At 51.4% G+C, this 57,671-nt stretch carries 41 protein-coding genes (1 of these 41 cut by a window edge); 37 read left to right on the plus strand and 4 right to left on the minus strand.

Annotation, left to right across the window (positions count from 1 at the left end; translation table 11 throughout):
• The 7 genes in view from HMPREF9473_RS06450 to HMPREF9473_RS06480 are tightly spaced (at most 52 nt apart) and all read left to right on the plus strand, a layout consistent with a single transcriptional unit that may run on beyond the window.
• On the plus strand, positions 1-8,684 hold the 3' portion of the coding sequence (locus tag HMPREF9473_RS06450) for a hypothetical protein (protein WP_006779266.1). The gene continues 2,677 nt to the left of window position 1, outside the view; the window shows 8,684 of its 11,361 coding nt (coding positions 2,678-11,361); the start codon falls outside the window, past its left edge; its stop codon occupies positions 8,682-8,684.
• A 26-nt stretch (positions 8,685-8,710) separates the two neighbouring features.
• Positions 8,711-9,487, plus strand: coding sequence for a hypothetical protein (locus tag HMPREF9473_RS06455; protein ID WP_006779267.1), 777 nt, complete (start codon positions 8,711-8,713; stop codon positions 9,485-9,487).
• Positions 9,484-10,059, plus strand: coding sequence for a hypothetical protein (locus tag HMPREF9473_RS26010; RefSeq protein ID WP_006779268.1), 576 nt, complete (start codon positions 9,484-9,486; stop codon positions 10,057-10,059). Before HMPREF9473_RS06455 ends, HMPREF9473_RS26010 begins: the two co-directional genes overlap by 4 nt.
• 10 nt (positions 10,060-10,069) lie before the next feature.
• Positions 10,070-10,651, plus strand: a complete 582-nt coding sequence (locus tag HMPREF9473_RS26015) for a hypothetical protein (RefSeq protein WP_006779269.1) — start codon at positions 10,070-10,072, stop codon at positions 10,649-10,651.
• A 52-nt stretch (positions 10,652-10,703) separates the two neighbouring features.
• Entirely contained in the window at positions 10,704-11,486 is a 783-nt protein-coding gene (locus HMPREF9473_RS06470; RefSeq protein WP_006779270.1) for a hypothetical protein, read from the plus strand.
• 28 nt (positions 11,487-11,514) lie between these two features.
• Positions 11,515-12,264, plus strand: a complete 750-nt coding sequence (locus tag HMPREF9473_RS06475) for a hypothetical protein (RefSeq protein ID WP_006779271.1) — start codon at positions 11,515-11,517, stop codon at positions 12,262-12,264.
• Between the two features lie 32 nt (positions 12,265-12,296).
• Positions 12,297-12,491, plus strand: coding sequence for a helix-turn-helix domain-containing protein (locus HMPREF9473_RS06480; RefSeq protein WP_006779272.1), 195 nt, complete (start codon positions 12,297-12,299; stop codon positions 12,489-12,491).
• An 82-nt stretch (positions 12,492-12,573) separates the two neighbouring features.
• On the opposite strand, the gene HMPREF9473_RS06485 is transcribed toward HMPREF9473_RS06480, so the two are convergent.
• Entirely contained in the window at positions 12,574-12,879 is a 306-nt protein-coding gene (locus HMPREF9473_RS06485; RefSeq protein WP_006779273.1) for a hypothetical protein, read from the minus strand.
• Complete coding sequence (locus HMPREF9473_RS06490; RefSeq protein WP_006779274.1) at positions 12,866-13,153, minus strand: type II toxin-antitoxin system prevent-host-death family antitoxin; 288 nt, start codon at positions 13,151-13,153, stop codon at positions 12,866-12,868. The genes HMPREF9473_RS06485 and HMPREF9473_RS06490 overlap by 14 nt, the downstream gene beginning before the upstream one ends.
• 173 nt (positions 13,154-13,326) lie before the next feature.
• Here HMPREF9473_RS06490 and HMPREF9473_RS06495 point away from each other — a divergent pair, with 173 nt between their 5' ends.
• The 29 genes from HMPREF9473_RS06495 (at position 13,327) to HMPREF9473_RS06635 (ending at position 54,603) form a co-directional block, all read left to right on the plus strand.
• A complete protein-coding gene (locus HMPREF9473_RS06495) occupies positions 13,327-14,184 on the plus strand; it encodes a tyrosine-type recombinase/integrase (protein ID WP_006779275.1) in 858 nt (285 codons plus the stop codon).
• Between the two features lie 418 nt (positions 14,185-14,602).
• Positions 14,603-15,358: a signal peptidase I gene (gene lepB, locus HMPREF9473_RS06500; protein WP_006779276.1), complete on the plus strand. Its 756-nt coding sequence runs from the start codon at positions 14,603-14,605 to the stop codon at positions 15,356-15,358.
• 134 nt (positions 15,359-15,492) lie between these two features.
• A complete protein-coding gene (locus tag HMPREF9473_RS06505) occupies positions 15,493-23,847 on the plus strand; it encodes a hypothetical protein (RefSeq protein WP_006779278.1) in 8,355 nt (2,784 codons plus the stop codon).
• A gap of 96 nt (positions 23,848-23,943) precedes the next feature.
• Positions 23,944-24,600 (plus strand): hypothetical protein, encoded by a 657-nt coding sequence (locus HMPREF9473_RS06510; RefSeq protein WP_006779279.1) that lies wholly within the window; start codon positions 23,944-23,946, stop codon positions 24,598-24,600.
• Between the two features lie 27 nt (positions 24,601-24,627).
• Complete coding sequence (locus tag HMPREF9473_RS26020; RefSeq protein ID WP_006779280.1) at positions 24,628-25,152, plus strand: hypothetical protein; 525 nt, start codon at positions 24,628-24,630, stop codon at positions 25,150-25,152.
• Between the two features lie 61 nt (positions 25,153-25,213).
• Entirely contained in the window at positions 25,214-25,822 is a 609-nt protein-coding gene (locus tag HMPREF9473_RS26025; protein ID WP_138669937.1) for a hypothetical protein, read from the plus strand.
• Positions 25,823-25,836: 14 nt separating this feature from the next.
• Positions 25,837-26,523, plus strand: a complete 687-nt coding sequence (locus HMPREF9473_RS06525; RefSeq protein ID WP_006779282.1) for a hypothetical protein — start codon at positions 25,837-25,839, stop codon at positions 26,521-26,523.
• Between the two features lie 56 nt (positions 26,524-26,579).
• Complete coding sequence (locus tag HMPREF9473_RS06530; protein WP_006779283.1) at positions 26,580-27,233, plus strand: hypothetical protein; 654 nt, start codon at positions 26,580-26,582, stop codon at positions 27,231-27,233.
• A 71-nt stretch (positions 27,234-27,304) separates the two neighbouring features.
• Entirely contained in the window at positions 27,305-27,499 is a 195-nt protein-coding gene (locus tag HMPREF9473_RS06535; protein WP_006779272.1) for a helix-turn-helix domain-containing protein, read from the plus strand.
• 193 nt (positions 27,500-27,692) lie between these two features.
• Positions 27,693-29,462: an arginine--tRNA ligase gene (argS, locus tag HMPREF9473_RS06540; protein WP_006779284.1), complete on the plus strand. Its 1,770-nt coding sequence runs from the start codon at positions 27,693-27,695 to the stop codon at positions 29,460-29,462.
• Between the two features lie 59 nt (positions 29,463-29,521).
• A complete protein-coding gene (locus tag HMPREF9473_RS06545; RefSeq protein ID WP_006779285.1) occupies positions 29,522-32,686 on the plus strand; it encodes a DEAD/DEAH box helicase in 3,165 nt (1,054 codons plus the stop codon).
• A gap of 32 nt (positions 32,687-32,718) precedes the next feature.
• Entirely contained in the window at positions 32,719-33,666 is a 948-nt protein-coding gene (locus HMPREF9473_RS06550; protein ID WP_006779286.1) for a glycoside hydrolase family 25 protein, read from the plus strand.
• A 284-nt stretch (positions 33,667-33,950) separates the two neighbouring features.
• Positions 33,951-34,475 carry a hypothetical protein gene (locus HMPREF9473_RS06555; protein WP_006779287.1) on the plus strand — a complete coding sequence of 175 codons (525 nt, stop codon included), beginning with the start codon at positions 33,951-33,953 and terminating at the stop codon, positions 34,473-34,475.
• Position 34,476: 1 nt separating this feature from the next.
• Positions 34,477-34,668, plus strand: a complete 192-nt coding sequence (locus HMPREF9473_RS06560; protein ID WP_006779288.1) for a hypothetical protein — start codon at positions 34,477-34,479, stop codon at positions 34,666-34,668.
• 343 nt (positions 34,669-35,011) lie between these two features.
• On the plus strand, positions 35,012-37,663 hold the full coding sequence (locus tag HMPREF9473_RS06565) for a cation-translocating P-type ATPase (RefSeq protein WP_006779289.1): 2,652 nt from the start codon (positions 35,012-35,014) through the stop codon (positions 37,661-37,663).
• A gap of 314 nt (positions 37,664-37,977) precedes the next feature.
• Positions 37,978-39,597, plus strand: a complete 1,620-nt coding sequence (locus HMPREF9473_RS06570; protein ID WP_006779290.1) for a D-alanyl-D-alanine carboxypeptidase family protein — start codon at positions 37,978-37,980, stop codon at positions 39,595-39,597.
• Between the two features lie 260 nt (positions 39,598-39,857).
• Positions 39,858-41,618: a sensor histidine kinase gene (locus HMPREF9473_RS06575; protein ID WP_006779291.1), complete on the plus strand. Its 1,761-nt coding sequence runs from the start codon at positions 39,858-39,860 to the stop codon at positions 41,616-41,618.
• Positions 41,593-43,179 (plus strand): response regulator, encoded by a 1,587-nt coding sequence (locus tag HMPREF9473_RS06580; protein ID WP_006779292.1) that lies wholly within the window; start codon positions 41,593-41,595, stop codon positions 43,177-43,179. Before HMPREF9473_RS06575 ends, HMPREF9473_RS06580 begins: the two co-directional genes overlap by 26 nt.
• A gap of 229 nt (positions 43,180-43,408) precedes the next feature.
• The gene (locus HMPREF9473_RS06585) at positions 43,409-44,806 is read left to right on the plus strand and encodes an ABC transporter substrate-binding protein (protein ID WP_006779293.1); all 1,398 of its coding nucleotides are present in this window, start codon (positions 43,409-43,411) and stop codon (positions 44,804-44,806) included.
• Positions 44,807-44,825: 19 nt separating this feature from the next.
• A complete protein-coding gene (locus tag HMPREF9473_RS06590; RefSeq protein WP_006779294.1) occupies positions 44,826-45,743 on the plus strand; it encodes a carbohydrate ABC transporter permease in 918 nt (305 codons plus the stop codon).
• Positions 45,740-46,576 carry a carbohydrate ABC transporter permease gene (locus tag HMPREF9473_RS06595; protein WP_006779295.1) on the plus strand — a complete coding sequence of 279 codons (837 nt, stop codon included), beginning with the start codon at positions 45,740-45,742 and terminating at the stop codon, positions 46,574-46,576. The genes HMPREF9473_RS06590 and HMPREF9473_RS06595 overlap by 4 nt, the downstream gene beginning before the upstream one ends.
• Positions 46,577-46,601: 25 nt before the next feature.
• The gene (locus tag HMPREF9473_RS06600; protein WP_006779296.1) at positions 46,602-47,450 is read left to right on the plus strand and encodes a hypothetical protein; all 849 of its coding nucleotides are present in this window, start codon (positions 46,602-46,604) and stop codon (positions 47,448-47,450) included.
• Between the two features lie 3 nt (positions 47,451-47,453).
• Positions 47,454-48,482 (plus strand): FAD:protein FMN transferase, encoded by a 1,029-nt coding sequence (locus tag HMPREF9473_RS06605; protein WP_006779297.1) that lies wholly within the window; start codon positions 47,454-47,456, stop codon positions 48,480-48,482.
• A gap of 44 nt (positions 48,483-48,526) precedes the next feature.
• On the plus strand, positions 48,527-49,477 hold the full coding sequence (locus HMPREF9473_RS06610; protein WP_006779298.1) for a hypothetical protein: 951 nt from the start codon (positions 48,527-48,529) through the stop codon (positions 49,475-49,477).
• Entirely contained in the window at positions 49,474-50,205 is a 732-nt protein-coding gene (locus tag HMPREF9473_RS06615) for a hypothetical protein (protein WP_006779299.1), read from the plus strand. Before HMPREF9473_RS06610 ends, HMPREF9473_RS06615 begins: the two co-directional genes overlap by 4 nt.
• A 35-nt stretch (positions 50,206-50,240) precedes the next feature.
• Positions 50,241-51,170 carry a HisA/HisF-related TIM barrel protein gene (locus tag HMPREF9473_RS06620; protein WP_006779300.1) on the plus strand — a complete coding sequence of 310 codons (930 nt, stop codon included), beginning with the start codon at positions 50,241-50,243 and terminating at the stop codon, positions 51,168-51,170.
• 239 nt (positions 51,171-51,409) lie between these two features.
• The gene (locus HMPREF9473_RS06625) at positions 51,410-52,321 is read left to right on the plus strand and encodes a helix-turn-helix transcriptional regulator (RefSeq protein ID WP_034858881.1); all 912 of its coding nucleotides are present in this window, start codon (positions 51,410-51,412) and stop codon (positions 52,319-52,321) included.
• A 125-nt stretch (positions 52,322-52,446) separates the two neighbouring features.
• Positions 52,447-53,094, plus strand: coding sequence for a GyrI-like domain-containing protein (locus HMPREF9473_RS06630; protein ID WP_006779302.1), 648 nt, complete (start codon positions 52,447-52,449; stop codon positions 53,092-53,094).
• 102 nt (positions 53,095-53,196) lie between these two features.
• Positions 53,197-54,603 carry an MATE family efflux transporter gene (locus HMPREF9473_RS06635; RefSeq protein WP_006779303.1) on the plus strand — a complete coding sequence of 469 codons (1,407 nt, stop codon included), beginning with the start codon at positions 53,197-53,199 and terminating at the stop codon, positions 54,601-54,603.
• Positions 54,604-54,606: 3 nt separating this feature from the next.
• Here the strand turns inward: HMPREF9473_RS06635 and HMPREF9473_RS06640 are convergent, their stop codons facing one another.
• Together HMPREF9473_RS06640 and HMPREF9473_RS06645 are read right to left on the minus strand one after the other, a co-directional pair.
• Entirely contained in the window at positions 54,607-55,173 is a 567-nt protein-coding gene (locus HMPREF9473_RS06640) for a GNAT family N-acetyltransferase (protein WP_006779304.1), read from the minus strand.
• Positions 55,174-55,191: 18 nt separating this feature from the next.
• Positions 55,192-56,670: a DUF1846 domain-containing protein gene (locus HMPREF9473_RS06645; protein ID WP_006779305.1), complete on the minus strand. Its 1,479-nt coding sequence runs from the start codon at positions 56,668-56,670 to the stop codon at positions 55,192-55,194.
• Positions 56,671-56,911: 241 nt separating this feature from the next.
• On the opposite strand from HMPREF9473_RS06645, the gene HMPREF9473_RS06650 reads away from it, so the two are divergent.
• Complete coding sequence (locus HMPREF9473_RS06650; RefSeq protein WP_006779306.1) at positions 56,912-57,619, plus strand: ABC transporter ATP-binding protein; 708 nt, start codon at positions 56,912-56,914, stop codon at positions 57,617-57,619.
• Positions 57,620-57,671 lie beyond the last annotated feature (52 nt).

Genomic DNA, 57,671 nt, shown 5'->3' on the forward strand with positions numbered 1-57,671 from the left:
GCGGGGACAGGAAAATCAACGCAAGGCTGATGGACGATATTGACTTGTTCGGCGGGAACCATACTGGTAATACCTATGTGGAGGCCAGGGATAATATTGATGACGCCCTTCCCTGGGTACCGATAGGATACAGTTATGTGGATTGGGGATATCAGGGTGTATTTGATGGAAATAACAAAACTATTTCCCATATGCTGGTGAATGATACGGCGCTGGATGATGGAACCGTGATAGACTGTAAAGGTTTTGTCGGGGCTCTTTGCAGCGTGGATGTGGATGGGGATGAGGCAGTGATAAAAGACCTGGGAATCCAGTCCGGAAAAATAAGCAATATGGATATGGGAAATTCAAGATCTATTTATATGGGGGGAATCACAGGCACTGTCGGAGGTTTAGGAAAGATAAATATTGTGAGGTGCTGGAATGGGGCCAGCATTCTATATGACAGTACTGTTTTGACGAGTTCTTACACTTATGTAGGTGGGATTTGTGGATTTATTCATCAGTTGAAACCAGGAGAAGGCGGAAGAATCACCATTGACGGATGTTATAATACAGGTTTTATAAAAGGTTATACTGTTGGAGGGATTGTTGGAAGTACCGGGGGCTCAAAGAGTTGTATCGTCATAAATTGTTATAATACGGGCAGGGTGAGAGGAGAAAGCTATGGAGGAGGAATCGTTGGTTCGAGTAATCCTGGCAACTGGTCAGACCAAAAGATTATAGGCTGTTATAATTTGGGAGAGTGTATCGGAGGCAGTAAAACAAATCTGGGAGGAATCTGTGGCATTCTATGGTTTAACACGACAATCAGCGGGTGTTTTTATGACAGCAGTATGAGTGAAGCTGGCTATACGAAATACGGTACGAATGTTAAGCCAGTCAGTATAACAGCAGTTACTCCCGCACAATTAAACAACTGGGCGGTAGCATTTGCCTTAAATAACTATGGACTGGAATCAGAATCCAGTCAGAGCAGCTGGGCCTGGACAGAGGGAGGAATCCCAACCCTTTATAACCCGGCGGTAAATCCGGAGAAGAAACTGATTCCTGCCAAGGACTGGTCTGTGGTCGGTCAGGCAGTTGCCGACGGATTTATGGGACTGCGTGCCACCGGACTTAAAGTTCCGGTACCGGAAGGCGATGGAAGCCAGGACAACCCTTATGTGCTCACCAATGCCGAGCAGCTGGCCTGGTTTGCCAAGCAGGTGAACAACGAAAATTTCAATATTAACGCGAAAATGACTGCCAATATGGATTTATCCGGTACCGCGTATACCGGTATGACCAGCGAGGAAGTCACAGGAGATATTGAAAAGGCTTTGGTATGGGTCCCAATTTGTAATTATAGGTATACATACAGTTATACGGGCATATTTGATGGAAATGGTCATCATGTGACAGCGATGCTGGTAAAAGAAGCAAAAAGTTATGGTCTGTTCGGCAGGATAGGGAGTACCGAAAATCCAACCATCATTAAAGATGTTGGAATAAAATCCGGAAAAATAACAATGCTGTCTGGAGATCCTGGTTGTTACGGAGGAGGAATCGCTGGAAAGGCGGAGGGCAGTAATATTGTCATCCAGAGATGCTGGAATGGTGCATTAGTAACGGATAACGGATGCGGAGGAGGAATTGTAGGGCTTCTCAATACAGATAACAGTTTGATTGAGGGGTGTTATAATCTTGAAACAATAGATGTAGGGAGTGATTCCGGAGGAATTGTGGGTTATGTGGGAAGGGCTTCTCACAATCTGATTAAAAATTGTTATAACTTGGGAGATGTAGCAATGAGAGCCCAGAACAACGGGCTTGCCGCCGGTGGAATTATTGGAAGGTGTCAAAATGGAGTCAGCGATGATACGAGTGTACCTTATTATCTGGAATTAAGAAACTGCTATTCTTCAGCAAAACTTAGTGGTCAGGGATATAAAGGTGGAATTATTGGCGGCAGCAACTGGAAACTTGATATGGTGTCAAACTGTTATTATGATGCCAGCAAAATAGGAACCGCTGGTGGTGGTCTTACAAAAGAGCAGGCCACTGGGGTCACCGCAGAGCATATGAAGAGCTGGGCGCTGGCCTACGCGCTGAACGGTTACCGCCGGGAAGCCAAAGATGCATCAGAGGCATCCTTTACATGGAAAGAGGGCGAATATCCGTCCTTATACTGGGATGGAAAAACTGATGATGCGGGCAATCCCATAGAAAAACTGGGGCCAGCCAGTGACTGGAGTGTCATCGGAGACGGAATGGAAGCCGGCCTGATTGGAAATCCATATACCGGAGAGCGGTATTCCCTTCCGGCGGGCGATGGAGTCACGACCCCTTATCAGATAGGGAGCGCCGAGCAGCTGGCCTGGTTCGCTAACCAGATTACCAATGCGACTGGCAGTACCAAGCTGGATGCAGAATTGACTGCTTACATTGACCTGGGTGGGGATGCATACGTTGACAGTGGAGACTTACCATGGATACCGATAGGATATAACCTTTCAGGAAGTGTTCTTAAGGAAACGATAAGAACTTATGGAGGAATCTTTGACGGCGGCGGATATATGATAGACCGTATGTATGCTAAGGCTCGTGGTAATATTGGTTTATTTTCTTATGCTGGCGAAGGCGCTGTCATCAAAAATGTGGGAATAGGTCCGAGAAGCTGGGTGGAGTCAACCGGACCTGATAATACATCGGATAATTCAGTAACCGCTGCAATTGTGGCAATGGGATATAGTAAACAGGCATGGGTAACTGCAAATGCTTCTGCGGTACCACTTACGATAGAAGGATGTTACAGCCGTGCAACTGTGAAAGGGAATACAGATGCTAAAACTGGTGGTATTTTTGGTTCGGATAGTCTCCTGTATTACTGGGACAGCACGTATTGTAAGGGAAAAATAGCCGGATGTTATGTGGCAGGTCCAGTGAGCAGTGCCACAGGCAGCGGATATGCCATAGCTGGGTGGATTACAGCGAGTAAAACAGATGGAGGCGGTATCTATAACTGCTATTGGGACAACAATATCCTGAGCAGCCAGGCCGTGTGCAATGGACCAACGACAGCGTATGCTGTTAATTGCAGTGGAAAGACAACGGCAGAAATGAAAGCCGAGGCCATAATAACTTTGTTGAATACGTCTATCACGGAGAAAAACTGGATATACAACAATACGGCCACCTCCAAAGTCAACGACGGCTATCCGATTCTGAAGACCCAAAACCTGATTACCACCTGGGCCGGTGTTGCGGCGTTAGGGCTTCCAGCCCCAACCGTCCAGTCACCGTCAAGCGAGACGTCGACCTACGGAACGGAGGACAATCCCTATCTGCTGTCTTCCGCGGAAGATCTGGCCTGGTTTGCCAACGAGGTCAATAACGGAAAGTTAAGTCTCTGCGGCAAACTGATGACCGACATTGACTTATTCGGAAGCAAGTACAGCGGTGTGGACTGCGCGGCAGATGGCAGCAATATTGAGTCTGCCATTGAGTGGGTTTCCATGGGAGTATGTGATGCGGATACCCTCACCTGGGTAAAGGGCTATACAGGTATCTTCGATGGAAATGGACATCATTTATCTAATGTATTTATGGGAAAAAATGAAAACTATCATGCATTTATCGGCATGCTGGGAAATGTGACGGATTCCGGAACCGTGAAAGATTTAGGGATAAAGTCCGGGAAAATTTCAGCGAAGCATCATGCTGCCGGAATTGCTACCATAGTGGCAGGAGAGAGCCAGGTCAGACGCTGCTGGAACGGAGCGGAGATAATCACAGAAAGTGACCTGGGAGGAGGTATTGCAGCAGAAGCGACATCAATTGGTGGAAGAACATCAAAATATAACCCGGTGATAGAAGGATGCTACAACATAGGAAAGGTCAGTAGTTCGGTGGGAACGCGTACTGCCGGAATTGTAGCTCACATAAGTGGAAATGGAGGAGTTGCCGGAGACGGAGCAAGAATCAGGAACTGCTATAATTTAGGAGCGGTCACAGGAGTGGAAGGCTGCGGAGGCATCTATGCAGTGCTGGCGTCAAATGCGACTAAAGACCTTATAGAGAATTGTTATAATGGGGGAACATGCACCGTATCTTCATCAGCCGGTAAAAGCTATGCAATCGGAAATATGGCGAACCCGGATTTTTATGTAAACTGCTATTATGACAAACAGAAAAGTGGTTACGGAATCGGTACGAGTACAGCAGATGTCCCAAAGGTAGTCCGGGGCCTTACCGAAGCGCAGATAAAAAGCTGGGGGATGGCATGGGCCTTAAATGGATATGGATTAGAATCCACAGGGGCCACAGGTGTGACTGACATCACAGATACCACAGATACCACAGACAGTTCCTTTACCGGAGCATTAGGGGAATATCCGACTCTGTGCTGGTCCGGAGATGACGATTTTGAAGACAGGAAACTGAAGGCCTCCACCTGGCTTGACATTGGATACGGAGTGGAGAACCAGCTGATAGGAGACAGGGATACCGGACAGCTGATTCCGGTGCCATCGGGAGATGGTACTACCACCAGTCCCTGTCAACTGGCCAATGCGGAGCAGCTGTCCTGGTTTGCCTACAAGGTTAGTGAGGGATTTCCTGCTTACTGCGGTACTATGACGGCAGATATGGATATGTTTGGTACAAAATATACCGGGATATCTTATGACAGCAGCAAAAACAATATGGAACAGGGGCTTCGCTGGGTTTCCATGGGAAAGAACGCGGACGTGTCAAAATACTATAATTATGGAGGTATATTTGACGGAGGCGGTCATCAGCTCTCCAATCTGCTTGTCCATGAGATTACGAATACCGCAGGGTTTGTTGCTACGTTGAGCAAGAGTGCAAACCAGGGAATTCTTAAAGATTTGGGAATCAAGTCCGGAAAAATAATTGGTGCGGGTAATAATGTTGGTGCCCTGGCGGGGGTAATCAATGGAAGTGGAAACATATTGAGATGCTGGAACGGCGCGGCGGTGAGTGGCAAGAGTGATGTCGGTGGAATTGTTGGGCCTATCCTGAATTGCAGGGAGGTGAATATCGAAGGCTGTTATAACACGGGAGATGTAACTGGAACCACGTTTTCTTCCGGAGGAATTGCTGCTTCAACGGCCAATGTTTATACCGGTCCTGTCATAAGAAACTGTGGAAATACAGGAAATGTGAAGGGGGCGAACTCCAGTGGCATTGTGAATTTATTGGGCCTGACATCATCTGGAACATGGGGAACGATTGCCAACTGTTATAATGCCGGAGTGGTGGCAGGAACAGAAAAGGCTGGTGCAATTATGGCAGCAAAGGAAGGAACAGTCATGAACTGTTACTATGATAGAACCAAAACTTCAAAACCAGGTGATGGCATTACTTCGACAGAAGCGAAAGGAGTAACCACAGAGCAGTTACAGTCCTGGTCGGCCGCCTATGCATTGAATGGATATGGTCTTGACCAGACGGAAGATTCCTTTGCGTGCACAGCCACAACGGAAAGTGCATGGACTTATCTGGCGGCAGATGACGGTACACCGGTGTATCCCACCATCTGCTGGCCGGGTTCTGCGGATGCAGACGCGCCAAAGAAACTAGGAGCCCCGGATAGCTGGGAGGATATTGGTTTAGGAATGAGCGGCGGACTAATCGGAAACCGGACCACAGGAGCGGTGACAGCGAGGCCAGGCGGAACAGGAGAAGCGTCCTCGCCTTATGTGCTGGCCAATGCGGAGCAGCTGGCCTGGTTTGCCTATGAGGTGAATCATGGAAGGCCCGGCATTTCCGGAAGGATGACCGGAGATATCGATTTGTTTGGAACTCCATATACCGGAATTGCATATGATGCCGGAACCGACAACATCGATGATGCGGTTTTGTGGATGCCGATGGGGACGCGTGGAGATGTGTGGAATACGGGATACCAGGGTACTTTTGACGGTGAAGAACACAGTCTGAGACATATGAGTGTTGTGACAACAAGCACCGACGCCCCGGCAGGATTTATAGGAATGCTGGGAGTGCCTAGTGTCAGCGGAACAGTTAAGAATCTGGGGATTGGCTCAGGTAAAATAACTGGCGCTTCCTATGCAGGAGGAATTGCAGGATTAATGGTTGGAGCAAACTCAAAAATTTCCGGCTGCTGGAACGCGGCTGATATTGTTGGAGGAACGAATACGCCTGGCGCTTCCGCAGGTGGTATAGTTGGAATGACTGGCATTTCAAGTTCCACAGCATTTTCCGGTGTGGTGATAGAAGGCTGCTGGAACCAGGGGGCTGTCTCCGTCCCGAGCGGGGGCACAATAAATTGTGGAGGAATTGCGGGACGATGGTTTAATGTAGAGGATTCCACGATTCGAAACTGTTATAATCTGGGAACGATTGGCCAGGGAGCTTCCGTGGATGGAAGTATGGGAGGTATTTTAGGAAATATCTCAGTCTATGCCAAGAATAATAAGCTGGAATACTGTTACAATGCAGGAAATATTGCCTCTTCACTGGCCAGTACAACGGGAGCGATTGTCGGAAGTGGAAAGAATGCAGACAACAGTATTATAGGCTGTTATTATGACACGGCCAACAGTACCGGAGTCAAAGGAGCGGGCAGTAATGTGACGGAGGAAGAGGCCAGAAGCCTGACCACAGCCCAGTTACAGTCCTGGGCGGCGGCCTATGCGCTGAACCGGAACGGGATGCAGAATTCCGTGTCAGACTATGGTAATTTCACCTGGAAGTCCGGGGAATATCCGTCTCTGTGTTATGCAGGAAGTGCGGATTATGATACCAAGAAATTGCAGCCGGCGGAGAGCTGGGAAGTGATTGGACAGGGAGTGAAGGACCAGCTGTTGAAAGACAGCACAGGAGCTTTCATCCCGGAGCCAGTCAAAGACGGAACAGCCTATGCCATAGAATGTGCGGAGCAGCTGGGATGGTTCGGCATGACGGTGAACAGTGATGTGGGAAATCAGACCCTGAATGCCAATCTGACCAAGGATATCGACCTTCTGGGAGCCCGTTACGGAGGAACCGAAGATGCCCGGATTCCATGGATTCCGATAGGTACTTATCAGGGACATTTCGGCGAAGGACAGGCAAAGGTATATCAGATTAAGAATTTGTTTGCGGGTGGAGTACCAGGGAAATGGATGCAGAGTGCTGGGTTGATTGGAATTTTGAAAAGCACCGGACAGGTTATGAAAATTGGTATGGAAGCTCCTGTTATAGGTCCTGCGGATCCTGACGCCAGAAGAGGAGTCTGGGGAGGAGGGATTGCTGCACAGATGGATGGCGCTGGAACAATGATATCCAGGTGTTATGCCAGAAATGCAGTGATTAGAGTGGGATCGGTAGGAGGCTCTGCCGGTGGAATCGCAGGCCAGGCGAAGAATGGAGGGAAAATCCAGGATTGCTATACCATAGATTCCACAATTTCCAGTAGAGGAACTTATGATGGTTCGGTGTCCGCTGCTAGTGGTATTTTAGGATATTACGACAACACGGCGCTACCCATAGAGAATTGTTATGTCGCCGGCAATACACTTGTAGCGATACAAGGGTCGAACCAGGGAGGGAAAAATCCTGTGGGATATAATGCGGTTGCAAAGAATTGTTACAGCGATGTGGAATCGGATGGCAAAGCAGGTGTGCTGGAAAAAACACAGAAACAGACCGACCAGTTAAACACTCTTGATACTACTGAGCGGATGGGAGACGATCGGGTATGGTATACGTCCTTAAGCAATGAGGCAACCCATGGATATCCGACCCTGGATGCACCGGTGAAACTGACAGCTGAGGTAAGCCCGGCAGCATCGGTAACAGGAGTCTCGGCGAGCCTGAAAGGGGAACCTCTGCCTGATAAAGTACTGCTGCGTGGACTGCGTGAAGAAGGCGGAAGCAGTTCTACATTCGAACTGGTCAGCGCCAGTGCGTTAAGTCCGAATTTCAGCATTTACGGCTATGAGAATGCCAACAAGAAGCTGGCTTTCCGGGCTGCCAACAGGATGCTGACAGAAATCATAGGCTATGCGTCACTGACAGACCCGGTTGAGGCGGGCCAGATTGCCAGCCTCACCTGGATACAATTTTACAATGGAGCCGCGTACACGGCGCCAAAGAGGACATTCATGCTGGATGTGTGCGACACTGGGAAGACAACCCGTTATGAGATCTGCATCACCGTGAAGGACCCGGCCAGCAAGACCATGAGCCTGACCTTCCCGGTGAATCAGGTGACCATTGAGCTGGAGCCCGGAGTAAAACGGAAGTCCGAGTCAAATGAAGTAACCGTGACAAACGAAAATGGCTATCCATTAACCGGGCGAATCTCCGGAGTCACCCCATTGACGGACAAAAATGTGGAGCTAATGCCGATTAAAGCGAAGCTGGAACCCATTGATGAGAGAACGGATTTGGTAAAGGCGGGAGTGAAGCTGGGAATCAGCGGAGCCGGCGGAGGAACCGATGAGTATTACTACAATCCGAAGGACGGCGGAAAATGGGTGTCATACGATATGGTAGGAAAGGAAAAGACAGGAGAAAACAGCCTGAAATTCCACTACTTCATGGAATACAGTCCGCTTTACGCCGGACCGGAGCAGACCTTTGGCTACAAGATTACTTACAGCAGCGGAATCCCGAAAGAGGATGTAACCACAACGACAATGACAGCCGATACCGCAGGAAGTGGAAGCTGACGGTCTGAGCGGATGGGAGACAGAAGATGAGGAAAGAAGACTGGAACACATCAGAGCAAGACCAGAAAGCAGAGTCAGAGCGGAAGGCAGAGCCGGAGAGAAAGGAAGGGCTAGGCCGGAAGACGGAGCCGGAGCGGAAGGAAGGGACGGGCCGGAAGACGGAACCGAAGCGAAAGGAAGGGACGGGCCGGAAGGCAGGGCCGGAGCCAGACCGAAGTGAGCAGAGCCGGAGAAGGCAGAGGGGACGCCGCAGGCGGCGGGTGAACCGCTTCAAGCGGCAGCTCCCCATCCGTCCGGCAGTTATGGCATGGGCGGCAGGCGGAGTGGCCGCCGCCGCAGTCCTGGTAATCGTCCTGACCACCTGGGTTCCCAACGCTGGAATCCTGCCGGACCCGGTGCAGGCCCAGGTGGACATTCTGCCAGACAGCCATGCCAGGAACGGAACTCTACACGCAGCGGAAGAGCGCACGGTGGAGGAAGGAGATTTCTGGGTGGTCATCAACCAGATACCAAAGGTGGAGCTGGGAAAGAAGACCTGCAACCTGGAGTATGAGAATCCGGAGGCCAACCATTACAGCGCCCGCGTCAACCTGTACCTGACGGAGACGGGGGAACATCTCGGAGGAACCCGCCGGGTGGACCCGGGAAGCTATGTGAAGGATATTACATTAAAGAAGAAACTGGAAACAGGGGATTACCCGGTGACAGCCCAGATTGAATTGTTTCAAGAAAAGACACCTGCGGGAAGCATGTCCCTGGATATCATCCTGCGGGTGCTGGAGGAGGGAGACAGGATCGGATGAGTATGGAAGAGGAACAGACACCAAAGCACAGCCCCCGCCGCCCCAGAAACGGGAAACGGAGCCATGCCAATCTGCTGGTGATTCTCCTGGCCCTGGTGTTCTGCGTGGCTGTGGCCTGCACGGCGGCCTACCTGGTAGCCAGGAACAGCCAGCCAGCGGCCGCAGGAACACCCGGCCTGGTGGCGGAGGGAAATGTAAAGACCGGAACCATCAACGACCCGGCAGGGGGCCAGGAGGCGCTCAACGAGGTAGTGAGGGAGGGAATGCTCTCCTTCTCCATCAACGCAACGCCCAGCATGAAAGACGGGAAGTCAGAAATCAATCTACTGATAGAGAATCCGCCCAACAACGGCACCCGATTCACCGTCACCATCTGCCGGGAGGACACCGGGGAGGAAATCTACCGTTCAGGCTACTTAGACCCGGAGCAGTATATCGACAACACCCATCTGGATGTGGAACTGCCGGAGGGGGAATACCCGTGCATCGCCTACTTTGACTCCTACCGGATCAAGGACAGCAGCTACATAGGAAGAGCGGCGGCACAGATCACTGTGTACGTGCTGGACTGATGGAGGGCATATGAAAGAAAAAAGAGAAATGCCCACTGTCCCTGTGAGCGGGCGGGGTAGAAAAGAAAAACTCGGAAAGAAATTCACGGGAGTCCTGGTAGTGGTATTACTGCTGGTAGTGGCTGTGCTGGGAGCGGCAGTCTATCTGCTTTTGGAGAGGAGCAAACCGGAGGCAAAAGAGGGCCTGGCCTACGAGGCCAACGTCATAGCCGGAGACATTCCAGGCAAGTCAAAGGAAGAGCGTCAGAGAGAGTTAAACTCAGTGGTGGAAGAAGGAATGCTTGCCATGTCCATCAACGCCACCCCCAGCGGCCCAGGAACCGGCCGTGACCGCTCCGTCAACTGGCTGATAGAGAACCCGTCCAACCAGGGAAAACTGATACGCGTGGAAATCTACCGTGATGACACCGGAGAAAAGATATACGAAACGGGAGCCATCAAACCAGGAAACTACGTAGAGTCAGCCCCTCCGGACACCGACCTGCCGGTAGGAGAGTACGACTGCACGGCCCGCTTCTACACCTACCGTCTGGAAACAGAAGAATACATCGGCCAGGCCGCGGCCAGAATCAGGCTGGTGATATATGAATGAGACGGATAGAGCAGTGGAAACCAGAACAACAGAAGGAGAAAGGAGGGGAGGGATGTTGAAGAGAAAGAAGATGGCAGGTGTGGCGGTCTTGACAGCGGTCTGTCTCCTGGCGCAGAGCCAGACAATGCCAGCATATGGAGCCGGAATATCCGGGAGTATGGGAAAAACAGATGGAACCAGCCGGCTGCAGAACACAGTTCCGCTCACCGGTGGCAGAAGCGGGGAAGCACCCACCGGAGTCGGCCTGGAAAACCTGGAAATCAACCCGGAAGAAGGGGACAGCGCTTCAGTCCCCGTGGAGATGAAGGGAACCGTAACCGCGTCCCTGATATCCGTCAGTCTCCCGGCCGACGGCTTCGAATTCAGCGTAGACCCGGAAGCGCCCTTCGACTTAAGCGCCCCGGCGGCGCAGATACTGAGCCCGGATGTAAAAATCGAAAACCATTCCGTAGTGCCGGTAAAACTGGAAATCGCCCGTGTGGACGACATCGGCGACAATGACGTCAAATTCTCGGAGAAGTTCTCCAGCGAGCGGGAGCAGTCCTTCCAGCTGGTAGACACCATAGCCGGTGCAAACGCCCCAGGAACCGCCATCCTGGTACTGGGAATGGAAAACCGCCGGTACCAGACCAGCCGGGAATTCGAGCATTACGCCATCTGCCCAGGAAAGACAGGCATCTATGTGGCGGAAATCGAAGCAGGCGGTCAGACCACCTTAAAACTATACGGAAAAGTATCGGCCGATTTCTACGGAAGCTACGAGTTCACCGTAAGGCCAACCTTAAAAATCAGCGCAGTCCAGGCCAACGAGCCAGCTGATTCATATAGAGAATAAAATAAAAGGATAGCAGGAGGAAGAAACAATGAGAAAGACCAAGAAAATGGCAGCCCTGGCATTAACCATAGCCATGGCGGCAGGCGGAATGACGAGTGCATACGCGGCAGGAGCGACAGGCGAGACAAGCGTGGAAGCGAGCAAAGATGTTAAGAGTGTCGGAGACACCAACATGCTTCTGACAGGAACCATCAAGGTAACCACCTTAAGCGTCACCATCCCGACCACCGTGTCCTTCAACGTAGACATGACCAAGATACCTGACTCCGAGGCAGGTGGGGATGCCACCAAGACGGTCAATGTCCAGGTGGAACAGCCGGATGATACGATTTACAAGATCACCAACAATTCCGCATCGTCAGTCTGGGTATATGTGACAGGAGTCACTCCAGAAGCCAACGGAGGAAGTCTCCCAGTTCTGACAAACACGTATGCAGATGTAAAAACAAAAGATAACAACATGCTGTTTGCCATCAAGGATTCCGCAGAGAACTCCCCGAAAGCCGGAGCCTATGACGGCACAACAAAGCCAGAGCCGGACGAAATAGGAGCCCCCGGTTACTGGATGACAACAGCAATCAGTAGCACAGATAAGTATTACCTGAATTCCACCACCAAAGGAGAGCTGATAGCCAAAGACTTAGCCGTAGACGCCAAAGCAGGCAAAAACGAAATGCCGCTGACCATCTACGCCTTCACCAGAAAAGGCTGGAGAGCCGGAGACAAGTTCAACGTAACCCCAGTCTTCACCGTATCCGTAACAGACCCAACCGCATAAAGAAAGAATCAATAAAAAAGGAGGACCCACACATGGCAAACAGAATCCCATGCACCCCATTTGGAAAGAAAATGAAAATCGCAATGGTAGAACAGGACATACCCCAGCAGGAGCTGGCGAGACGCCTGGGCATCGCCAACTCCACCGTCAGCGACATCATCTACGGCCGTAACCAGTGCGAGCGCACCAAAGAACGCATTGCCGAAACCCTCGGAATCCAGGGATAAATAGAATCACCAAAACCATAGAGTAAAAAACAGAGTTCCTGTGGATAATCAACTGTCAAATCCACAGGAACTCTGTTTGAAATTATCTTAAAAATGGACCGTAATTTTGTCTGTCATCAATTATATACTCTATTTTGACCACTTGAGAATCTTCATAAATCTGAAAGACAAACCATAGATGGGGCCAGAAATTGAGAACTCTGTACTTATCTGGTATGTATTTCAATCTGGAACAGCCTATTTTAGGCTGCATTTCCAGAAAGGATATCTTTTCATCATAAGAATCTAAAAGGCGCAGAGCACACTCCATTCCGTTATCTCTAACACAGAAATCCGTATACATATTTAAAATATGATTTGCAGACGGAGAAATGTCAACTTGATACATCGTATTCCTCCATAAGTTTCTTTCGGAGCATCTGACTGGCAGAGCGGGCAGAAATATCCTCCACACCGCTGCGGCGCAATTCCTCCACTTCAACTAATCGCTCTCGCAGTTCCAATTGTTTTTCTCTCTGGTCGTAAACCGCAATGTCCATAACGACTAAATCACCCTCGCCATTTCTGGTCAGAAAAACTGGCTCCTGCGTTTCTTTACATAGGGTTGCTATTTCATTATAATTTTGTCGGATTGCGGCCGATGGTTTAATAATTGTCTGCATTGCACACCTCCTTGATAGGATTATATTGCTATTATTCTAACTAAATTATACTATACAATTCAACGGAGTACAACCTATATTTCAATATTATAAATTCCTTTTTATTCTGGATTAAAGCCTGGAATCATGATACAATTAAAAAATATAAAGTCTTAAAGGAGGTTTTTTTTTGTATGAGAGAGCGTAAAAATGTGAATATCACAGAAGAAATGTTGAAGAAATACCAAGATTATCTGCAAGATGAGGAGAAAAGTTTGGCCACGATTGAAAAATATATCCGGGATGTGAGGCGGTTCATGGAGCATCTGGGGAGTGATGGGGAATTTAGCCGGGAAAAGGTGCGGGATTATAAGCAGGAGTTAAAAGAAGCGTATAAAATAACCAGCGCGAACTCTATGCTGGCGGCGGTGAACAGTTTTTTGGTGTTTGCGGGGTATGGGGAGTGGAAGGTGAGACTATTTAAGATACAGAAGGTACAGTACAGCCGGCCGGAGCGGGAGATAACCGGGAAGGAGTATGAGAGACTGGTACATACGGCACGCAGGCAGGGAGATGAGCAGATGAGTATGCTGTTGCAGACGATTGGGAGTACGGGGATTCGAATCAGTGAACTGAAGTTTATCACGGTGGAGGCGTTGAACGATGGCCGGGCGGAGATTTATAATAAGGGGAAATGCCGGGTGGTGCTGCTTCCGGAGGAGCTGACCAGGCTGCTCAAGAAATACTGTAAGAAGGCCGGGATTGTAGCGGGGAGTATCTTTATCTCAAGGCGGGGAAACCCGGTGGACAGGAGCAATGTGAGCAAGAAGATGAAACAGCTGGGACGGGAAGCAGGAGTGGATACGGAGAAAATATTTCCCCATAATCTGCGGCATCTGTTTGCGAGAACTTTTTACAGCATTGAGAAGGATGTGGTGAGGCTGATGGATTTGCTGGGGCATTCCAGCATTAACACGACACGGATATACACGATGACGACGGAAGAACAGCCGAGGAGGCAGATGTCGCGGATGCGGCTGGTGCTTGGATAGAATGGTTTTACGGCAAAAAAATAACACCCCATAATATGAATTATGCGGTGAAAAAAATCTGAACAGAAGGAAAATCCCTTCTTGATATAGTCTATTATACCCATTTTCGTAAAATTTGCAAGGTTTGAGATGTAAAAAAATGGAAAAGCGATTTTGTGACTACGTAGATTTATGTAAAATGGGGTCTGACAGGAGCGGCGGTTGTGTTTTTGAAACGAGAAAAACAGGATGGCCAGCTTTGCTATGCCCAAAAATAAATCAAACAATCTGAATATTCTATTTGTCCCTGGCGAAAGCGGCAAAAATGGCCGGAATCGGGCTGCCGGAGGGTGGCATTTCTGCTTTTTCTGAAATAATTGTCCAGCAGTTTACTCTGTAATTCATATTAGAGGGTAAAGCCCGGAGAGAGGTGCAAACCGTGGAAGCGGCGGCAGGAAAAGGGGAGTCCCGGAAGAAAAGGCGGAAAGAGCCGCAGAAAAAAGAAAAGAAGCAGTCGCATTTCCACCGGGTCCACCGTGGAGGATATGACGAGTCCCAGATTATCTGTTATCTGTGGGATATCGTGAAGTCGCTGGAAGCGGGGAGGAAGACGGGACAGCTGGAGTACGAGGCGCTGGAGAAGCGGCTCCGGTGCCGGATTCGTGTGGAGATGAGACGATATTTTACGGTCAGGAAGAACCGGAACCTGAAGTATCTGTTCGGGGCGCTGGGGCTTGTGGCGGGAGTTATCATCGTGTTTGGATTTGTGATAGGGATTGACCAGGTGTCCGGGAACTCCATGTATCCATATCTGAATCATGGGGACTGGATTGTCTATTACCGTCTTTCCGGAGAAATACGTCGGGATGAAGTAATAGCCTTTGAGAAGGATGGAGAGAGTGTGGTCAAACGTGTGGCGGGACTGCCGGGTGACGAGGTGGAGATAAGCGCGTCGGGAGGCCGTGTGGTGGTGAACGGAGTGCAGGTGAGAGAGACTTATGTCACACTGCCGGATACGTCGAAGGAAGCGGCCGGAGATGAGATGGGAGGACCGCTGACGGTGATGGACGGGCAGTATTTTATGCTTGGAGACAACCGCGGGGTGTCTATAGACAGCCGGGACCGGACCATGGGAACGGTGCCGGCGGAGGACGTGCTTGGAAGAGTGGTCCTGGTAGTCCGGGCCGGCGGGTGAGAAAATGCCTGGGAAAAGGATGCCTGAGATGAGAGTACTCAAGGGCAAGAATATCCGGGACAAGAGACCGGAACATGAACAAGAAAGAGAAAGCAACAAAAAGATAGAGGATAAACCAATGGAGGGGTACAGATATGAGCCATTTTAGACTGCATACGAGAACAAACGGGAAGGACCGGCTGAAATTTGTGATAGCGGGAATCGCCTGCATTCTGGCAGTGGGAGCGGCGGGGTACGCGTTGCACAGCATCGGGACAGCCCGTGCAAAGAGCCGGGAAACCGTGGAGTTACATACGGGCGAGGAACTGGAGCAGTATCTGCTGGACAGCGAGAGCGAGGACTATAACTTAAACGGAAGATATCAATTGGAAGCGGATTTAAGTCTTGGATGGCTGGAACAATCCATTGGAACAAACGTGGAACCATTTACCGGAACGTTTGACGGAAATGGACATATCATAAGCGGCCTGACAAGACCGCTGTTTGGAGTTGTGGAGGGGGGGGCTATTCAAAACCTGTTTTTCAGTGAGGCGGAGATTGTGCATCCGTTTACCTATTTTGATGGAGACGAGTATGTGGACGGATACGGCGCGCTGGCGGCCTATGCGGTTGACACGGTGATTCGAAATTGTGGAATGAGTGGGGAAATTAAAACGGCCAGCCCAGCGGAAGCAGAGTATCAGGTAGGAAAAGCAAGTCCGGCGGAAGCGGAAGAAGTGAAAGGACCGGGGGCACTGGAGAGTACCGGGGGACCGGGCGTGCTGGAAGAGAGCCGTACGGAGTCAGGGAGTTCGGCGGAGACAGAGCCGCCTGAAATCGAGCCATCTGAGAGCGAACCGTCTGAGAGCGAGCCATTTGAGAGCGAACCGTCTGAGAGCGAGCCATCAGAGAGCGAATCATCTGAGAACGAACCTTCTGAGAGCCAACCGGCCGGGAATGAGGAGGAGACCAAACACACCGGTGATGGTACTGAGATAGAGAGTACGGCAGATATAAGACCAGGTGATGATGTAGCGGATGAGCTGGGGACCGGGACAGAAGCAGAGCCGACGAGTGATTTGATAGAAGCTGGTGAAGAGACTGGGGCGGGAGAAACCTCAGGGGCAGAGATCGTAATCTCAGGATCGGATGAATCAGGAGCCAATATAACGAAGACGGAGACGGTGGCATTTTATCCGGTTAGACGGCAGTTATTGACGAAGACATCATCGGTGGTGGATGCTGGGGCAGAGGGGGCGCTTATTGCCTCCCCATCTGAGGCGGAAGATTCGTCGGTGGCGAGTCCACCGGATGCGGAGCAAACGGACCCCATGACAGATCAAGAGGGCGAAAACGATAACGATGCTGGGGAAGAGACTGAAGCGGAGTTGGAATATATTGGGAATCCGGCAGGTGATATCTATATTTTAGTAACGGCAGAGCGTGTTGCGGCTGGCGGTCTCGTTGCCCAGACGGCAGGAGAAACTCTGATAGCCGACAGTTTTGTGCTGGTGATGATCGGTTCAGATTTAAAGGAAGTTGATACTTATGCTGGAGGTCTAGCAGGTATTTTGGGAGGAAATACCAGAGCAGAGAACAGTTATGCTTCCGGTTTGGTGAACAGCAATGATGTGACAGGAGGATTTGCGGCTGTCAATAGCGGTACTATCCAAAACTGCTACTCGACTATGACAATTGGAGAGACAGGAAACGTCCGGGGCGCATTTACCGCTTCCGGAAATGGAATTTTATCGGGCTGCGTCTATGATTTGCAGCTAGCCTGTGTCAAAGAAGAAAACATCTTGACGGATAATTCCATAGCCGATGACTCCATGGCTGAGGCGGAAACGGTGGAAAGTGCAGAGTTGACAGAATCCGCGTCCGATGTGGCAGAGGTGGAAAACCATGCCGGGATGAAGCAGATTGGACCTGGTGAATGGGTGGAGACCGAACCGTTGGATGAGGAAACACAACCATCGAATCAGGAAACACAGCCGATGCCGGAACAGGATTTGCGAACCCAGACCGATGCAGAAATGGAAGCAGGCCGGGAGTTCCGATTGAAAGGTCTCAGCACAGCACAGATGACGGGGACGGAAACACAAATTCCTGGAATCTGGTATTTGGCAGAAAATGCGTATCCGCAGATCGAATACTTTGCATTACAGGAGCAGGAGTTGATCGTGGAGAATTCGAAGGCATCCGTTATCGCTCTGGTGCTTCCAGACGGATTGACGCTTATGGATGTATTGGAAGAGGGAGATATTGTTCTTCCGTTGGAAGTGGACGGACAGGAAATTCAGTGGGATACCGAAGGAGATATCAGGATTAATGAAAATAATCAGGTGGTGACAGACGGGAAAGTATCTGTTTCCATCCATGAAGCGCCGGAAGTTGGGGCGTCGCTGACGGAGCAGGAGGTAGAAACCACGACGTCTTCCCAGACCGAAACCGATAAGGAACCAATATCCAAATCCAATCCGGTATCACAACCCGGTGAGGGATCTCCAGGCACCGGCCTGCGTTTAAAAGCATCGGTGGGAGGCGTGACAAGGAGCTTTTCCCTCACCGCACTGAAAGAGGGAAGCGGTTATGCAAGCTGGGCGGATGTGGGAGCTGAGTTTTCTAAAAGTACAGGAACTATGTCTGGAATGACCGTGCCGGAGAAAAATGCAGACGGATATTATGAGATTTACAGTGCCGGGCAGCTGGCCTGGTTTGCTTATCAGGTGAATCAAAATACGGAGACATCCATGCAGTCAGCCAATGTGAAACTGATGGCCGATATAGATTTGGACGGTGCGGACAGCTATGGAGGCAGCAGAGATAATCCGCTTCCCTGGATTCCCATAGGGACTGCGGACGGAAGCATTTATTATAAAGGCACTTTTGATGGAAACGGCCATATCATTGATTATATGAAGGTGGAGGGCCAGGATGGCTATACTGGATTTATGGCTGCAGTCGGTGGAGGAGCGAAGATAAGAAGGCTGGGAATTGGCCCTAACAGCTCGGTGACGGCCAAGACCGGAGGAAATGCTTTTACCGATGGAACAGCCGCATTGGCAGGCGGTGTGATAGCAGAAGCTGGAAAAGACCAGATCGTAATAGAAGGCTGTTACAACCGCGCTGCCGTGATCGGAAAAAGTGACCACACAGGTGCGTTTGTTGGGCATGGTGAAGTGGAGGACCCGGGAGACCAGAGAATCACCAATTGCTATAATGCCGGTTCTATCAGCGTGGCAGATGGGGCATCGGGAACCGCCAGTGCCATAGCGGGAACATTTTCCAATGACACAGCGGCAGGAGGAATCAGGAACTGTTGCTGGATTAGCGGCGGGTCCGCAACATTCTCAGGCAGAGCAGTTTCTTCTGTCAGCCGGTCAGCTATGACCGTAGAACAGGCCAAACCGGTCACTGCGGAAGATATGAAGGCTGGTGAAACAGTGGCTCTGCTCAATGAGTCTGTGTCGGAGCCTTTGTGGCAGTATCAGCCGTGGAACAATGACAATGACGGATATCCGTTGTTAAGTGGACGGTCGGCAGATGCTCCCACCAATTGGAGTGAGGTAGGGGCTGCCATGGCGGCGGCCGGTAAAACGCTGACTGGCACAGGAACAGCCGCCGCTCCGTTTCAGATCGGCACGGCGGAGGATTTGGCGCTGTTTGCCCATAAAACAAATGCAAATGAGACAAATGCAGACGGAACAGGATTTTGCGTGGAGCTGACGGCTGATATTAACTTGTTTGGCATCGGGTATGTCTCTTATGAGCCCAGCATGGCGAACATTGATTATGCGTTTGAGTGGGGAGGGATGTTTACCGATTCCCGATATACAGGAACCTTTGATGGAAAAGGTCATCATGTATCTTTTTTACGTATTACCGAGTCAGGAACCTACATAGGTTTTATGAGATATTTGGGTAATGGCGCAGTCATCAAGGATTTTGGTATTGAGTCTGGAAAAATTCAGTTATCGCGTGGCATACGTATCAGTGCCTTGATAGGAAATGCAAAGGGTAACAATATTCAGATTCTCCGATGTTGGAATAAGGCAGATATCCCAATTGGCAATTATGAAGTAATGGGAGGGATTCTGGGTGCATTTGAGGGTGGAAGCAATTTGTTGATAGATGGATGTTATAACGAAGGTGATGTTGGTAGTTTAAACGGTAGTAATATAGGTGGAATAGCAGGAAAAATATTTTCAGGGAGTGCAATCATCAGAAATTGCTACAATGCGGGAACTATTACAGGAAGAACATGCCTGGGTGGAGTGGTGGGAACTTTTATGAATGGGAGTCAGTTAGTTACCCAGTGCTATAACATAGGGCAAGTCGATGGGGATCGAACACTTTCGGAAACGAAACCGATTCTGGGACATATGGCTGGGCCAGCAAGAAATAATTATTATTATCTCCCGGATGCGGTACCTCAATCAGGCTGTAAAAGTCTTACGGAAGTTCAGCTCAAATCCTGGGCGGCCGCATTTGCGTTAAATGGTTCCCAGTTGTCACAGAGCACGGGGATTTCCTGGACCTTTGACCCGGCTGGAATAGAATATCCTAAAATTGGCACGCTGCCGCCGGCTGATGACTGGAGTGTGGTGGGGCAGGGCTGTCTGGATGAACTGATTGGCAGTCCAGTGACAGGTGACGGGGACGGTGGAGTGCGGTATTGCATAGAATCAGCGGAGCATCTGGCGGCCATGCAGGTAGAAGTGAGTAAAGGCAAACAAAATTCCGATGCAATCTTGCTCAGTGATCTTGACTTAACAGGGATGCCTTATGGTGGAACTGATGCCAAACCGCTTCAATGGCGTCCGATTGGAAATTCAACAAATCCCTATACCGGAGATTTTAACGGAAATGGAAAAGTAATCAGCCATATGCGGGTAGTGGAGGATGGCTATGCAGGGCTGTTCGGCTGTGCCGGAGGCGGCGCCAAAATCCGCAGACTTGGCCTCGATGGGAACTGCACGGTTACGGCAGTCAGTCCCGGAAATTCCAGCGAGGAAGGCACCGCTGCGTTTGTGGGAGCAGTCGTGTCCGCGGCGGGAGAAGATACCCAGATTGTGATTGAGGACAGTTATAACCGGGCCAAAGTAACGGGAAAAGGGAGCGGGACAGGGGCTTTTGTTGGAACGGATATTGGAACGATCCCGGGAAAACAGAGAATTACTGCCTGCTATAATGCTGGAAACATTACCACGGCCAGCGGAGCGGCGAAAGTGATCGCTGGAAGCTTTGAAAACGGCACGGACTCGTCGGTTGGCGGAATTTATAATTGTTATTGGGATCAGGAGACCAGCGGAGCAGGGAGCGTGGCTGGAGGAAGCCGGGTGAGACTGAAGGATAACCAGTCGTATTCCACATCTGATATGAAGAGTTTGGCCATGGCATCCAGAATGAACCAGGCGTCCGGTGTCCCACTGTGGCAATATGCAGCGGACAAAAATCTGGGCTATCCTTCCTTTGGCACAATGACAGTGGAAAGCTGGGAGGACGTGGGAATCAAGGCTACGGCTCCATTACCTAAAAATACAAGCTCCATGGGGACCGCCGGGACAAGCAGCAATCCTTATCAGATCGAAACGCCCAGCGAACTGGCCTGGTTTGCCTGGGAGGCCGGAAGCGCAAAGGAAAAAACCGGGCTGTGTGCGGAACTGCTTGCGGATATTGAACTGTTTGGAGAAGTGTACACAGGAAATTCCTATGATCCCGGGGATGCTGATATTCTTTTGAAGGCATTAGTCTGGAAACCTATAGGAAGAGAGCATGAAGACTACCGGTATAGTGGAACATTTCGTGGGAATAATCATACCATTTCCTATATGTATGCGGACAGAGATGGAGCAGCCGGTCTGTTTGGAAGTCTGGGAACCGGTGCGGTCATTGAGAATGTCAAGCTGTCTGACAGCCTGATTAAGGCAGATGGAAATGGCCGGTATACGGGAGGAATCGCAGGAAGTATTCTTGGAGCAGATGTAACGATTAGGGAGTGTGAGAATAAAGGAAAACTGAGCAGTTCTGGTGCTTATGTAGGAGGAATGGCGGGATATATCGCCGGAACCGATGCAAAGATTGCAGGCTGCTGGAACAGTGGCACCATCGAAAGTACAGCTGGAAATGATGTAGGGGGAATCGCAGGCGCCATTGCCGCGGATACCATCATTGATGGCTGCTATAATCTGGCGGGAAGTGCGGTTGACGGGACCACAGGCTCCAACACAGGAGGAATTCTGGGAAGAGCTATAACGGGGACTCTAACCCTCCGAAACAGCTATAACCAGGGAACGGTGTCAGGCGGAGCCAATGTTGGAGGAATCGCAGGAATCTTATCCCTGCCCACACAGGCAGTCACCGGATGCTATAACGCCGGGGCTGTGACAGGAGCTTCTAACGTAGGAGCAGTTGTGGGAATCAGTACCAGCTCTGACAGTGTAACCTATTGTTTCTATGACAAGGAGAAGTCCCAGCCAACAGTGGATACCTATGCTAAGGGAATGGAGACGGATAAGTTTGCTACCTGGGGGGCGGCCTTTGGGCTGAACGGGGAACGGCTGGTCCAGACATCCTCAAGTTATGTGTCGTGGACCTATGTGGCCGGAGGCGGCGCGGTCTATCCGGAGTATGGAACACTTCCGGATGCGGACAGCTGGGAGACGGTAGCTCGGGGCCTGACGGATGGTTTCATCGCTATGGAAACACCTGCTGGCGATCCTTTGGAGATTAAAACGGCAGAACAGCTGGCCTGGTTTGCCAAACAAATAAATGAGGGCACAGTATCTGCGGATACCAATGTGGTTCTGACAGCGAATCTTGACTTAAGGGGAAGCCGCTACGTGTCAAGTGGACAACTCTCATGGATACCTATTGGGAAAGATAGCAGGCATAGCTATCGTGGAACCTTTCGTGGAAGCGGCACCCGGGTTTATGAATTGAGTGGTCTTTCTGTCAATAACACCGGAACAGCCGGACTGTTTGGGACGGTGGGAACCGGTGGAAGGGTAAGTGGGATTGGTATCATAACCGGTTCCATAACCGGAGATGTGGCAGGCGGTATTGCTGGAACGGCTAGTGGAACCGCAGAAATTTCCAGATGCTTTAATCGCGGGGGAACGGTCTTGGGTGCATTATTTGCCGGAGGAGTCGTGGGGAAAATGGAAGGAAATGCCACGGTAAAACACTGTTATGCCCTGGAGACGTCGGTAACCGGCACCGGAAACACTGCATGTGCCGGAGGGATTGCCGGGGATGGAAGTGCCGGCATCATCCAAAACAGTTATCAGGCAAGTTTTGGCTCAAACTGCATCACGGTGGCGGGAAGCGGGAGCGCAGGCTCCATCGCCGGAAAGACGGGTGCGGATACGATCAGCCAGTGTTACAGTGATAAAACCCTGGCTGACAGCGGAAGCGTCATACCGTTTGACACGTCCAGCGACACCGCCCGGCAGGCGCAGACGGATGATTTAAACACTTTTGGCGGAAATGAATACAAGGGAGTGGACCGTGTGTGGTTTACCAGCCTGGAGGAGGAGGCTACAAAAGGAATGCCTTCCCTTGAGGCGCCGGAAATGCTGACAGTGGAGGTTGACCCGGGAGCCGTGACGGAGTCAGGTGGAGTTCTGGCAGGGGCAGAAGGGAGCTGGGGTGGTCCAATGACACTGCCGTCCAATGTTCTGCTTCGTGGAATCCGCCAGGAAACAGGCGGGAGTTCCCAGCCGGCTTTTATTTTGAAATCCAAAAGCGTGATCACGTCCGGTTTCCATACTTACGGAACGGATAACGCCCACCAGAATCTTGCGGTGGAAACCGGAGGAATTGATCTGGCAGACTGTGCGATGTCGCTGACGGCACCGAGGGTAACCATCAGCAGTTTAAGCCCGCTGAAGCTATATAACGGTGCGGCATACATATATCCGGAAAAACGGACCCTTTTGCTGGACCTGGCTGGGAAAACAGGAAGCGGGGCGGATCAGAAGATGAAGCGGTTTGAAGTGCGGATCGAGATCAAAGGGGTGACCAGAAGCACTCTGGATGTCACAGTTACAAAAACTGCGACAATCACACTGACTCCTGGTGTGAAGCCGAAGGCATATTCTACCGGCATGGTGCTGACAAACAATGAGGCATATCCAATTCAATTTGGTATCACCAGTGTGAAGGAAAAAGAGTTGTCAGATAGTATTGATGTGAAGCTGACACCAATTGACAACAGCTATGTCATTGATAATAGTGTACCAATTACAGGAGCGGATCAGAAAGTGAAGCTGGGAGTTAAGGGATATTTTAGTGCGGGAGAGCAGGAGATTTATTTCGATCCGAAAGCCCTGCCGTGGCTGTCCTGTTATGTGGGCTATGGAAAGGCATTTCAATATAGCTATTTCATGGAATACAGCCTGATTCACGCGGGGGGAGAGAAACGGTTCGGTTTTGACATCATTTACCAGTTTGACATACCAAAAGATGATGTGGGAGACGTAATTAAGCCGGTCAGCGGAACTTGAGCCAGAATGGGACCATATGAACTGTTTATGGAATCTGGCAGAGTACGGCAAAGAAACCTAAAACACGAATAGAAAGATGGAAGACAGGTAAAAGGAATGGCTGAGAGACCGGATTTATCCAATCTTATACCGGAGAAACAGAAGAAGAGCCGCGGGAAGAGCAAGCGGAGCACCAGACATAGGAAAGAAAAGCAGGAGGCAGCTTACGGGAAAGCACCCAAAAGAGAGGTGTGTGGGGTGGGAAGTAAGCGCAAAAGGCGCAGGAGGGGTCTGGGAATTCTAGCGGCGGCAGTGATACTGGCTGCCATTGGGATCGGTTGTATTGCCATTTTTGGCCTGCCGGTTTCTGTACGATCCGGAATTGACATTTTGCCGGATAGAAATGCTGCTGACGGCAGCCTCTACGCGGCAGGTGGCATAGAGCTGGAGGACGGCCAATACCGGGTGGTGGTGAACCAGCTGCCGACCATGAGTGAGGGCAGCCGGGAGTGCAATATCGAGTTTGAGAACCCGGCTGAGAACCAGTATAGCTCCCGCATCAACCTGTATCTGCAATCCACCGGCAGGCGAATCGGAGGAACCAGACGGGTGGATCCGGGGAAATACGTGGAGATGATCACACTATATCAGACGTTGGAACTAGGAGAACACCCGGTGTGGGCGAAGATTGAACTGTTCAATAAAAAGGAGCCTGCAGGGGAAATGACACTGGAACTTACCGTGAGGGTGGTTCCGGAAGAAATACGGAAATAAGTGAGAAAAGGAAACAGGGATGGGAAGATGAGAACGAAAAGAAACCATACCAATATGACGGTTATACTATTGGCAGTGATCTTCTGCGTGGTAGTGGCTTGTGTGGCGGTATATTTTGTGAATACCCACAGCCTGCCGGCAATGCAGCTTCCACAGCTGGAGCCCGAGGCCCGTGTCCAAAGTGGTACATTAAATGATCCGGCGGGAAGGCGGGAAGAACTGGATGCCATGGTACAGGAAGGAATGCTGACCTTCTCCATCAACGCCACTCCGGTTTTAGAAAACGGGAAGTCCAATGCCAATCTTCTGATTGAGAACCCGCCGGGAAATGGAAACCGTTTTACTGTGACCATCAGGCGGGAGGACACGGAGGAGGAGATTTATAAATCCGGCTATCTGGACCCGGAGCAGTATATTGAAAAAGCGCCGCTTGATGTGGAACTTCAGGCGGGAGAATACCCGTGCCTGGCCTATTTTGACGCGTACCGGATCAAAGACAATGCATACATAGGAAGGGCGGCGGCGAAAATTACGGTGTTTGTGGAGAACTGACAAGAAGAATCACGACAGAGAGAATCTCTGGAAGAGACGGAATACGAGGATGGAAGAGAAAATGAGAGGACAAGAAGATTGGGAAGGACATGGCAGGGAAAGGGATAGAACCGGAAGCAGCAGGGCCTCCCTGGGGGCGGACAAGAGCAGGCATAAAATCGGGATTTCCATAGTGGTGCTTTCTATTACAGCCCTGCTGGCGGCTGCCCTGACAACCAGTTTTTTCTATTTTAGATACCGGCAGACGGAGTCAGAGCAGGAAGGCCTGGTCTATGAAGGAAATATCATAGCGGGGGACATACCGGGAAAGAGCCGTGAAGAGCGAAAAAGAGAGCTGGACGCCGTGGTGGAGGAAGGAATGCTGGCAATGACCATCAACGCAACTCCGTCAGGAAAGGCCAGCGGTGGAGATAAAAGTATCAACTGGCTGATTGAGAATCCCTCCAACCAGGGAAAACTCATCCGTGTGGAGGTATGGCAGGATGAGACTGGCGAAAAGATATACGAGACGGGAGCCATTCCACCGGGAAACTATGTGGAGAGAGCACCGCTGCTGACGAATCTGCCCGCCGGAAAGTATAACTGCACGGCAAAATTCTTCGCCTACAAAGAAGACGAGACTTATATCGGTCAGGCATCCGCACAGATTCAGCTGGTCCTGTATGAATGAGGAGGAAAAGGGCATTGAATAAAAGAATAATCGGTTATGTAGGAATTACCGCCGCCGTTCTCCTGTGCCTGGGAATCCAGGAGCCGGCTGCTGCTCAAGGGAGAGAGAGGCCCGTGGGAACGGTGGAAGAGACTAAGGTGGAGTTTTCTATGCTGGCGGAAAGCCGTTCGGTAGAGACAGAACTGCGGGGAACCATAGACGTTTCCCTGATATCGGCGGCTCTGCCATCGGACGTGGAATTTACGGTTAACCCAGAAGGCATTTTTGACGCCGCGGCCAATCCGGGAGGCCAGATACTGTGCCCATCCCCAGCGGAATTTAAGATCACAAACAACTCGGTGGTGCCGGTGCGTCTGGAAATCGCGGAGGTAGGGGATATCCGGCAGGGAGACATGGCTTTTTCGGAAACATTTCCGGGTGGTCCCCCACAGAATTTCCGCCTTGTGGACCAGGTATCGGAAGTGAAGGAGTTTGGAACAGCCATTTTGGTGTTGGGAACAGCCGGGAGGGGGTATAGCAGCGAGGCGGATTTTGAACAGTACGCCATCTGTCCGGGGAAGACCAATATCCTGGTGGCAGACCTTGGAGCCGGGGAGGAAACAGGTTTGCAGATATACGGAAAGGTGTCGGCAGATTTCTATGGAGCCTACCAGTTCACGGTGAGGCCGGTATTAAAAATCAGCGCAGTACGGGCCGGTTAGCCCTGCTGATTGATATAAAAATAACATAAAAAAGAAGGATAACAGGAGGAAAAACAATGAAGAAGAACAGGAAACAGATAGTCGCGGGCGCTCTGACTATGATGCTGGCAGTGGCAGGAGCCACTGGGGCCTATGGGGCCGGTCTGGACCCAGTAATCGATGCACCGCTTGTCACAGAGGAAAAGACCGGAGCAGATGCAGTGGAGACCACATTGAATGGAACAATCAAAGCGACCACGCTGAGTGTCACACTCCCGCTGACAACCGCTTTTGACCTTGACCCAACCAAATACGATGCGACGAATCCAAACATACAGGTGGGTGAGAATCAGTCAAGCGGATACCGGATTCTGAACAATTCCGCAGTGCCGGTGTATGTCTATGTGTCAGGAGTCAGCGTCCCGACGGCCAACGTTACCTTGGTGAACAGCATAGGAGGGTTGGATACCAATAAGGCTCTGATGCTGGCAATCAGCGAAAAGACGCCGGCAGTGGAGGCAGATGTCAATGACACGTCGTTCTGGCTGGATACGGCAATGACCGGCAACTATTACATGGACAGTAATCGGGCAAACAAAGGAAAATTGGATGCCAACGGCGGGACCATGAATTTGAAGATTTATGGAATGACCAAGCAGGGATGGAGTGTTGAAGATACATTTTCTGTAAAACCGAGTTTTACGGTGTCAGTGACCGAGCCGGTGCTGTAAAACGGATGTAGAACCGATATGAAAGCGATATCGGCATAAATATAAAACGGACATAAAAGGAGGAACCCAATATGGCAAACAGAATCCCATGCACCCCATTTGGAAAGAAAATGAAAATCGCAATGGTAGAACAGGACATTCCCCAGCAGGAACTGGCGAGACGCCTGGGCATCGCCAACTCCACAGTCAGCGACATCATCTACGGCCGCAACCAGTGTGAGCGCACCAAAGAACGCATTGCCGAGACCCTTGGAATCCAGGGATAATGTGAATAATTGAAAACGTAATGACAGAAATAGAGTTCCTGCGCCCCAGGAACTCTATTTTGATTTGGTATTTTGGTTTGGCGTACAAGTTTTATTGATTTTTCCAGCCAGATAGGATATAATTTTCCAATATGGGTAACTGTAATATTACCGTATTATGGATGAAAATGAGTGTAAGAAGGAGAATATCAGAGTGAAAAAAATTCTGGATTTAATAGCGGCCAAGATGCGTCCGGCGTTTGCGGCCTGCGGGTATGAGGAAACGTATGCGAAGGTGACATTATCCAATCGTCCCGATTTGTGCGAGTATCAGTGCAATGGCGCCATGGCGGCGGCGAAAGTATATAAGAAGAAACCGATTGATATTGCCAACGATGTGGTGGAGAAGCTGGCGGGCGACCCCATGTTTTCGGAGATGACGGCAGTGATGCCGGGATTTATCAATATCAAGCTGGACAGTGGCTATCTGGCGGATTATATGAACGGGATGAGAACTTCCGACAAGCTGGGGCTTGAGGAAGTGGAACAGCCGGTTACGATTATTGTGGATTACGGCGGAGCCAACGTGGCTAAGCCGCTTCATGTCGGACATCTGCGCCCGGCCATCATCGGCGAGGCCATCAAGAGGATGGGCAAGTTTCTGGGTTATCACGTGATTGGCGATGTGCACCTGGGAGACTGGGGACTGCAGATGGGCCAGATTATTGAGGAACTGCGGGACAGACAGCCGGAGCTGGTGTATTTTGACGAGTCCTACACGGGAGAGTATCCGGCAAAGCCGCCGTTTACCATCGGCGAGCTGGAGGAGATTTATCCGGCGGGCAGCGCCAAGTCAAAGACGGATGAAGTCTTCAAGAAACGGGCCCAGGAGGCGACGCTGAAACTTCAGAACGGCTATGCGCCGTACCGCGCCATCTGGAACCATATTATGAAGGTGTCCGTGGCGGATTTGAGAAAGAACTATGACAGCCTGAATGTCTACTTTGATTTGTGGAAAGGGGAGAGCGACGCCCAGCCTTATATCCCGGGACTGATTGAGGATTTGGAGAAGAGAGGTCTGGCCTATGAAAGCCAGGGCGCTCTGGTGGTGGATATCGCCGAGGAGACCGACTCCAAGGAACTGCCGCCCTGTATCATCCGCAAGTCGGACGGCGCGGCTCTCTATGCCACCTCTGATTTGGGAACCATTATCGAGAGGGAGAAGGAGTATCAGCCTTCCAAATATATTTACATCACGGACAAGCGTCAGGAACTGCATTTTATCCAGGTATTCCGTGTGGCGAAGAAGGCCGGGTATGTGAAGCCGGAGACCGAGATGCTCCACCTGATGTTCGGAACCATGAATGGCAAGGATGGCAAGCCCTTTAAGACCAGGGATGGCGGCGTGATGCGTCTGGAGAACATGGTGGCGGATATCGACGAGGCCGTGTTTGAGCGTATCATGGAAAACCGCTCCATTTCCGAGGAGGAGGCCAGGGAGACGGCCAAGATTGTGGGGCTGGCGGCCTTAAAGTACGGCGATTTGTCCAACCAGGTTTCCAAGGACTATGTGTTTGATATGGAGAGATTTATCTCCTTTGAGGGCAACACGGGGCCGTATATTCTTTATACCATTGTGAGAATCAAGTCCATTCTCTCCAGATTTAAGGAGCAGGAGGGGCGCGATGTGTCGGCCGCTTCCATACTGCCGGCAATCAATGATGGGGAGAAGGCGTTAATGCTGGAACTGACCAAATATAACGAAGTGCTGGAGACCAGCTTTGCGGAGACGGCGCCCCACAAAATCTGCCAGTATATCTATGATTTGTCCAACGCCTTTAACCGATTCTACCACGATAACAAGATTATTGCCGAGGAGGACAAGGCGCGGCAGGACAGCTGGATTCTGCTGATTACACTGACGAAAGATGTGCTTTGCACCTGCATTGATTTGCTGGGCATTGAGGCGCCGGAGCGGATGTAATCTGCTAAGGAGCAGGCGGCTTATGTGAGTTTGTTGAAATCGGACGGAGGGGAGTCCCTTTGAGAGTAGTGGATATGACAGCCAGAGCCTTCTGGAAGGGTGAGTATGGAATCACCGGAACCGTGGAGGACGACGGAACACAGTATCAGATAAAAATGGACGTCAAGGGCAGCGATGTAAACAGCTGCTCTTGTTCTTGTGAGCGGGGAATTTCGTATAAGGGGATTTGTCCCCATGCGAAGTTTCTGCTGGAACATTTTAAGGAACAGGAACTGGAGGATGCGGGAATGCCCGTGACCACTTCGGCACAGGTGCGGACCATGATTCGTGAATATACTAATCGGGAGGTGGCGGAAATCGTCAGGGAAGGGGAAGAAGAGCAGGTGGATTTCCTTCCACAGCTGTTCATTGGAAGAAACGATGTGAGGATGGAGTTTAAGCTGGGGCGCGAACGCTATTATGTGGTAAAAGATTTGGTGGCCTTCGCCCAGGCTGTGAGCCATGGCACCTACGTGGAGTACGGCAAGGAGCTGGCCTTCCATCACAGCGTCGAGGTATTTACAAAAAGGAGCCAGCCGCTGGTGGAACTGGTGGTGGAGCTGATGAATACGTATCAGGAGAATTACCAGCAGTTTCAGAAAAATGCCGTCAGCGCGGCGCCGTCAGTGAGAAGACTGACGTTAGGAAGGGGCAGCCGGGACAGGGCCATGGAAGGGCTGATGGGCCAGGAAGTGGACACGGAGGATTACCGTGGCATCAGCCGGAAGGTGACGGTGAAGAGCGGAATCCCGGAGCTGGTGATTGCGGTGAGACGGGCCAGGAAAGAGGCCATCAAGGTGTCGGTGGACAAGAAGCTGAGCAGCTTTATGGGGGAGAAATATCTCTATCTTCTGGACGGGGAGATTCTCTACCGCTGTGACGAGGAGTGCAGCCAGGCGCTGGCGGTGTTCTTCCAGCAGATGACCCAGGGATTCGGGGCCCCCTACGAGGTGACGGTGAATTCCAAGGATATCCCGCTGTTTTATGAGCGGGTGCTGAAAAAACTGGAGCCCTACGGGGTTCTGGATGTGGATGACGTGGATTTGGACAGGATGAGACCGGCGCAGCTGAAGGCGGAGTTTTTGTTTGACTGTCCAAGGCCCGGGGAGATTGTGCTGCGGCCTACCCTGCGGTATGGAAGCTACTCGTTTCATCCGGTGGAGGACGAGAAGGTGCCCCGGACAGTGACCAGGGATGTGCCAGGGGAATTCCGTATCGGGCAGGTGATTACCCGCTATTTTAAATACCGGGAGGCCAAGAACCCGGATTTTGTGATTAAGGATGATGACGACGCCCTGTACCGGCTGCTTGACAAGGGCATGGCGGAGTTTGCGGAACTGGGCGAGGTGCTGCTGACGGACACGGCCAAGCATGTGAAGATTCTGCCGTCGCCAAAGCTGTCCATGGGGGTCAGCGTGATGGGGGACTGGCTGGAACTGACCATTGACGCGGGGCATATGAGCGGAGCGGATTTGCAGCGGATTTTGTCGGAGTACCGCCAGAAGAAGCCGTATTACCGGTTGAGAAGCGGGGAATTTGTGAAGCTGGATATGGACGGGTTTATGACCATCGCCAGAATGGTGGACGGTCTGGCGGTGTCCAAGGCGGATTTGCAGAGCAAGAAGATTCGGATTCCCAAGTACCGGGCTTTCTATCTGGACAGTCTCTACAAGGAGACGGGAAATATCAGCCTGTACCGGGATAATCTATTTAAATCCATCGTGCGGGGTATCAAGTCGGTGGAGGACAGTGATTTTGAGGTGCCGGAGAGTCTGCGGCCGGTGTTGAAGGGCTATCAGAAGACGGGCTTTCGGTGGCTGCGGACGCTGGATGCCTGCGGGTTTGGCGGAATTCTGGCGGATGATATGGGACTGGGAAAGACGGTTCAGGTTATCAGCCTTCTGCTGGATGAGAAGCAGAAAATGGAGGCGGCCGGCAAGAAGCCTGGCACGTCCCTCATTGTCTGTCCGGCATCTCTGGTGTATAACTGGGAGTATGAGGTCCATACCTTTGCGCCGGAGCTGAATGTGGAGGCGATTACCGGGTTTGGGTGGAGCCGGGAGTACCGGCTCCAGTCGGTGGAGGAGTACGATGTAATTATCACGTCCTATGAGCTTTTGCGGCGGGATATCCAGTTGTATGAGAATATTGAATTCCGGTTCCAGATTATCGACGAGGCCCAGTATATCAAGAATCCTACCACTCAGAGCGCCAAGGCGGTGAAGGTGATTCATTCCAGAACCAGATTCGCTCTGACGGGGACGCCGATTGAGAACCGGCTCAGCGAGCTGTGGAGCATTTTTGATTATCTGATGCCGGGATTTTTGTTCAGCTACCAGAAGTTTAAGAAGAACTTTGAGGCGCCCATTGTGAAGGATGGTAACAGCGAGGTGCTGTGGAATCTGCACCAGCTGACGGGACCATTTATCCTGCGGAGACTGAAGAAAGACGTGCTGAAGGAGCTGCCGGATAAGCTGGAGACTATTGTCTACTCCAGATTTGATGAGGTGCAGAAGGAGCTCTACACGGCCAATGCGGTGAAACTGAAACGGGAGCTGGAGGGACAGAGCGACCAGGAGTACGGCTCCGGAAGGATGCAGGTGCTGGCGGAGCTGACCAAGCTGCGGCAGGTGTGCTGCGACCCGAAGCTGTATTACGAGAATTACCGGGGGACTTCGGCGAAGCTGGAGACCTGTATGGAGCTGTTAAACGGGGCGGTGGAAGCGGGGCACAAGGTGCTTTTGTTCTCCCAGTTTACGTCCATGCTGGATATCATCGGCAAGCGGCTTGACAAGGATAAGGTGAAGTATCATGTGTTGACCGGAGCTACCTCCAAGGAGGACCGGATGCGGATGGTTAACCAGTTCCATGAGGATGATGTGCCGGTGTTCCTGATATCCCTGAAGGCGGGCGGTACGGGACTGAACCTGACGGCCGCGGACGTGGTGATTCACTATGACCCATGGTGGAATGTGGCGGCCCAGAACCAGGCTACCGACAGAACCCACCGGATTGGGCAGGAGAAGCAGGTGTCGGTGTTCAAACTGATTATGAAAGATACCATAGAGGAGAGCATTCTGAAGCTCCAGGAGGCCAAGAAGAGCCTGGCGGAGCAGATTATCACGGAGGGAACGGTGTCCCTTAGCAGTCTGTCGAAAGAGGACTTGCTGGAGATACTGTCGTAATGTGTCAGTCATCGAGCGAGGAGGAAAACGCGATGAAGAAGATGTATGGAATTTGGAAAAAGTGGGTGTTGGCCGGAGTTGTGGCAACGATGACATTTGCAGGCTCTATAAGCGCTATGGCGGCGGAAGCCTGGATCGTGGAAAACGGACAGTATGTGAATGCGGAGGGGACTCCCATTGTGGGGGCGCTTGAGAAGGGCATCACGGTGACCAAGTATCAGAACCGGGCCAGCGAGAGCGCCGGCGGCATTGACTGGGCGAAGGTGAAGGCGGACGGGGTGTCATTTGCCATGGTTCGTCTGGGGTACCACAACGATATGGACCCGTATTATTCCATGAATATCAATGGGGCGGCGGCCCAGGGGATTAAGGTTGGAGCATTTTTCTACACCCAGGCGTTGGATGTGCAGACGGCGATAGACGAGGCCAACTATGTGCTGGCACTGGTGAAGGATTATCCTATTTCCTACCCGATTGCCTATGACGTGGAGTCCAAGGTGCTGCTGGACAGCGGTTTGACGAAGCAGCAGATTACGGACCAGATCAATGCTTTTTGCAGCGTTATCATGGATGCTGGCTACCGGCCGGTGGTGTATGCCAACAACGCGTGGCTGACGGAGCATATCGACGCCTCCCAGATTCCCTATGATATCTGGTACGCCAGATATGGGACGACAAACCATGATTTTAAGAACCGGACTATCTGGCAGTGCGACCAGTACGGCAAGGTGGACGGAATTGTGGGGGATGTGACCATTGAGCTGTCCTTCACGGATTACAGCACGCTGATTCCGGCGGACAGCTGGAAGAAAATCGGCGGGCAGTGGTATTATATGAAGAATTACGTGAAGCAGATTGGCTGGGTGCAGGTGGGAGATAAGTGGTATTATATGGACTCCAACGGCGCGATGGTCCACGACACGACGCTGAATATTGACGGGAAGTCCTATACGTTTGGTCCGGATGGGGCGATGCAGTAGCGTGGGGATAGATAGAAAGTAATAGAAGATGAATTCGCAGAGTTCCTATGGGAGAGACATCATGGGAACTCTGTTTGTTTTTAAAAATGTGATTGCATCCCAAATGGCGATGTGATATAGTAAATCTATTCACACAGAGTATCACTCTGTGAGTAATCTTCGGCGCGAGCCGTTGCGGCCAGTTCGGCCAGAGTTTCACACCTTTTGAATAGAAAATATAAATGATATAAAAAAATTTAAGCATTAAGCAAAATATGATATAATATAAGAAAGAAGGAATATTGATGGATATTGATATTTTCATTGATTCATTGACGAATTGTTTAGTCTGTTCTGAGACTGGAGAGGAATGTGATACAGAATACTGTCTTGTTACCAGGACCATCACGAAGCAGGATGCAGCAGATTTGAGAGCGCAGGGATGGAAATTTGATTGGAGCCTTCCGCAACAGAAAGGTTACGAAGTGTATGAACTTGTACTAGAAAAGGATGGTACGGTGCAGGGAATGATAGCGTTGAAGCATATACGAAATCAGTATTATACTCATATTGACATCGTGGAAGCCGCTCCATTTAATGTGGGAATTGCCGGAAAGTATAAGGGGGTAGGTGCACATTTATTTGCCGTAGCATGTAAACTCAGTTGGGATGCCGGTAATGAAGGATATGTGCAATTTACTGCCAAAACAGGCTTGGTGGAATATTATAAAAGAATGCTGAATGCAAAGAGTATCGATTGGCATACTTTATACATAGACTCCTATGGCGCCATAGCATTGATAAATAAGTATTTTAAGGAAGGTGAATAATATGATAGCAGAGGGAAGAAGAGAAAAAAAGATGGATAAATTTGACAGGTTTGGTGAGGTAATGAAGGATGGCAGATTGACGGCACCTTCTGATGAAAAAGTATATCGTTTACGGGATGCAATTCTTTTATCAAAGAAATTAGGGCGGTCTTTGACAGAAGAGGAAATGAAGCGTTTTGAAGTGAAACAATAATGCGAATAGCAACAAATTTCTGTGGATTGACATTTATTTACAATTGTGATACGGTATTATCAATGGAACGATAATTGCATAGCTGAGGGAGTAATTCCGCAGGACAGCGCCAGGCGGTGGACGGTCTTTTGAATGGGAACCGGGGCTGGGAGCGCTGTTGGCGAGGTAAATCAACAGCATGGCGTGCCGCAGGGGCGTCTGGTTTATCTATAAAGAATGAGACTCATATACAGTAAAAACGCTGTGTATGGGTCTTTTTTGATACTATCGTAAGGCATAAAAAGCCATATAACAGTCAATCATTCCAGTAACGGGCTTTAAGAAAAGCAGGAGGTGTTTTTTTATGAAAGAATATCTGAAGACAGGTGAGGAAGTGCTGCGGGAGCAGAGTGTGGATGCGGGACAGGGGCTTTCGGAGGCGGAGGTGGCCGGGAGGCTTTCAAAACACGGGAAGAATAAACTGGTGGAGGCGAAGAAAACACCTATTTGGAAACGGTTTCTGGAGCAGCTGGCGGACCCTATGATTATCATTCTGATTGCGGCCGCGGCGGTGTCCGGTGTCACGGCGGTGTATGCGGGGGAGTCTTTTGCGGATGTTATCATCATTCTGGCGGTTGTCATCATCAACGCGGTGCTGGGGGTGGTTCAGGAGAGCAAGGCGGAGGCGGCGATTGCGGCGTTGCAGGAGATTGCGGCGGCCACCTCGAAGGTAATCCGGGGCGGACATCAGTTGACGGTGCGAAGCGAGGAGCTGGTGCCGGGCGATATTATTGTGCTGGAGGCCGGTGACTCGGTGCCGGCGGACGCCAGAATCGTGGAGTGCGCCAGCATGAAGATTGAGGAGGCGGCGCTGACCGGTGAGTCGGTGCCGGTGTTGAAAACCACGGATCAGCTGGCGGCGGAGGAGAACGGGAAGGACGTTTCTCTCGGCGACAGGAAAAATATGGTGTACATGGGAAGTTCGGTGGCCTACGGCCGCGGCCGGGCGGTGGTGACAGCCACGGGTATGGATACGGAGATGGGAAAGATTGCGGACGCTCTGACCCTGGCGAAAGACAATGCCACGCCGCTTCAGATGAAGCTGGCACAGCTCAGCAAGGTGCTGAGTTTTCTGGTGATTGGCATCTGCGTGATTATCTTTGGCGTCAGCCTGGTGAGAGCTTACCCGGATGTGTCCGGGGAAGTGATGCTGGATACGTTCATGGTGGCGGTGAGTCTGGCGGTGGCGGCCATTCCCGAGGGGCTGGCGGCGGTTGTGACCATTGTGCTGTCCATCGGTGTGACCAACATGTCGAAGAAGGCGGCCATTGTGCGGAAGCTGACAGCGGTGGAGACCCTTGGCTGTACCCAGATTATCTGCTCGGATAAGACGGGGACGCTGACCCAGAACAAGATGACGGTGGTGGAGCACACCGGCCAGGAGGAGAAACTTTTGGCAATCGCCATGAGCCTGTGCAACGACGCAGGTCTGGATGAGAACCATGAGGCGGTTGGGGAGCCCACGGAGGCGGCCCTTGTGAATTACGCGTGGAAGGCAGGTCTGAATAAAAACCGGCTGGTGGCGACCTATCCGAGAATCGGTGAGGCCCCCTTCGATTCCATGAGGAAAATGATGTCGACGGTACACCGGATGGAAGACGGAACGGTCGTTCAGTTCACGAAAGGTGCGCCGGACGAGATTCTGAAGCGGTGTACCCAAATCTGTCTGGATGGGCAGGCGGAGGAATTGACGGAGGATATCCGGGCTTCTATTTTGAAAGAGAATAAGGCTATGGCCGACAAGGCCCTGCGTGTGCTGGGGGCGGCCATGAGAACCTGGGAGGAGGAGCCTTCGGACTACGGGGCGGAGGTTCTGGAGCAGGATTTGTGCTTCCTGGGGCTGACGGGGATGATTGACCCGGTGAGACCGGAGGTGAAGCCGGCCATTGATGAGTGCCGGGCGGCGGGGATACGGCCGATTATGATAACCGGGGACCATAAGGACACGGCGGTGGCCATCGCCATGCAGCTGGGGATTATCGACGACGCCAGCCAGGCGATAACCGGGTCCCAGCTGGACGACATTTCCGATGAGGAACTGGAGAACGAGATTGAGCGGTACTCGGTGTATGCCAGGGTGCAGCCGGAGCATAAGGTGCGGATTGTCAATGCCTGGCAGAAACGTGGAAAGATTACGGCTATGACCGGGGACGGAGTCAATGACGCGCCGTCCATCAAGAACGCGGATATCGGCGTTGGCATGGGTATCACCGGCACCGACGTGACGAAGAACGTGGCGGATATGGTGCTGGCGGATGACAATTTTGCCACCATTGTGTCGGCGGTCTCGGAGGGGCGGCGGATTTATGACAATATCAGGAAGGCCATTCAGTTTTTGCTGGCCTCCAACTTGTCGGAGGTGCTGGCCATTTTCTTTGCCACACTGATGGGATTTACGATATTAAAACCGGTGCATCTGCTCTGGATTAATCTGATTACGGACTGCTTCCCGGCGCTGGCGCTGGGGATGGAAAAGCCGGAGAAGGATATCATGAAGCGGGCGCCCAGGGACCCGAAGGACGGCATTTTTGCCGGAGGTGTTGGGATAAATGTGGCCTTGCAGGGAATTGCGGTGGCGGTGATTACGCTGGCGGCTTATTTTATTGGGCATTATATCGAGGCGGGGGTCTGGGAGATTACCAACAGCGCGGATGGGATGACCATGGCATTTCTGACGCTGTCCATGACGGAAATATTTCACTCCTTTAATATGAGGTCGCTGCACAAGTCTATTCTCCACACGAGGGAGCAGAATGGGTGGCTATGGCTGTCCATGGCGGCGTCGCTGATATGCACCACGGCGGTGATTTATGTGCCGGTGCTGGCAGATGCCTTCGGATTCGAGCACATTTCCCTGATGGAATATGGGGTGTCCATTGGGCTGGCGGTCTGCATTATCCCGGTGGTGGAAATCAGCAAGGTGATTCAGCGGAATCAGAAGACGTTTCAGGAATAGAGACAAGAAGAGAACTTGATGGGAGAGAGGCAGATGCCTTCTCTCCCTTTTTTCGTACCATAGGAAGGTGCGTCCTATGGTACAAAAACCCTCCGGGGGATGCGCACTCCGCGCTAAGGAAGTATGGCCGCTGAAGCGGCCGCGCTCCGGCGCAAGAGTCTGCCATGCAGACTCTTAATTTGATAAATCTGGGAGGCTGGTGGGAGAAAAACGGATTTTCAGGTGTTTTTGTGGGGAAAGGTTGATAAAAAGGTCGAAAAATGTTAGCATATAGGGAGTGACTTTTTGAGATATGGGTAGTAGGAGAACAGGAAATGAACAGCAGAAGAAGATGGGCAGGATTATTAATCAGTATTATATGTTTCAGTCAGATATTCGGAATGATATCATTTGCGAAGCCGGACTGGCCTTCTGATACGGGGATTATGGCGGAAGCCGGGATTGTGATGGACGCGGACTCCGGTGCGATGATATTTGGGCAGAACAGCAAGCTGCCGTATTACCCGGCTAGTATCACGAAGCTGGTGACGGCGCTGGTGGTGATAGAGAATGCTTCCCTCGATGAGCGGGTGGTGTTTTCCAATGACGCGGTGAACAATGTGGAGTCGGGAAGCGGGAATCCGCTGAATCTGGATGTGGGCGACGAGCTGTCGGTGAAGGACTGTCTCTACGCCATGCTGCTGCGCTCCTCCAACCAGGCTGCCAACGCGCTGGCGGAGCATGTGGGCGGTACGAGAGACGGCTTTGTGGAAATGATGAACGCCAGGATTGCCCAGATTGGGTGTACGGGGAGCCATTTTAAGAACCCGTCGGGGCTCAATGATTCGGAGCAGGTGGTGACGGCCTACGATATGGCGCTGATTGCACGGGTGGCCTTCGAAAATCCCCAGCTTTTGGAGATTGCGTCCACGAGAAGCTACACGCTGCCGGCGACAAAGAACAACCCGGAAGGGTTTGCCATGGCGGTGGAGCACAAGATCTTGAAGGCCAGTGCTGGGACCCAGTTTTACTGTGAGGGGGCCGTGGCCGGGAAGACGGGATGGACCTCCATCGCGGGCAGCACGCTGGTGACCTATGCGGAGCGGGATGGCCGAAGGCTGATTGCGGTGGTGCTGAAGGGTGACCCGACCCAGTATTATCTGGATACCATCACGCTGCTGGAATTTGGATTCAGCAGGGTGAAGACCCTGGATATCAGCGAGGCGGAGGCGGCCTACATCTCCGGTGACGAAGCGATTGCGGTGGGAGACGCCAGCTATGCACCAAATGATTTGGAGTTTTATCACCCGTACGTGACGCTGCCCAATGATGCGGAGTATGGGGATGCGGAGAAAACCTTTGATACCAATCTGCCGGCTGGAAGCCCGGAAGGGGCTGTGGCGGTGCTGCGGTATACGTATAATGAGAGAAAGGTGGGGGAGGCATTTCTCCGCCTGAAGAACAGGGAGTCCGAGGTGGTGGTGGCCAGCACGGAGGCCGGACTGCCGGGGGAGACGCCGGAAGAGACGGCACCGGAGGCAGAGCCGGAGACCAGTTTGGAGCAGCCAACCAAAGGGCAGCTGGAGTTTATCTCGTCCCTTTTGAATTTGAACCTGTCCAGAAATGCCATGATAACACTGATTTTGATAGGAATCGCCATTATTCTTGCGTTGATTGTGCTGATAGCCGTGATTCGGAAGATTGTGGAAATCCGCCAGGAACGGGAGGACCGGGAAGTTCGCCGCGCCATCCGCAGACTGCGCCTGAAGGAGGAGGGAATCTCCGAGGAGGAGTTCGACCGGCTTCTGGAGGCCAGGATGAATAAGATGCGGGATGTCGGATACGAGGATGAAGATGAGATGGACGACGACTTGGAAGATGACATAGACGATGAGTTTGAAGATGTTATAGAAGATGAGATAGAACATGATACGGACAACGAAAAAGAGAACTAGATAACAAATTACGTGATGGAGTTCATGATTCCCCGGAAAGCAGCTGCTTTCCGGGGGTTTTTGTATTTGCGCTTCGGCATGAAAGTCTGCTCCGGCAGATTCTTTATTCCCAGGAAATAAGAACACTCAAACCCCCCGGATGATAACTTTGTCGAATTTTGTCAAAAAGTTCATTTTTAATCTGTTATTGAAAACAGTTACAGGGTATAATAAAATTATTTTAATGGTTGACAGAAATTATTTGGAAAGGCAGGAGAATCGTGGCAAAATACAGTTTACAGAAACAAATATTTGGACTATCCCTGTTCTTCATGTTAATCCCGCTGGTGCTGTTTTCCGCATTTAACATCTCCACCTCCATCAGGAAGGTGGAGGAAAATTACAGAAGCAGCCTGATTTTTGGAATGAAAAAAATAGGGTCGGTCATGGAGATGGTATACGAGGACGTGGACCAGGTCTCCCTCTTTGCGCTGGTGGACCCGAAGATCAATCATTTCCTGAAGGAGCAGTTTCGGGGGGAGACGGCATACGAGACTTCTGTCGAGATGGGGGCGGTTTACAACAGCCTGAATTATCTGAGCAACACCAATAAATACATACAGTCCATCCAGATTGAGGGCATCAATGGCCAAAGTCTGTCCAATGGATTCTTCCCCAAAAGCATTACGGCACAAGACTGGGAGAGAGCCGAGAAGCTGCGGGGACAGGCCCTCTGGGATGTGGACGAGGACGTGGTCACGGCATCAGCAAAGAAAGAGCGGTATATATACCAAAGCCGTCTGCTGAGGGACTACGAGAATACCACCAGGACGGCCGGGATTATCAAAATCTATCTGAATACGGATGCCTTCCAGGAGTTATTTACCAACGAGGAAACCGACTATACCAGCTATTTTATCGTGGATGACAGCGGCAAGGTCCAGTACGCCTCCATCCAGCCCAACGGACCGGCGATCCTGGAGGAGCCGATTCCCTACGAGCAGCTCTATGCCCACCGGAACGGTGCCTTCACCGTACAGCGGGACAATCTCAAACTGTACGCGGCTCCCCATGTGATTCACGAAAACGGTTGGATGGTGTACAGTCTGTCAATCCCCGTTGACATTCAGACTCAGACCAGGGACAGTCTGATTCAGCTGCTGGTGCTTGCCGCCCTCTGTTTTCTGCTGTGTATTGTCATTGCGTCCATCATTTCCAGAAGAATGTGCCGTCCGCTGGAGGAAATCATCGGCAACATGAAATCGCTGGAAGGGGAGCAGTTCTCCACGAGAGCGGAGGTGCGGGGCAATGATGAAATCAGTCTGCTGGCCAGGCAGTTCAACCGGATGGCGCAGAAGATTCAGTCCCTGATTGAGGAAGTCTATCTGGTGAATATACGAAAAAAGGAACTGGAGCTGCGGGCGCTGCAGGCTCAGGTCAACCCCCATTTCCTATACAATACGCTGGACATGATATACTGGACGGCCAAGGTGGAACATGCCCCGGAGACCAGCGACATGATCGAGTCCCTCTCCAATTTCTTCCGCCAGGCCCTTTCCGGGGAGGACGGATTCACGACCATTGGGAATGAAATAGAGCATTTAAGATATTATGTGGTACTTCGCCAGCAGAGCAAAAAGCCCTTCGACTTTGATTTAAATGTGGAGGATTCCCTGCTTGGCTGCCGCGTCATCAAATCCGTGCTGCAGCCGCTGGTGGAAAATGCCATAATACATGGGATAAGAGATATTGATGACGGGAAAATCCAGGTGGATATCTTCACGGAGGGTGACAACATTGTCTATACCATCGTGGATAATGGCCAGGGAATCGACGTTTCGGACATCGACGCGCTGTTAAACCGGACGGAGGAAAATCACCGTGGGTTTGGAATCAAGAATATCAACGACAGGATTCAACTGATGTATGGAAGTGAGTATGGGATTCATTTTGAAAATGTCGCCGGTGGTGGGACAAAGGTTTTGGTGATACAACCGCGAAGGGGGAGTGTACTGCATGTTGAAGCTGATGATTGTGGATGACGAGGCGAATATAAGGAAAGGTCTGCGGGAGTATATCTCCTGGGATGCCTGGGGAATCGAACTGGCCGCGGAGGCGGAAAATGCGGAAGCGGCCCTGCGCATCGCCGCCCAGGTGCGTCCGGACATTCTGCTGACAGATATCCGGATGGGAAATATGGATGGCATTGAACTGACCCGCCGGTTGAAGGAAATGCTGCCGGATTTGCATGTGATTCTGCTCAGTGGATACAGTGACATCCAGTATCTGCAGGCCGCATTGAAGATGAAGGTCAATGAGTATCTGCTAAAGCCGGCCGGGGCCGACAAGATTATTGAGGCGGTGCTGAAGGTAAAGAAGGAAATTCTGGACGAGCGGGAGAAATGGCAGGAAAACTTAAAAAAAGAAGCATTTTTCGACGAGAATATCACCATTGTCCAGCTGCATTTTATTGATGAAATTAGAAAGGGCGCCATCGTCGATGCCAATGCCATACGCAATAAAGCACAGCTTTTAAAGATTCCCATGGAGGGGCCGGTCTATCAGATTATGCTGGCGGACGTCAGGAGAGATGTGGTGGAGGACGGCTTTAAATCCGGTCAGGAGCTGGACATGAATTTCTGGCAGTTTGTGCAGAAGACCAACCAGATTGTCCGGCAGTTTGAGGGAACCTTCTGGTGTGAGACGGGGGAGGAGCTGATTCTGTTTCTGGTGAACGGGGAAGAGGAGGAGGCGCTGGGGAGCGTGTGCGCCAGTCTTGCCAAAGCCCTGGTTGACAGCCTGCCGGACAAGCAGCAGATGTATATCGGGATTGGAAATGCGGTGGAATCGCCGGTTGATTTGTGGAAATCCTATGACTATGCCAAGAGCGCCCTGATGTGCTCGGTGTGGAATCCCAAGCAGTACATTCTGACGGAGCGTTTTCCGGCCATAAGCGCTGGGGAGATTCAGAACTGCCGCGGGAAGGAGAGCGGGATTATCGCAGAACTGGGGCTTAAGAAATATGAGGATGCGTATGTCAATCTCTGCGAGCTGTTTGATTACTACGAAGAAATCCATATGGATTTTGGGGAGATGAAAAAATTCTGCTATCAGGTATGGTATTTCGCCATGCATCTGTCCCCGGAGGGGGAGGTGTCGGAGGAGCCGGTCTTTGATGAGTTCCGGGATTTTGAGGAGTTAAAGAAATGGATGCTCCAATTCTGGCAGCGCCGTTTCCGGGGAAATGATATGGCCGCCATGCAGTATTCGGAGCTGACGAGGAAAACGCTCCGCTACATTCAGGCCCATTATCAGGAGGATATCACCCTCCAGTCACTCTCTAAAATTGTGTTTGCCTCGCCTAACTATCTGGGGAAGGTGTTCTTTACGGATGTAGGCTGCAGGATGAATGACTGGCTGAACCGCTACCGGGTGGAGCGGGCGAAGGAACTGCTGGCCGGCACGGATAAAAAGACCTACGAAATCGCGGAGGAGGTCGGGTTCAGTGGATACAAATTCTTTTCAGTCTGCTTTCTGCGGTATGAGGGATGCAGCGCCAGGGATTATAGAAATAAATGCAAGGAAGCGAAGCTGTCAGATTGATCTGGCAGCTTTTCGTACAATTGGGTTTGTCATTGTTGATTAAAAAGATAAAGTGTTGAAAAAATGGATAATTGGGAAATGTATGGGGAAGCAACTGTGGTCAAACGGATATTTACAAGATATTTTCAGCGGAGCAGGCTGTTTTTATGAAATGACAGCTGGGGTAAAATAAAAACATGAAAGTTGGAAACGGGTAACAGGGAGACGACATCTAAAGAAGGAGGAAACAATGAAAAAGTTTGTAAGACAGATGGTTTCAGTGGGAATGGGAGCAATCATTCTGGGGCTGACGGCGTGTAGCGGCGGGGGAACACAGGCGCCGGCACAGACACAGAAGGAGTCGGTAACGGATGACAAGACCGCAAAGGGTGAAAAGACCGGGAACAGCGAAAAACCGGAGCTGGTATTCTGGGAGCTGCCCTACGGGCCGGCGGATACCTACGGACCGGCGCTTCAGAAGATTCTGGACAAATATAATTCGGAGGACCACAGCGCGACAGTCCGGCTTCAGATGCTCAGCTGGAGCGGGTTTATGGAGCAGTATCAGACCTCCATCGCTGCCGGTTCGCCGCCGGACATTACATCGTCCATCTCATACAGAATCGCAAACTGGGCGGAAGCCGGGGAGGTTCTGGACGTGACGGATATTGTGGAAAAATGGAAACAGGACGGGGACGAGATTCTGGATGATTTTCTTCCCGGAACCCTGGAAATCGGCATGAATGACGGGAAATACTATGCATTTCCGTACGTGACCAATGCGACCACGGTCTATTACCGGACTGACATTCTGGAGGACGAGCTGGGTTTTAAGGACCTTGACAAGCCGGTCTCCTGGGAGCAGCTGTTTGAAATGTGTGAGGCGGTAAAAGAGAAATATAACGGGGAAGTGATTCCATTTTCCTTCTGCACCCTGGACCAGAACAGCAGCAACGCGATGATAAACGTGCTGTTTTCCAACGGCACCAGCTGGGTGGACAGCGAAGGGAAACAGGGGGCGTTAGATGACCCTAAAGCCCTGGAGAGCATGGAATTCTTCCGGAAAATGAAGGACAACGGATATTTCCCGGATGGCATGGTGACATACAACCAGGCGGATTTGGAGAAATTGTACCAGTCCGGTAAAGTGGCAATGGTGTGGAACGCCCCGGCTTCCCATGTGGCAGCCGACAAAGAGCTGGTGGCAAAGACGAAGATGATGGGGCCGGTTTACGGACCAAGTGCGGATAAGCCGCGTTACGTGATGCGCACCGGCGGCGTGATGGGATTTGCCCAGACGAAATATCCGGAGGAGACAAAGGAATTTTTGGAGTGGTTTGTAAAGAACAATCTGGGGATTTTTACGGAAGGACACGGAGGTCTGCTTCCTCTGCGCAAGAGCTTCCTGGAAGACCCATTTTTCCAGAGTGACTGGGAGATGAGCGAGTATTCCAAATACAGTGATTACTACGAGGATATCACATGGCCGGCTCCGTTCAGTCCGGCGGCCGCGGACAGGATTCTGATGGAAAATATTATCGGACAGCCGGAGGAGGCCCTGTTAATGGGTTCGACAGACCAGGCAGGGGATTTGGAAAAAGCTCAGGAGGCGTTAAACAAGATTTTTGACGAGTATAACGGCAATTGAGATGAATGGAGAATAATCAATGAGCAAACGTGTAAGAAACGGTAACAAAAAGAAAGATAGTTTTGGGTATCAGCTGTTATTACCGTCTGCCGTGCTGTTTCTGCTGATTAGCGTTTACCCGCTAATCAGCGGAATCTGCATGAGCTTTACGAATAAGAGTCTTATGAGGTCCGGCCAGACGAAATTTGTGTTTCTGGAAAATTACATAAAACTGTTTCAGGATAAGGAATTCCTGGGCAGCCTGGCATTTACGCTGATTTACACAACTCTGGTTGTTTTCATTTCTTATGCAGCGGGTCTCATCCTGGCGCTGGCATTGAACCGGGATATGAGGGGGAGGGCGATATTTCGTACAATCTTTCTGCTGCCCTGGGTCATTCCTTCGGTGGTCGCCATGACAAACTGGTCCTGGCTGTTGAATGACCAGTTCGGATTTATCAATCTGTTTCTGCAAAAACTGCATCTCATCGAGAAACCGATTCTGTTTTTGGCGGATTATAAATATATCCGGCCTACGGTTATTCTCGTGTCGGTTTGGAAAAGCATGCCGTTTATGATGATTTCCCTGCTGGCAGGTCTCCAGAGTGTGCCGAAGGAGCTTTATGAGGCGGCCAGTATGGACGGGGCCGGTTTTTTTGCAAGGTTGAGGACCATCACATTGCCGTTGATATGGCCGGTTTCTTTTATCTCGGTGACTCTTAACTTTATCTGGACGATCAATAATTTTGAGAATATATGGCTTCTGACCGGCGGCGGTCCCAATGGACATACGTTTACGCTGCCAATCTATTCGTATTATACGGCATTTTACCGGCAGAATCTTGCCTACGCGGCAACTATTGCCACAACGCTGATCATCTGTATGCTGCTGGTGGGCGGTGTCTATTTCTTCATAAAACAGAGAGGTATGTCCGGGGAAGGGGGAGTGGAATCATGAGTCTCAGAGGAAGAAAGAAAAAAATGATTGATTTGGCGGTCTATGTGGCTCTGACGATATTTGCACTGCTGTACAGCCTTCCCTTTATCAGCATGATTGGAACGGCCCTGAAGGGGGACACGGAGGCGCTTTCCAACAGCGATCTGTTTCCCAAGAAGGTGGTGTGGGATTCCTTTCGGAAGGTGCTGGAGGGGCGGTTTATTCTGACAACCGTCAACAGTATGAAAATCAGTCTGATTGTGGCGCTGCTCTGTGTGATTCTGGCATGTCTGGCGGGTTATTCGCTTTCCCGGTTTAAGGGGAGACTGTTTAAACTGTACGGCAGCGGGGTAATGGTGCTTCAGATGTTTCCCATGATGCTTATGCTGATTCCACTGTTTTTAATCTACAAGAATCTTCATCTGATTGACACCCATCTGTCCCTCATACTCAGCTATACCTGTCTGAATCTGCCGTTTTCGGTTCTGCTGATGAGAGGATTTTTCGACACGGTTCCCTATGAGCTGGAGGAATCGGCGTATATGGATGGCGGAAGTAAGTTTGACACGCTGGTCCGCATCGTGATTCCCATCTCGCTTCCGGGGATTGCGACGGCAGGGATCTTTACGTTTTTAAATGTCTGGAACGAGTATACATTTGCCAACACCTTTGTGAAAAATCCGGAGCTGGTGACTCTGACCGTGGGGCTTCAGGACTATCTGTCCCAGAACTCCAATTCCTGGGGGCAGATGATGGCCGCGTCGACGATTGGCATTGTTCCGTCGATTCTGTTTCTGCTTTTTGCGCAGAAATATCTGATACAGGGAATGACGGCCGGAGCGGTGAAGGGATGATTGTGACTGGAAAAAGGAGAAGAGCATGAGAGAGAAAACAGTGTCCATTTTAAATTCCCTTGGCTGGAGTGTCCAGCCTAAGCTGGGGCTGGTTAAGGGAGATTACTACCGGGAGGAAGACTGGTTTACGCCTCATCCGGGTGGGCCGAAGGATTTCTATGGGGTGTTGGAAGCTGTCAGCAATGGGGGAAAACTGCAGATGGTGGAATTTAACGAGTTTAATGCCCCTACTTATTACATACGCAAGTATCAGAATGCAAGCAAGCGTTATTCTGACTACGGATTTCTTCAGGCATCCAGGGAGAGAACGGCTTCCACCCGTGTGGTGCTGGTCAATGGGATGACCTATGTGGAGGAGCAGATGATGAGGGAGAACCGGCTGGACGGGGAGTTTGACCTGCTTACGGGGGCTTCCAACAGTATCCGGGAATCCATGCTGGTATTGGCGGAAAGAATCAGTGGGCGCCTTGAAAAACCTTCGGGACAGTATTATTACGGGTATGCGCAGGAGGTGGAGCCGGGAATCACCGGGAGACTTCAGGTGGTTATGGAACAGGGGCGTATCGTGTCCTGTTTCTATGATGAGATATTTGCGGACCAGCCGGAGGATATCGGGGATGCGGAGTTGAAGGCCTATTACAGACAGTCCAAATATTATTCGCTGGATTATGTGTCCGATTATCCCTGCGGTTTCAACGCGTTGTTTGATATGTGGAGAGAACATGTGCTGGAGGGGCAGAATCTGCTGGATTTGGCTGGTTTGAGGTTCTCGGAGGGAGAGTTTTTTGAGCGTGCGTGGGGGAACTATCTGAAGGTGGCTGATGTGGTGTGGCAGGAGCTTTTGAAGGATGGGGCGATAAAGGAACGGAGCTGAGAGATGAGAGACGAGCCGGCAAACAGGACATTCTTTTTGTATAATACGGTCTGCTCCATCACGATTTATGATGGCGGGGCAGAGGCGGGTGAGATTCTGGATGGGGCGCAGGAGATGGCGTTTCAGATTCGGAGAATGCTGGACTTTTATGATGAGGAATCGGAGCTTGGCAGACTGAATAGGGGACATGTGACGGGAGTTCCCTATGAGGTTTCGGAGGAGCTGTGCCGGTTTCTGGCGGAACTTTTAGAGTTTTCCAAGCTGAGTGAGGGATGCTTTGACCCGACGGTGGGGCCGGTGGTCCGGCTTTGGAATATTACGGCGCGAAGTCCGAAGAAGCCTTTGAAGGAGGAGATTGAGAGAGTCAGAAGCAGAACCGGGGCGGAATATGTGAGCTGTGATACCCGGAAAAGGACCGTGACCTTTGAGCGGGATGGAATGGTGGTGGATGCCGGGGGCGCCGGAAAGGGGTATGCGGTGGGCCGGGTGGCGGAATATTTGAAGAGCCGGGGAGTGAGGTCCGCAAGTGTGAATTTTGGAGGGAATCTGTATCTGATAGGGCCGAAGCGTTCGGCGGAAGGCCAGACGGCTGGCGGAGAAACTAGCACGGAAGGCGGCGTGGTTAAAGTCGGTTCGGCAGATATGGTGGAAGCCCCATGGAAAATCGGAATCCGGGCGCCCTGGAGCCGGGAGATGAAGAGTATTGGGACGATGGAGCTTCAGGACTGCGGCACGGCAACCTCCGGCGGCTACGACCGGTATTTTTCCGAGGATGAGAAAATCTACCACCACCTGCTGGACCCGCGAACCGGGTATCCGGCGGACAATACGCTGGACAGTGTGACCATCGTGTCGGACAATGCGCTGTACACGGATTTGCTCTCCACGGCGTGTTTTGTGGCGGGGGAGGATGCAGTGGACAGAATCTGCAAAAGAGTGGGTGGCCGTGTCGATTACGTCTTGGTGAAAAAGGACGGTACCATCACGGTATCCGACGGCCTGCACACCCATTTTAAACGGAATGACAGTTAAAGAAGAGAGATAAAGAAGAGAGATAAAGAAGGGAAAGGGATATCATGGAGAAAAATCAGACAATGCCATGGAATGAGCGGCAGGAGGTCCAATGGCTTCAGTATACGGTTCAGCCGCCGTTAGGATTACTAAAGGGAAATTATTACCATGCCCAGAGAAGATTCGGGGAAAGCGAATGGTCAAAGGGACATTTAGGAGAACTGATGGTGGTCACCGATGATGAGCAGCGTATTGTATACACGGAGTTTAACGAGACCACAATGGAGGGCTACTACAACCGATACTTTGAGGATGTAAGCAAACGCCGCTCCGACTACGGGATTTGGCAGGCATCCGTACAGAGGCAGGCGGACGCCGGGGTCGTGCTGGTGGACGGAATGCTTCATGTGGAGCAGCAGATATTGGAGAGACAGTCCCTGGAGGGAGAGTTTGACTTACTGACCGGGGCTTCCAACAGCATGCGTGGACTTCTTCCCCTTGCTAAAGAGCTGGCGGAGGAAATCAAGACTCCATCCACGAAGCGGTATTACAGCGCCGCGGAGGACTTTGGATATGGAATCACGGGCTGGCTTCAGGTGGTTATGGAGGGGGAGCGGATTCTCTCCTGTTTTTATGACGAAGTGTTTGCGGACTCCCAGGATGATATCAACTATCCGGAGTTAAAACGCTATTACCGCCAGTCCAAATACTATTCGCCCTGTTTTGAGGAGCCGGAGATTCCGGGGTGGAAGAGCCACGGATTCTTTATCGGCTTTCATAAGCTGATGGATATCCTGAATGAGCGGGTGGTGGCAAGCCAGGATTTGATGGCGATTGACGGTCTGAAGCATGTGGATGGCTACCATGCGGGGCCAATCTGGGACAGACATTCGCTGGAGGACCGTCCCTTTACCATGGAAAAAACCAATCTTCGCTATCCTGTCTGGGATAATTACTTAAAGCTGGCAGAGATGGTCAAAAAAGAGATTGAGGCAGATAAGGAGGAGCGGAAATGAAGGATTTTGTAACAGAGAGCCGGATTTTGAGCCGGGCGGATGTGGTGCTTCCCGGAGGAAGAAAGGGCCGGGAGTTTGAAATCGCGGGAGGAGAAAATTTTGAGCCGGGACAGTACCTGATGATCCGCTCAAAAAGCCGGGAGGTGGACTGGCCGTACCCCTATTTTATCCACCGCAGGACCCCGGAGGGACTTGTGGTTCTGGCAAGGGAAGACCAGGAACTGTATCACCGCATTCCAAACGATGCCGTCCAGTACTGGGGGCCGAGAGGGACTTCACCGGTAGAGAAGGATGCGGGGGTGGTCCTGGTTACGGAGCCTGCTGTCTATTTCGCGGTCTATCCATTCCTCTGCGAGAAGGCTTTTACAAAGCTGGTTCTGGTGGGGACAGAAGCGGTGAAACTGCCGGAGGATATGGGCAGTGTGGAATTATGCCGTGATATCCAGGAGGCCGCGGCGCTTCTGGGAAAAGAAGAAGGCCGTATAATCGCCTCTTTCAACCCGGAGAATGCCAGAAAGCTGGCGGAGTGCGTGACGAACGAGAGAAAACAGAATACCTATCTCTATGTCAGTAATAAGAAGGCATGCGGGATGGACGGCTGCAAGGGCTGTTATCTCCACGCCGGCGATAAGAAATTTGGAATCAACGTGTGCTGCGAGGGGCCGTTTATGCCGCTGTCCGTCATTGATTTTGAGGCGGATGGGAAATGTTTTGAAGCATTTTTATAAGTTGGAATGATGAATGAGACAGGAGGATTGGTTGAATGAATTTACAAGTGACGCTTCCGACATCGCAGGGGGATTTGGTATTGAAAAATCCCATTATGTCCGCGGCCGGAACCTTTGGGTATGCGATTGAATATGAAAAAATAATGAATCTTAGCCGTCTTGGAGCGATTGTTCCAAATTCCATGGCTCTCACGGATGGACAGCCCAGCACCGCCAAGCGGTTTTATCAGTCAGATTACGGCTTTATCAGCTCTTTTGGGGCCAATAATCTCTCTTACAAAACCTTTATCCATGATATTCTGCCGCGTCTGCCTTACGAGACGACACCGGTGTTTATTGACATCAAGGCGTATGATATGGAGGAACTGTGCGAGTTTGTGTCCATCCTCTCCGAGGTTCCGGAGCTGGCCGGTATGGAGATTAACTTGAACTGCCCTTACGGGAATTTTGCGGTTCCGTCTTACTGGAAGGACGAGGAGAAGCTGCGGGAAATGATACGGAGAGTAAAAGCCGCCGCCGGAAACAAGATTTTATGGTTTAAGGCGCCTACCGCAGAATATCCGGTGCAGCAGGTGGTAGCGGCGGTGCAGGAGAACGGCGGGGATGCATTTGTCAGCTTCAATGCCATCGGCGGTTATTCCGTGGATATTGAAACCAGGAAATTCCGCTGTGGAAGCGGGGGTGGCGGCGGATACTCCGGCCCCGGAGTGAAGCCCTATGCCATGATGTGCGCCCACAACAGCAGCAAAGCGGCGAAAATACCGGTGATTGGCGGAGGCGGCATTGTCTGCGCCAGAGATGTGCTGGAGTATATCATGGCAGGAGCCCACGCGGTCCAGATTGGCTCCGCGAATCTGATGCGGCCTGACTTTATGGAGCGGCTGATTGAGGAACTTGAGGAGCTGATGGATAAGATGAACATAGAATCCCTGGATGAAATCAGGGGCTGTGCGGAATATGTGTAAGAATGATTGAATGAAAAGTAAGAGTTTAAAGTAGAATTTAAAGAAAGAATTTGAGAAAGAATCCATGGAGAGAAGTTTGTATCCCTGGATTCTTTTACTTTTTGAAAGTTTTGCGGTTACGACCATAAAAACTATTGTGCAATCATAGGAAATACGGCATAATGAAACTAATGATTTGGATATGCCGGAGCATGAGCGCATGGGGCGGCCCGGGCATTGGACGGAGAGTGGAGTACATCATGAAAATAGACAGACTGATAGGAATTTTATCCATCCTGCTTCAGCAGGAGAAGGTGACGGCGCCTTACCTGGCGGAGAAGTTTGAGGTGTCCAGGAGGACGATTAACCGGGATATTGAGGATATATGCAAGGCGGGGATTCCGCTGGTGACGACCCAGGGGCAGAATGGGGGGATTTCCATTATGGAGGGGTACCGGATTGACAGGACGGTGCTGACCTCCTTTGAGATGCAGTCCATTCTGGCCGGGCTTCGGAGTCTGGACAGTGTGTCGGGGACTAACCGGTACCAGCAGATGATGGACAAGCTGTCGGCGGGCAGCAGCTCGGTGCTGGCCTCCAACGCCCATATCGTGATTGATTTATCCTCCTGGTACCGGACGTCGCTGCCGCCGAAAATTGAGCTGCTACAGGATGCGATTGAGAGACATGAGCTGGTGGCGTTTGATTATTACGCGCCGGGCGGGGAGAGCCGGAGGGTGCTGGAACCCTATCTTTTGACCTTTCAGTGGACGTCCTGGTATGTGTGGGGATATTGCAGGACCAGGGAGGACTACCGGCTGTTTAAGCTGAACCGGATGCTGGAGCTTCTGGGAACCGGGGAGGAATTTGAGCCAAGGGAGGACCGTCATTTTGAGATGGATGTGGAGAAGGTGTTTGACAACCAGTTCCCCATCCGGGTGCTGTTTCCGGTGGAGTATAAGTGGAGGCTGATTGAGGAGTTTGGGGAGGAATGCTTCCGGCAGACGGAGGATGGAAAATGGCTGCTGTTTGAGGGGAAATTCGCGGACGAGGAGTCGGTTATCAGCTGGGTGCTGCAGTTCGGGGGAAAGGCGGAGCTGTTGGAGCCGGCGGGTCTGCGGGAGAGGATTGCAGGCGTTGCGAAAACAATTTTTGAGACGTACCGTGAATGATGACAAATAGATGTCATGTTTGACAGACTATGATAGAGAAAAAGCAGCAGGCAGGATGCGGAAACACTGGGGATTGGAGACGAGATGTCCAGTCCGTGCGGAGCTTGCTGAAGGAGGAGAAGGATATGGCAGGATTGGATTACAAGAAAGAGTATAAGGATTTGTATCAGCCGAAGAATCGCCCGTCGATTATCAATGTTCCAAAGATGACCTTTATTCAGGTGGAGGGCAGGGGAAATCCCAATACCTGTCAGGCTTACAAGGACGCCATGGAGATTTTATACGGTCTGTCCTTTACCATCAAGATGAGCAAGATGAGCGGCAGCCAGCCGGCCGGGTATTTCGAGTACGTGGTGCCGCCGCTGGAGGGCCTGTGGTGGTGCGAGGGGGACGAGATATTTGACGGAATCACAATGACGGACAAGTCAAAGTTCTGCTGGCTCTCTATGATCCGCCAGCCGGAGTTTGTGACGGAGGATGTGTTTGAGTGGGCGAAGGAATCCCTAAAGAAAAAGAAACCCCACGTGGATTTTGCCAGCACCCGCCTGGTGGAGTGGGAGGAAGGGCTGTGTGCCCAGGTGATGCATCTAGGACCCTATGACGATGAGCCGGCGACCATAGCCCTGCTTAATCAGTTTGTGGAGGACAATGGCTACGATACTGACATCACGGACACCCGCCGCCACCATGAAATCTATCTGGGAGACCCGAGAAAGACGGCGCCGGAGCGGCTGAAAACCGTACTGCGCCACCCTGTAAAAAAGCACCAATAAAACAGGAAAAATATAGTGAATCTTCTGCTTGCAAAAACTCCTCAATGCGTGTAAATTATGATGATAGATATTATACGTCTACACACATTGAGGAGTATTATTATGGAAAAGAGAGCAATGCGGGACATGACAAGCGGGTCCCCGATGAAGCTGATTCTGGGCTTCCTGATACCGATGCTGTTCGGTCTTCTGTTTCAGCAGTTTTACAACATGATGGACACCATCATCGTGGGCAAGTACTTAGGTGTCAGCGCGCTGGCATCGGTGGGGTCCACCGGCTCGGTCAACTTTATGATTATCGGGTTCTGCATGGGCGTGTGCAGCGGCTTTGCCATCCCCGTTGCCCAGAAATTCGGGGAGAAGAACGAGTCGGCCATGAGAAAATTCGTGGCCAACAGCGGCTGGCTGGCGGCAGCGTTTGCCGCGGTCATGACGGTGGTGGTGTGTATCTTCTGCCGCCAGATTCTGGTGTGGATGAGAACGCCGGAGGACATTATTGACGGGGCCTACTCCTACATATTCGTGATTTTCATGGGGATTCCGGCCATCTACCTCTACAACCTGCTGTCAGGCATCATCCGCTCCCTGGGGGACAGCACCACGCCGGTTATCTTCCTGCTCATCTCCTCGGTGATGAATATCATCCTGGATTTGTTCACGATTATTGTGCTGAAAATGGGCGTGGCCGGGGCGGCGTGGGCGACAGTGATTTCCCAGGCGGTTTCCGGTATCCTGTGTCTGCTCTATATGAGAAAGAAATTCACCATCCTGAAAATGCAGGGGGAGGAGTGGAAGCCGGACGCCTATGCCATGAGAACGCTCTGCGGCATGGGGATTCCCATGGGACTCCAGTATTCCATCACGGCCATCGGCAGCGTGATCTTGCAGACGGCGGTGAACTCGCTTGGCTCCGTGGCGGTTGCGTCCGTGACGGCAGGCAGCAAAATCAGCATGTTTTTCTGCTGTCCCTTTGACGCCATGGGAGCGACGATGGCGACCTACGGCGGCCAGAATGTGGGCGCGAAAAAGCTGGACCGTGTCCATCAGGGCATGAAATCCTGTATCGCCCTGGGGGCTGCATATTCGGTGCTGGCCCTGGTGGTGCTGTACTTCTTCAGCGACGTGGTGGCGCTGCTGTTTGTAGATGCCGGGGAATTTGAGATTCTTAAAAATACAAGACAGTTCCTGATGACCAACGTGGCATTCTATTTCCCGCTGGCGCTGGTGAATATTGTAAGATTTATGATACAGGGGCTTGGCTATTCCAAGTTCGCCATCATCGCCGGCGTGTGCGAGATGGGCGCCCGCTGCGCGGTGGCCTTCCTGGTTGGCTGGTTCGGCTACAATGCCGTCTGCTTCGCCAATCCGCTGGCGTGGATTGCGGCGGATATCTTCCTGATTCCGGCTTACCTGTATGTGATGAAACGTCTCCGCCGGAAGTTCGGGCAGATAGAAATGCACCCAGTCACAGGCGCCAGTGTGGTGGCGGCTGAAACCGGATGCAGATAAACATTAAAATAGATTCTTAAACACTTCTGAAGTGATGGGAATGACTGGGGCGGGCTCTTTCGGGTGTCCGCCCAGCATTTTCTCCATCCATATCATATCGTACCATATTCCCATCTTATAACCGCATTTTGTAAAATGAGCCACGGTCTTGTAGCCATACTTTTCGTGAAACCGGATGCTCTCCGGGTTGGGGTAGGCGATGCAGGCTTCCAGATTGAGAATGTTCTGCTGCCTCAAAATGTCTTCCAGCGCCTTGTAGAGTCTGGTCCCAACACCGCCGCCCCGGCAGGTCTCGTCCACATAGATGGAGGTCTCCACCGCCCAGTCGTAGGCCGCCCGTGATTTGAAGGGGGAGACGTAGGCGTAGCCCACAATCCTTCCGTCCTGTACCGCCGCCAGATAGGGAAAACGGGTCAGCGTGTGAACAATCCGCTCCCGGAATTCCTCCACCGTGGGCACCACATACTCAAAGGTGATGGCAGTTTTTAACACGTAAGGTTCATATATCGTTAACAGTTCTTCCGCGTCCGCCGGCGTTGCCATGCGGATGTGCAGGTTGTTGTCGTTCATCTGGTATCCTCTTAATCATCAATGATAAATCTTCTTATGCTCGTATATCGGCTCCGAGGTCAGCTCCACGCCCAGCTTCTGAAACATCTTGATATCCACGGAGGACAACATGACGGAGGTGTGGGCCTGACAGCCTGACAGCTTGGACAACTGGTCCAGGGCAATCTGGGCATTTTCGTCCGTGGCCGCGCACATGGACAGGGCAATCAGTATCTCATCGGTGTGAAGCCGTGGATTCTGGCTTCCCAGGTAGTTGACCTTCAGCTTCTGGATGGGCTCGATGGCGGACGGTGCAATCAGATGCACCTCATCCGGGATATTGCCCAGGGCCTTCACCGCATTTAACAGAAGGGCCGCGGAGGGGCCCAGCAGATCGCTGGTCTTGCCGGTCACCAGAGTGCCGTCAGGCAGCTCCATGGCCGCCGCCGGAGAATGGCTTAACTCGGATTTTTCCAGAGCCGCCCTCACTACCTGCCGCAAATCCGTTGTGATGCGGGACTGCTTCATCAGCAGCTCAATCTTGTAAACTTCCTCGCTGGAGCCCTCCCCGGTAGCCAATCGCCCTAACGCGTGGTAATACCGCCGGATAATCTCCTGGTTGGACGCCTCCCGGCACACTTCGTCGTCAATGATGCAGTTGCCGACCATATTGACACCCATGTCCGTCGGCGATTTGTAAGGACATTCCCCGTAAATCCCCTCAAAGATGGCGGTGAGAACCGGGAATATCTCCACGTCCCGGTTGTAGTTGACGGTGGTCTCCCCGTAGGCTTCCAGATGGAAGGGGTCAATCATATTGACATCGTTTAAATCGGCGGTAGCCGCCTCGTAAGCCAGATTGACCGGATGCTTTAAGGGCAGGTTCCAGATGGGAAATGTCTCGAATTTGGCATATCCGGCCTGGATGCCCCGCTTGTTCTCGTGATAGAGCTGGGACAGACACGTGGCCATCTTGCCGCTTCCCGGTCCGGGAGCCGTGACGATGACCAGCGGTTTGGAGGTCTCGATATAGTCGTTTCGCCCAAAGCCCTCCTCGCTGACAATCAGGGAAATGTTGTTGGGATAACCCTCGATGACATAGTGGCGGTACACAGTAATTCCCATGTTCTCCAGCTTGGATTTGAACACATCCGCACTCTGCTGGCCGGAATACTGGGTGATGACCACGCTTCCCACAAAGAGGCCCTTGTCCCGGAAGGACTGTATCAGCCGCAGGACATCCACGTCGTAGGTGATGCCCAAATCGTAGCGGATTTTGTTCTTCTCAATGTCCGCCGCATTGATGGCGATGACAATCTCGGACTGGTCGGCCAGTTGAAGCAGCATCCGCAGCTTGCTGTCCGGTGCGAAACCCGGCAGAACTCTGGATGCGTGGTAATCGTCAAACAGCTTGCCGCCAAATTCCAGATAGAGCTTATCCCCAAACTGATTAATACGTTCCCGGATGTGCTCGGACTGCATGGTTAAATATTTCTGGTTATCAAATCCTGTTTTCATGTGTTGTGACCCCTTATCTGTTGAACTTTCTTTCGTACATCGCGGTGCCCACGGCCGAAACGCCGCACCGCTCATTCTTATCCATATTATCACAGGTGCGGGTAAAATGCATTATAAATAAATGCTTATTGAGAAAAAAATAACGGTAAAATGATAGAAAATTCTCAAATATGATGTAGAATAGAGACAGAAGCCTAATGATTGGGATACGGAACGTGCGCGGGAAAGGAAAAGAGCGGCCATGGGAGAAGTGATACTGAAGGCGGAGCGCTTATCGGTCTGCTATGAGGGGGAGGGCGTGTCTGTCCAGGCGCTTTCGGATGTGTCTTTTGAGATCTATGAGGGAGAGTTTATCGTGGTGCTGGGGCCGTCCGGCTCCGGCAAGAGTACGCTGCTCAATGTGCTTGGCGGCATGGATAAACCGGGCAGCGGGAAGCTGTGGTATAAAAGTCACGAGGTTACTTCCTATAATAAGAATGAACTGTCGGACTACCGCAGGGATGTGGTGGGATTCGTGTTCCAGTTCTTCAATCTGATTCCATCCCTGACGGCCAGGGAAAATGTGGAGCTGGCGGCCAGCATTGTGCGGGAGGCCATGGATTCCGGGGAGGTGCTTGATTTGGTGGGACTCTCCGGGAGGGAGAAGCATTTTCCGGCGCAGATGTCAGGCGGGGAGCAGCAGAGAGTGTCCATCGCGAGGGCGGTGGTGAAGAAACCGGATTTGCTGCTCTGTGACGAGCCAACCGGGGCGCTGGACAGCGTCAACAGTATCGCGGTAGTGAAACTGCTGGTGGACGTAGGGCGAAAGCTTGGCTGCCCGGTGGTGACCATCACCCACAACGCGGAGATGGCGCGAATCGCCGACCGGGTCTTTCACATGAAGGACGGGCGGCTGGAGCGGATTGTGGTGAACGAGAAGCCCTGCGCGGTGGAAGAACTGGAATGGTAGGAACCAGTATTGATATGGAAAATGACAGTGGCAGCAGTGGCGGAATTGTGAG

The organism is Hungatella hathewayi WAL-18680 (assembly GCF_000235505.1).
GTDB lineage: Bacteria > Bacillota > Clostridia > Lachnospirales > Lachnospiraceae > Hungatella_A > Hungatella_A hathewayi_A.

What these genes read in the sequence shown, in the direction of transcription:
- HMPREF9473_RS06650 (WP_006779306.1), top strand. Translation starts at nt 56,912, where the DNA reads ATGGGAGAAGTGATACTGAAGGCGGAGCGCTTATCGGTCTGCTATGAG.
- HMPREF9473_RS06630 (WP_006779302.1), top strand. Translation starts at nt 52,447, where the DNA reads ATGGCAGGATTGGATTACAAGAAAGAGTATAAGGATTTGTATCAGCCG.
- HMPREF9473_RS06580 (WP_006779292.1), top strand. Translation starts at nt 41,593, where the DNA reads ATGTTGAAGCTGATGATTGTGGATGACGAGGCGAATATAAGGAAAGGT.
- HMPREF9473_RS26020 (WP_006779280.1), top strand. Translation starts at nt 24,628, where the DNA reads ATGAGAACGAAAAGAAACCATACCAATATGACGGTTATACTATTGGCA.
- HMPREF9473_RS06550 (WP_006779286.1), top strand. Translation starts at nt 32,719, where the DNA reads ATGAAGAAGATGTATGGAATTTGGAAAAAGTGGGTGTTGGCCGGAGTT.
- HMPREF9473_RS06475 (WP_006779271.1), top strand. Translation starts at nt 11,515, where the DNA reads ATGAGAAAGACCAAGAAAATGGCAGCCCTGGCATTAACCATAGCCATG.
- HMPREF9473_RS06615 (WP_006779299.1), top strand. Translation starts at nt 49,474, where the DNA reads ATGAAGGATTTTGTAACAGAGAGCCGGATTTTGAGCCGGGCGGATGTG.
- HMPREF9473_RS06590 (WP_006779294.1), top strand. Translation starts at nt 44,826, where the DNA reads ATGAGCAAACGTGTAAGAAACGGTAACAAAAAGAAAGATAGTTTTGGG.
- HMPREF9473_RS06490 (WP_006779274.1), bottom strand. Translation starts at nt 13,153, where the DNA reads ATGCAGACAATTATTAAACCATCGGCCGCAATCCGACAAAATTATAAT.
- HMPREF9473_RS26015 (WP_006779269.1), top strand. Translation starts at nt 10,070, where the DNA reads ATGAAAGAAAAAAGAGAAATGCCCACTGTCCCTGTGAGCGGGCGGGGT.
- HMPREF9473_RS06480 (WP_006779272.1), top strand. Translation starts at nt 12,297, where the DNA reads ATGGCAAACAGAATCCCATGCACCCCATTTGGAAAGAAAATGAAAATC.
- HMPREF9473_RS06535 (WP_006779272.1), top strand. Translation starts at nt 27,305, where the DNA reads ATGGCAAACAGAATCCCATGCACCCCATTTGGAAAGAAAATGAAAATC.
- HMPREF9473_RS06455 (WP_006779267.1), top strand. Translation starts at nt 8,711, where the DNA reads ATGAGGAAAGAAGACTGGAACACATCAGAGCAAGACCAGAAAGCAGAG.
- HMPREF9473_RS06510 (WP_006779279.1), top strand. Translation starts at nt 23,944, where the DNA reads ATGGCTGAGAGACCGGATTTATCCAATCTTATACCGGAGAAACAGAAG.
- HMPREF9473_RS06470 (WP_006779270.1), top strand. Translation starts at nt 10,704, where the DNA reads ATGTTGAAGAGAAAGAAGATGGCAGGTGTGGCGGTCTTGACAGCGGTC.
- HMPREF9473_RS06485 (WP_006779273.1), bottom strand. Translation starts at nt 12,879, where the DNA reads ATGTATCAAGTTGACATTTCTCCGTCTGCAAATCATATTTTAAATATG.
- HMPREF9473_RS26010 (WP_006779268.1), top strand. Translation starts at nt 9,484, where the DNA reads ATGAGTATGGAAGAGGAACAGACACCAAAGCACAGCCCCCGCCGCCCC.
- HMPREF9473_RS06505 (WP_006779278.1), top strand. Translation starts at nt 15,493, where the DNA reads ATGAGCCATTTTAGACTGCATACGAGAACAAACGGGAAGGACCGGCTG.
- HMPREF9473_RS06600 (WP_006779296.1), top strand. Translation starts at nt 46,602, where the DNA reads ATGAGAGAGAAAACAGTGTCCATTTTAAATTCCCTTGGCTGGAGTGTC.
- HMPREF9473_RS26025 (WP_138669937.1), top strand. Translation starts at nt 25,214, where the DNA reads ATGAGAGGACAAGAAGATTGGGAAGGACATGGCAGGGAAAGGGATAGA.
- HMPREF9473_RS06620 (WP_006779300.1), top strand. Translation starts at nt 50,241, where the DNA reads ATGAATTTACAAGTGACGCTTCCGACATCGCAGGGGGATTTGGTATTG.
- HMPREF9473_RS06555 (WP_006779287.1), top strand. Translation starts at nt 33,951, where the DNA reads ATGGATATTGATATTTTCATTGATTCATTGACGAATTGTTTAGTCTGT.
- HMPREF9473_RS06595 (WP_006779295.1), top strand. Translation starts at nt 45,740, where the DNA reads ATGAGTCTCAGAGGAAGAAAGAAAAAAATGATTGATTTGGCGGTCTAT.
- HMPREF9473_RS06560 (WP_006779288.1), top strand. Translation starts at nt 34,477, where the DNA reads ATGATAGCAGAGGGAAGAAGAGAAAAAAAGATGGATAAATTTGACAGG.
- HMPREF9473_RS06565 (WP_006779289.1), top strand. Translation starts at nt 35,012, where the DNA reads ATGAAAGAATATCTGAAGACAGGTGAGGAAGTGCTGCGGGAGCAGAGT.
- HMPREF9473_RS06495 (WP_006779275.1), top strand. Translation starts at nt 13,327, where the DNA reads ATGAGAGAGCGTAAAAATGTGAATATCACAGAAGAAATGTTGAAGAAA.
- HMPREF9473_RS06605 (WP_006779297.1), top strand. Translation starts at nt 47,454, where the DNA reads ATGAGAGACGAGCCGGCAAACAGGACATTCTTTTTGTATAATACGGTC.
- HMPREF9473_RS06625 (WP_034858881.1), top strand. Translation starts at nt 51,410, where the DNA reads ATGAAAATAGACAGACTGATAGGAATTTTATCCATCCTGCTTCAGCAG.
- HMPREF9473_RS06585 (WP_006779293.1), top strand. Translation starts at nt 43,409, where the DNA reads ATGAAAAAGTTTGTAAGACAGATGGTTTCAGTGGGAATGGGAGCAATC.
- HMPREF9473_RS06640 (WP_006779304.1), bottom strand. Translation starts at nt 55,173, where the DNA reads ATGAACGACAACAACCTGCACATCCGCATGGCAACGCCGGCGGACGCG.
- HMPREF9473_RS06570 (WP_006779290.1), top strand. Translation starts at nt 37,978, where the DNA reads ATGAACAGCAGAAGAAGATGGGCAGGATTATTAATCAGTATTATATGT.
- HMPREF9473_RS06645 (WP_006779305.1), bottom strand. Translation starts at nt 56,670, where the DNA reads ATGAAAACAGGATTTGATAACCAGAAATATTTAACCATGCAGTCCGAG.
- HMPREF9473_RS06530 (WP_006779283.1), top strand. Translation starts at nt 26,580, where the DNA reads ATGAAGAAGAACAGGAAACAGATAGTCGCGGGCGCTCTGACTATGATG.
- HMPREF9473_RS06610 (WP_006779298.1), top strand. Translation starts at nt 48,527, where the DNA reads ATGGAGAAAAATCAGACAATGCCATGGAATGAGCGGCAGGAGGTCCAA.
- HMPREF9473_RS06635 (WP_006779303.1), top strand. Translation starts at nt 53,197, where the DNA reads ATGGAAAAGAGAGCAATGCGGGACATGACAAGCGGGTCCCCGATGAAG.